Origin of the sequence: Pseudonocardia halophobica, assembly GCF_027922425.1 — a bacterium.
Classification (GTDB): domain Bacteria; phylum Actinomycetota; class Actinomycetes; order Mycobacteriales; family Pseudonocardiaceae; genus Pseudonocardia; species Pseudonocardia halophobica.
On sequence record NZ_BSFQ01000039.1, the window covers coordinates 1 to 56739 of the forward strand.

The 56739-nt window shown below is 74.1% G+C and carries 54 protein-coding genes and 1 riboswitch (1 of these 55 only partly in view); of the genes, 33 read left to right on the forward strand and 21 right to left on the reverse strand.

The genetic code is table 11. The annotated features are described in order from the left end of the window. Window positions 1-461: 461 nt before the first annotated feature. Window positions 462-941: a DinB family protein gene (locus PKE99_RS30360; protein WP_037051644.1), complete on the reverse strand. Its 480-nt coding sequence runs from the start codon at window positions 939-941 to the stop codon at window positions 462-464. Window positions 942-1226: 285 nt separating this feature from the next. Continuing rightward, window positions 1227-1382, reverse strand: coding sequence for a DUF6131 family protein (locus PKE99_RS30365; RefSeq protein WP_197040831.1), 156 nt, complete (start codon window positions 1380-1382; stop codon window positions 1227-1229). Window positions 1383-1589: 207 nt separating this feature from the next. On the opposite strand from PKE99_RS30365, the gene PKE99_RS30370 reads away from it, so the two are divergent. Continuing rightward, window positions 1590-1898, forward strand: a complete 309-nt coding sequence (locus PKE99_RS30370) for an LLM class flavin-dependent oxidoreductase (protein WP_037051643.1) — start codon at window positions 1590-1592, stop codon at window positions 1896-1898. Here the strand turns inward: PKE99_RS30370 and PKE99_RS30375 are convergent. The 5 genes from PKE99_RS30375 to PKE99_RS30395 all read right to left on the reverse strand — a co-directional run bounded on the left by PKE99_RS30375 (window position 1822) and on the right by PKE99_RS30395 (window position 9089). Next, on the reverse strand, window positions 1822-4008 hold the full coding sequence (locus tag PKE99_RS30375) for an FUSC family protein (protein ID WP_271214944.1): 2187 nt from the start codon (window positions 4006-4008) through the stop codon (window positions 1822-1824). The genes PKE99_RS30370 and PKE99_RS30375 overlap by 77 nt on opposite strands. Then, entirely contained in the window at window positions 4005-5480 is a 1476-nt protein-coding gene (gene zwf / locus PKE99_RS30380) for a glucose-6-phosphate dehydrogenase (RefSeq protein ID WP_081924618.1), read from the reverse strand. Before zwf ends, PKE99_RS30375 begins: the two co-directional genes overlap by 4 nt. After that, a complete protein-coding gene (gnd, locus tag PKE99_RS30385) occupies window positions 5477-6502 on the reverse strand; it encodes a phosphogluconate dehydrogenase (NAD(+)-dependent, decarboxylating) (RefSeq protein ID WP_037051641.1) in 1026 nt (341 codons plus the stop codon). Before gnd ends, zwf begins: the two co-directional genes overlap by 4 nt. A 19-nt stretch (window positions 6503-6521) precedes the next feature. Continuing rightward, a complete protein-coding gene (locus PKE99_RS30390; protein WP_037051640.1) occupies window positions 6522-8396 on the reverse strand; it encodes a glycoside hydrolase family 15 protein in 1875 nt (624 codons plus the stop codon). Window positions 8397-8459: 63 nt separating this feature from the next. Continuing rightward, window positions 8460-9089 carry a QsdR family transcriptional regulator gene (locus tag PKE99_RS30395; protein ID WP_051738090.1) on the reverse strand — a complete coding sequence of 210 codons (630 nt, stop codon included), beginning with the start codon at window positions 9087-9089 and terminating at the stop codon, window positions 8460-8462. Between the two features lie 128 nt (window positions 9090-9217). On the opposite strand from PKE99_RS30395, the gene PKE99_RS30400 reads away from it, so the two are divergent. Together PKE99_RS30400 and PKE99_RS30405 are read left to right on the forward strand one after the other, a co-directional pair. Then, window positions 9218-9367: a hypothetical protein gene (locus PKE99_RS30400; RefSeq protein ID WP_197040830.1), complete on the forward strand. Its 150-nt coding sequence runs from the start codon at window positions 9218-9220 to the stop codon at window positions 9365-9367. After that, the gene (locus PKE99_RS30405) at window positions 9322-10296 is read left to right on the forward strand and encodes an alpha/beta hydrolase (RefSeq protein WP_197040829.1); all 975 of its coding nucleotides are present in this window, start codon (window positions 9322-9324) and stop codon (window positions 10294-10296) included. Before PKE99_RS30400 ends, PKE99_RS30405 begins: the two co-directional genes overlap by 46 nt. Window positions 10297-10370: 74 nt before the next feature. Here the strand turns inward: PKE99_RS30405 and PKE99_RS30410 are convergent, their stop codons facing one another. After that, window positions 10371-11081, reverse strand: a complete 711-nt coding sequence (locus tag PKE99_RS30410) for a GntR family transcriptional regulator (RefSeq protein ID WP_037051639.1) — start codon at window positions 11079-11081, stop codon at window positions 10371-10373. 149 nt (window positions 11082-11230) lie between these two features. Here PKE99_RS30410 and manD point away from each other — a divergent pair, with 149 nt between their 5' ends. The 6 genes from manD to eda all read left to right on the forward strand — a co-directional run bounded on the left by manD (window position 11231) and on the right by eda (window position 17973). Further along, on the forward strand, window positions 11231-12439 hold the full coding sequence (gene manD, locus PKE99_RS30415) for a D-mannonate dehydratase ManD (RefSeq protein WP_037051637.1): 1209 nt from the start codon (window positions 11231-11233) through the stop codon (window positions 12437-12439). After that, window positions 12436-13890: a mannitol dehydrogenase family protein gene (locus PKE99_RS30420; RefSeq protein WP_037051633.1), complete on the forward strand. Its 1455-nt coding sequence runs from the start codon at window positions 12436-12438 to the stop codon at window positions 13888-13890. The genes manD and PKE99_RS30420 overlap by 4 nt, the downstream gene beginning before the upstream one ends. Window positions 13891-13954: 64 nt before the next feature. After that, complete coding sequence (locus tag PKE99_RS30425) at window positions 13955-15331, forward strand: MFS transporter (protein ID WP_037051630.1); 1377 nt, start codon at window positions 13955-13957, stop codon at window positions 15329-15331. Then, window positions 15328-16344: an L-idonate 5-dehydrogenase gene (locus PKE99_RS30430; RefSeq protein WP_037051627.1), complete on the forward strand. Its 1017-nt coding sequence runs from the start codon at window positions 15328-15330 to the stop codon at window positions 16342-16344. Before PKE99_RS30425 ends, PKE99_RS30430 begins: the two co-directional genes overlap by 4 nt. Next, window positions 16341-17312 (forward strand): sugar kinase, encoded by a 972-nt coding sequence (locus PKE99_RS30435; protein WP_037051624.1) that lies wholly within the window; start codon window positions 16341-16343, stop codon window positions 17310-17312. The genes PKE99_RS30430 and PKE99_RS30435 overlap by 4 nt, the downstream gene beginning before the upstream one ends. 31 nt (window positions 17313-17343) lie before the next feature. Next, the gene (eda, locus tag PKE99_RS30440; protein WP_037051622.1) at window positions 17344-17973 is read left to right on the forward strand and encodes a bifunctional 4-hydroxy-2-oxoglutarate aldolase/2-dehydro-3-deoxy-phosphogluconate aldolase; all 630 of its coding nucleotides are present in this window, start codon (window positions 17344-17346) and stop codon (window positions 17971-17973) included. 3 nt (window positions 17974-17976) lie between these two features. Here the strand turns inward: eda and xylA are convergent, their stop codons facing one another. The 5 genes from xylA to PKE99_RS30465 form a co-directional block, all read right to left on the reverse strand. Continuing rightward, on the reverse strand, window positions 17977-19167 hold the full coding sequence (gene xylA, locus PKE99_RS30445; RefSeq protein ID WP_037051621.1) for a xylose isomerase: 1191 nt from the start codon (window positions 19165-19167) through the stop codon (window positions 17977-17979). 193 nt (window positions 19168-19360) lie between these two features. Beyond that, a complete protein-coding gene (locus PKE99_RS30450; protein ID WP_037051617.1) occupies window positions 19361-20590 on the reverse strand; it encodes an ROK family transcriptional regulator in 1230 nt (409 codons plus the stop codon). Between the two features lie 49 nt (window positions 20591-20639). Further along, entirely contained in the window at window positions 20640-21530 is an 891-nt protein-coding gene (locus PKE99_RS30455) for an acyl-CoA thioesterase (RefSeq protein WP_037051614.1), read from the reverse strand. A gap of 104 nt (window positions 21531-21634) precedes the next feature. Beyond that, window positions 21635-22630, reverse strand: coding sequence for an isopenicillin N synthase family dioxygenase (locus PKE99_RS30460; protein WP_037051611.1), 996 nt, complete (start codon window positions 22628-22630; stop codon window positions 21635-21637). Between the two features lie 30 nt (window positions 22631-22660). Then, on the reverse strand, window positions 22661-23770 hold the full coding sequence (locus PKE99_RS30465; RefSeq protein WP_037051610.1) for an ABC transporter substrate-binding protein: 1110 nt from the start codon (window positions 23768-23770) through the stop codon (window positions 22661-22663). Between the two features lie 568 nt (window positions 23771-24338). Here PKE99_RS30465 and PKE99_RS30470 point away from each other — a divergent pair. Genes PKE99_RS30470 through PKE99_RS30525 form a run of 12 tightly spaced genes read left to right on the forward strand, consistent with a single transcriptional unit; the run spans window position 24339 to window position 36507 of the window. Next, window positions 24339-25115 (forward strand): FadR/GntR family transcriptional regulator, encoded by a 777-nt coding sequence (locus tag PKE99_RS30470; protein ID WP_197040827.1) that lies wholly within the window; start codon window positions 24339-24341, stop codon window positions 25113-25115. After that, the gene (locus tag PKE99_RS30475; RefSeq protein WP_197040826.1) at window positions 25112-26245 is read left to right on the forward strand and encodes an acetamidase/formamidase family protein; all 1134 of its coding nucleotides are present in this window, start codon (window positions 25112-25114) and stop codon (window positions 26243-26245) included. Before PKE99_RS30470 ends, PKE99_RS30475 begins: the two co-directional genes overlap by 4 nt. Beyond that, window positions 26242-27867, forward strand: a complete 1626-nt coding sequence (locus PKE99_RS30480; RefSeq protein ID WP_271214945.1) for an AtzH-like domain-containing protein — start codon at window positions 26242-26244, stop codon at window positions 27865-27867. Before PKE99_RS30475 ends, PKE99_RS30480 begins: the two co-directional genes overlap by 4 nt. Next, entirely contained in the window at window positions 27864-28628 is a 765-nt protein-coding gene (locus PKE99_RS30485) for a cysteine hydrolase family protein (protein WP_037051607.1), read from the forward strand. Before PKE99_RS30480 ends, PKE99_RS30485 begins: the two co-directional genes overlap by 4 nt. Then, entirely contained in the window at window positions 28625-29062 is a 438-nt protein-coding gene (locus PKE99_RS30490) for a cupin domain-containing protein (RefSeq protein WP_081924615.1), read from the forward strand. The genes PKE99_RS30485 and PKE99_RS30490 overlap by 4 nt, the downstream gene beginning before the upstream one ends. Next, window positions 29059-29823, forward strand: a complete 765-nt coding sequence (locus PKE99_RS30495) for a creatininase family protein (RefSeq protein ID WP_037051604.1) — start codon at window positions 29059-29061, stop codon at window positions 29821-29823. The genes PKE99_RS30490 and PKE99_RS30495 overlap by 4 nt, the downstream gene beginning before the upstream one ends. Further along, the gene (locus PKE99_RS30500) at window positions 29820-30830 is read left to right on the forward strand and encodes an ABC transporter substrate-binding protein (protein ID WP_051738086.1); all 1011 of its coding nucleotides are present in this window, start codon (window positions 29820-29822) and stop codon (window positions 30828-30830) included. The genes PKE99_RS30495 and PKE99_RS30500 overlap by 4 nt, the downstream gene beginning before the upstream one ends. An 11-nt stretch (window positions 30831-30841) precedes the next feature. Then, a complete protein-coding gene (locus tag PKE99_RS30505; RefSeq protein ID WP_051738085.1) occupies window positions 30842-31588 on the forward strand; it encodes an ABC transporter ATP-binding protein in 747 nt (248 codons plus the stop codon). Then, window positions 31585-32469 carry an ABC transporter permease gene (locus tag PKE99_RS30510; RefSeq protein WP_051738084.1) on the forward strand — a complete coding sequence of 295 codons (885 nt, stop codon included), beginning with the start codon at window positions 31585-31587 and terminating at the stop codon, window positions 32467-32469. Before PKE99_RS30505 ends, PKE99_RS30510 begins: the two co-directional genes overlap by 4 nt. A 32-nt stretch (window positions 32470-32501) precedes the next feature. Continuing rightward, window positions 32502-33707 carry an LLM class flavin-dependent oxidoreductase gene (locus tag PKE99_RS30515; protein ID WP_051738083.1) on the forward strand — a complete coding sequence of 402 codons (1206 nt, stop codon included), beginning with the start codon at window positions 32502-32504 and terminating at the stop codon, window positions 33705-33707. Beyond that, on the forward strand, window positions 33704-35200 hold the full coding sequence (locus tag PKE99_RS30520; RefSeq protein WP_051738082.1) for an amidase family protein: 1497 nt from the start codon (window positions 33704-33706) through the stop codon (window positions 35198-35200). The genes PKE99_RS30515 and PKE99_RS30520 overlap by 4 nt, the downstream gene beginning before the upstream one ends. Beyond that, on the forward strand, window positions 35200-36507 hold the full coding sequence (locus PKE99_RS30525; protein WP_037051602.1) for an FAD-binding oxidoreductase: 1308 nt from the start codon (window positions 35200-35202) through the stop codon (window positions 36505-36507). The genes PKE99_RS30520 and PKE99_RS30525 overlap by 1 nt, the downstream gene beginning before the upstream one ends. Before the next feature lie 74 nt (window positions 36508-36581). Here the strand turns inward: PKE99_RS30525 and PKE99_RS30530 are convergent, their stop codons facing one another. Then, window positions 36582-37940 (reverse strand): LLM class flavin-dependent oxidoreductase, encoded by a 1359-nt coding sequence (locus PKE99_RS30530; RefSeq protein WP_037051599.1) that lies wholly within the window; start codon window positions 37938-37940, stop codon window positions 36582-36584. Window positions 37941-38048: 108 nt separating this feature from the next. Between PKE99_RS30530 and PKE99_RS30535 the strand changes: the two genes are divergently transcribed. Then, entirely contained in the window at window positions 38049-39119 is a 1071-nt protein-coding gene (locus tag PKE99_RS30535) for a YncE family protein (RefSeq protein ID WP_037051597.1), read from the forward strand. 1 nt (window position 39120) lies between these two features. Continuing rightward, on the forward strand, window positions 39121-39975 hold the full coding sequence (locus tag PKE99_RS30540) for a sugar phosphate isomerase/epimerase family protein (protein ID WP_037051594.1): 855 nt from the start codon (window positions 39121-39123) through the stop codon (window positions 39973-39975). 5 nt (window positions 39976-39980) lie between these two features. Here the strand turns inward: PKE99_RS30540 and PKE99_RS30545 are convergent, their stop codons facing one another. Beyond that, window positions 39981-40697, reverse strand: coding sequence for an IclR family transcriptional regulator (locus tag PKE99_RS30545; protein WP_156068019.1), 717 nt, complete (start codon window positions 40695-40697; stop codon window positions 39981-39983). Window positions 40698-40839: 142 nt separating this feature from the next. Between PKE99_RS30545 and PKE99_RS30550 the strand changes: the two genes are divergently transcribed. Together PKE99_RS30550 and PKE99_RS30555 are read left to right on the forward strand one after the other, a co-directional pair. Further along, window positions 40840-42054 (forward strand): CaiB/BaiF CoA transferase family protein, encoded by a 1215-nt coding sequence (locus tag PKE99_RS30550; RefSeq protein WP_037051591.1) that lies wholly within the window; start codon window positions 40840-40842, stop codon window positions 42052-42054. Then, complete coding sequence (locus tag PKE99_RS30555) at window positions 42054-42635, forward strand: carboxymuconolactone decarboxylase family protein (protein WP_037051588.1); 582 nt, start codon at window positions 42054-42056, stop codon at window positions 42633-42635. Before PKE99_RS30550 ends, PKE99_RS30555 begins: the two co-directional genes overlap by 1 nt. A gap of 71 nt (window positions 42636-42706) precedes the next feature. Here PKE99_RS30555 and PKE99_RS30560 read toward each other — a convergent pair whose 3' ends face one another. The 3 genes from PKE99_RS30560 to PKE99_RS30570 are packed head-to-tail and all read right to left on the reverse strand — an operon-like array spanning window position 42707 to window position 45682. Beyond that, on the reverse strand, window positions 42707-43996 hold the full coding sequence (locus PKE99_RS30560; RefSeq protein ID WP_037051584.1) for a metal-dependent hydrolase family protein: 1290 nt from the start codon (window positions 43994-43996) through the stop codon (window positions 42707-42709). Window positions 43997-44019: 23 nt separating this feature from the next. Beyond that, window positions 44020-44781: an alpha/beta fold hydrolase gene (locus PKE99_RS30565; RefSeq protein ID WP_051738079.1), complete on the reverse strand. Its 762-nt coding sequence runs from the start codon at window positions 44779-44781 to the stop codon at window positions 44020-44022. A 13-nt stretch (window positions 44782-44794) separates the two neighbouring features. Further along, complete coding sequence (locus PKE99_RS30570) at window positions 44795-45682, reverse strand: fumarylacetoacetate hydrolase family protein (RefSeq protein ID WP_037051579.1); 888 nt, start codon at window positions 45680-45682, stop codon at window positions 44795-44797. Window positions 45683-45799: 117 nt separating this feature from the next. Between PKE99_RS30570 and PKE99_RS30575 the strand changes: the two genes are divergently transcribed. The 7 genes from PKE99_RS30575 to PKE99_RS30605 all read left to right on the forward strand — a co-directional run bounded on the left by PKE99_RS30575 (window position 45800) and on the right by PKE99_RS30605 (window position 54632). Beyond that, window positions 45800-46462, forward strand: coding sequence for a FadR/GntR family transcriptional regulator (locus PKE99_RS30575; protein ID WP_037051577.1), 663 nt, complete (start codon window positions 45800-45802; stop codon window positions 46460-46462). 170 nt (window positions 46463-46632) lie between these two features. Next, window positions 46633-46726: riboswitch (SAM riboswitch) on the forward strand. Window positions 46727-46847: 121 nt separating this feature from the next. Continuing rightward, on the forward strand, window positions 46848-48056 hold the full coding sequence (locus PKE99_RS30580; RefSeq protein ID WP_037051575.1) for an LLM class flavin-dependent oxidoreductase: 1209 nt from the start codon (window positions 46848-46850) through the stop codon (window positions 48054-48056). Further along, window positions 48053-49426, forward strand: coding sequence for an NtaA/DmoA family FMN-dependent monooxygenase (locus tag PKE99_RS30585; protein ID WP_037051573.1), 1374 nt, complete (start codon window positions 48053-48055; stop codon window positions 49424-49426). The genes PKE99_RS30580 and PKE99_RS30585 overlap by 4 nt, the downstream gene beginning before the upstream one ends. A 63-nt stretch (window positions 49427-49489) precedes the next feature. Next, window positions 49490-51112 carry an ABC transporter substrate-binding protein gene (locus PKE99_RS30590; RefSeq protein ID WP_037051571.1) on the forward strand — a complete coding sequence of 541 codons (1623 nt, stop codon included), beginning with the start codon at window positions 49490-49492 and terminating at the stop codon, window positions 51110-51112. Then, window positions 51113-52081, forward strand: coding sequence for an ABC transporter permease (locus tag PKE99_RS30595; protein ID WP_231498388.1), 969 nt, complete (start codon window positions 51113-51115; stop codon window positions 52079-52081). It abuts the gene before it with no gap. Further along, window positions 52078-53001, forward strand: coding sequence for an ABC transporter permease (locus PKE99_RS30600; protein ID WP_037051569.1), 924 nt, complete (start codon window positions 52078-52080; stop codon window positions 52999-53001). Before PKE99_RS30595 ends, PKE99_RS30600 begins: the two co-directional genes overlap by 4 nt. Then, entirely contained in the window at window positions 52983-54632 is a 1650-nt protein-coding gene (locus PKE99_RS30605) for a dipeptide ABC transporter ATP-binding protein (protein ID WP_037051568.1), read from the forward strand. Before PKE99_RS30600 ends, PKE99_RS30605 begins: the two co-directional genes overlap by 19 nt. A gap of 52 nt (window positions 54633-54684) precedes the next feature. On the opposite strand, the gene PKE99_RS30610 is transcribed toward PKE99_RS30605, so the two are convergent. Further along, window positions 54685-54867, reverse strand: a complete 183-nt coding sequence (locus tag PKE99_RS30610) for a hypothetical protein (RefSeq protein ID WP_037051565.1) — start codon at window positions 54865-54867, stop codon at window positions 54685-54687. A 464-nt stretch (window positions 54868-55331) separates the two neighbouring features. On the opposite strand from PKE99_RS30610, the gene PKE99_RS30615 reads away from it, so the two are divergent. Next, window positions 55332-55721: an STAS domain-containing protein gene (locus PKE99_RS30615; protein ID WP_156068015.1), complete on the forward strand. Its 390-nt coding sequence runs from the start codon at window positions 55332-55334 to the stop codon at window positions 55719-55721. Here PKE99_RS30615 and PKE99_RS30620 read toward each other — a convergent pair. After that, on the reverse strand, window positions 55718-56116 hold the full coding sequence (locus PKE99_RS30620; protein WP_037051559.1) for an ankyrin repeat domain-containing protein: 399 nt from the start codon (window positions 56114-56116) through the stop codon (window positions 55718-55720). The genes PKE99_RS30615 and PKE99_RS30620 overlap by 4 nt on opposite strands. A gap of 5 nt (window positions 56117-56121) precedes the next feature. Beyond that, window positions 56122-56739 carry the 3' portion of a luciferase domain-containing protein gene (locus PKE99_RS30625; protein ID WP_051738078.1) on the reverse strand. Its footprint extends 540 nt past the window's final position, so only the last 618 of its 1158 coding nucleotides appear in the window; its start codon lies off the right edge, out of view; the stop codon is at window positions 56122-56124.

The following is a 56739-nucleotide window of genomic DNA, read 5'->3' on the forward strand; positions in this document are numbered from 1 at the left end:
CGACTGCTCCCGCATCTGGTCCGGGTACTTCCTCGGCGCTGCCATAGCTCCGACCCTTCCGTGGGTTCAGAGCCTCCACCAGACCCGGGGCGGTTCACCCCTGACTGTCCGACCGTGAACTCGTCGGGTCACGCCGACAGATCGGCGTGAACTCGTCGGGTCACGCCGACAGATCGGGGCGCCGATCGCAAGACGTTCGCCGGCGCCTCGAGCCGTCCAGCCTCGAGACTGCGGAAAGCACGACCACGGCCATCCGATGCCAGCGGAGTCCGGGCGGACTTGTTCCGGAGCAACGTCTGCGGCGGCCCGTCCCCCGCCCACCTCACGAGTACGAGATCGGGAGCGGCGCTACGGGCTGCCGACCCTGACCGGGACGACGAGCACCTCGCCGACAACTCCACGATCGCGCTGTCCCGGGTTGTCGGAGAGGGCGATGAGATCGGCAGTGACCTGTTCGGAACTCAGTCGGCAAGTATCTGTTCGCGCAGGATGTCGGCGTGTCCGCAGTGGTGGGCCAGCTCGCGCAGGACCTGCAGGTACACCCAGCGCAGCGTGCGCGGTCCGGCCTGGTGACCGGTCACGACGGCGTCCAGCGGCAGGTCGGCGACCTTCGCCCGAGCGGTCGCGCAGGCCTCCCGGTGGGCCGCCGTGACCGAGGCGACGGTGTCGTGGTCGGCGAGCCGGAAGGACTCGTCCGGACTCTGCACCAGGCCGAGCTCCCGACGGGACGTGCCGCCGACGCACTCCTCGAACCACACCCGCTGCATCCACGTGACGTGCTTGAGCAGCCCGAGCAACGTCGTCGCCGACGGGACGAGCCGGCGGCGGGCCTGCTCCTCGGTGAGGCCGTCGAGGGTGGCCTCCACGGCGCTGCGGTACTCCTCGATGAACGCCTCGAGTTGGGTGCGTTCCTCGTCGAGCGGCACGTCGAACGAGCCCATCGAAGTCTCCCCTCGCGGTCGCAGACCGACGGCCACCGCAGCGAGTGCGAACAGCGGCCCACGGCGACGGCGACGATCCTAGGACGTGGTGTCAGGCTTCCCGCCGGTTCGACCTCGGCGATGCGGGCCGGGGCCTCGAAGAGAATGTCCCGGCAACCACCCTCCACAGGAGACCGCTCGCCGGAGGAGCGGGTGCGGACACACCGCGGCCGTGCCGACACACGAGCGTCGGCACGGCCGCGAGGAGACCTCGGAAGCCCGGGTCCGAGAGAAGGAGCCGGGCTCCTAGAAATAGTGCTTACGCCCACCGACGGCCCGGCCGGCGGCACCGAGGATCGCCAGCACCGCGCCGACGACCAGCAGGATGATCCCGAGGATCCACAGCAGGGAGATCTTCAGCAGGAATCCCAGCACCAGCAGGATCAGACCGAGAATGATCATTGTGTTCCGTTTCCTCCACAGTGTCGCGCCCCCACGCGGGGAGTCGGCAGAGGACGGAGCGCCCAACCACGGATCGCCGTTTCGATGCGGAACCGTGATCACCCGCCGGCGGGAGCGGCACGGGAGTCGGTCTCACCACGCGCCGACGGCTTGCCCCGGCGCCGCGGTCGTGCTGATGTCGGGCAAGGGAGGAAGCGAGGACCCCGCATGCCCCCGCTCACCCTGCACTGGTTCCTGCCCACCAACGGCGACGGCCGCCAGCTCGTCGGTGGTGGCCACGGCGTCGGCGCCGGCTCCGCCGGAGCGATGCGGCCGGCGTCGCTCCCGTACCTGACCCAGGTCGCCTTCCGGCCCGGCTCGATCTCGCCGACGCCGGCCGCCCAGCAGGCCGCGACCTACCAGCGGCACTCCGGGGGCCGGCTGCTGCTCAACGTCGTGATCAGTCCGGCGGCGGTCGTCGCGAGGCCGCGCGGGATCGGCCGGCGTCCGGCGTGGACCCGGGGGGATCGCTGGTGACGGGCGGTCCGGTGTCGCCGGCGAGGGCACGCCGGATGCGGGCGAGGTTGTCGCACAGCGCGTGCAGCCAGCCCCAGCCGTCGAGCAGCCGGGAGTCGCACTCGGCCGGGACCGGCGGGAACCGGCCGCGGCACTCCTCGGCGAGGGTCTCCGGCACCCGGTCGGCCGCGACGGCGTCGGCGGTCCGCCGGTAGGCCCCGGCGACGTCGGCGGCCCCCGCCCGCAGCGCGTCCGCGTCGGGATCGGCCGGGCCGGAGCGGACGGTGAGCAGTGCGGGATGGCGCTCGCGGAGGGCGCCGTCGTAGGCGTCGAGCCGGTGCACGACGAGCACGACGGCCAGCCAGTCCGGGCCCGCGGCGCCGTGCGGCATCGGCTCGGTCCGGTACTGGGCGTAGGCGTGCTCGAGCAGGACCGCGGTGCTGTGCAGGCGCTCGGGTTCGTCGGTCTCCGTGACCGGGGACCGGCTCAGCACCGCGGCGACGGCCTCGGCGTCGTCGGCCACCGCCCGCAGGGCGTCCGCGGCCACCTGCCGGACCTCCCCGCCGCCACCGCGCGGCCACACCGCCGCGCCGATCACCGCGCCGATCACCCCGCCCACCAGCACGTCGACGAGGCGGACCTCGGCCAGGTGCCAGGTCGGCGGCGCGAGCTGGGCGAACAGCGCCGCGACCAGCACCGTGAAACCCGCCTGCCCGGCGGCGAGGCCCAGCAGCGGGCCGGCGGCGAACGTCGCGATCATGACGACCGGGAGCAGCCAGACGTAGACGGCGCGGTGGTCGCCGACCAGGAGCAGCACCCCGGCGGCGAGCACCGCGCCGACGATCGTGCCGGCGAACGCCCGGACGAGCACCGACCGGTCCGCCGACGCCGAGGTGCGCATCAGGCTGAGCGTCGCCAGCAGGACCCAGAAGCCGTGCTGCAGGTCGAACACCCCGGCCACGACCCGCGCGACGGCAAGACCGAGCGCGAGGCGGACGGCGTTCTGCAGGTAGACCGAGCGCGGGGTGAGGTGCGCCCGCAGCCGCCGCCCCCACAGCTCCGCCCGGCCGGCGTGCAGGAACCAGAGCATCGGCGGCGTGTCCGCGGGCGCCGGCCGGGGTGCACCGGACCAGCCGGACACGGCCAGCCCGGCGAGCCGGGCGTCCTCGGCGAGGGCGACGGCGGCGAGCCCGGCCCGCAGCGTCGTCGCCGGTCCGGGGGTGCGGGCGGCGCCGTGCGCGGCGAGCACGGCGTCGAGTCCGGTGACGTCGACCGGCAGCGCCTGCCGTCCGGCCCGCAGGGTGCGGGCGACCCCGTGGAGGACGTGCCCGGACTCCGCGACGAGGTCCGCGGTCCGCGGGTGCGGCGGCTCGCCGGGCGCGGAGAGCAGGTCCGCCAGCGCGACCGACCGGTCCGCCGCCGCCCGGATCGCGGCGGCGGTCGCGAGCAGGCTGCGGTCCCGGCGCCCCGGCCCGAGCGGCCGTTGCTCCCGGGCGAGCCGGGTGATCCGCAGGTCCTCCGCCGACTCCAGCACCTCGCGCTGCCGGGCGAGCTCCGGGGCCGTGGCCGCCGGGAGGCGTAGCGAGTCCGCCAGCGCGCCGGCGAACCCCGCGACCTCGTCGGCGAGGACCGCCATCCGGTCCGGCACCGGCGTCGGCACGGACGCGGGCAGCAGCCAGCGGTCGCAGGCGACCAGCAGCACGGTCCCCAGCACCAGCCCGAGCAGCCGCTGGTCGAGCGTGTCCGGCTGGAAGGGCGGGAAGCACGGGAGCACGTAGAGCAGCTGCAGCCCGTTGGCCACGCCCACCACCCGCGGCCCGCCCGTTCCGGCGTAGGCGACCACGAACCCGACGACGAGCATCCCCGCCGCCGCGGCCCAGGTCGAGACGGCGAGCAGGGTGCCGAGGCTGACCAGCACCGCCGCGGCGGCGGCGGCGCCGAGGAACGTCCGGAGCCGCCGGTCGGGCGAGCCGGTGACCTCGGACAGCGCGCCGAGCGCGATCACGGTGAACAGCGCGTAGATCGCGACGGTGGAGTCGCCCAGCCCGTAGAGGCCGCCGTAGAAGCCGACGAGCGCGGGCACCGACACGCGGATCGACCGGCGCAGGGCGGGCCCGGCCGGCGGCCTCACCGGGCGAGGGCCCCCTCCTGTGCGGCCCCCTCCGCCGCGGTCCGCAGGGGCGGTGTCGCGGACGGTGTCGCGGCTGCCGTGGGCGGGAGCGGCACCCAGCCCTCGGGGCCGGGCAGCCGCTCGGCCGCCTCGGGTCCCCACGAGCCCCCGGCGTACGGCGCGGGCGGGGTCGCTGGGTCGAGGATCGGCTCGACGATGCGCCAGGCCTGCTCGATGGTGTCCATCCGGGCGAAGTGCGCCGGGTCGCCGGCCAGTGCGTCGCCGAAGATCCGCTCGTAGGGTGCGTGGACCGGGCCCAGCACCTCGCGGAAGTCGACGGAGAGGGGGATCTCGGTGGGGACGTCGCCGCGCCCCGGCTGCTTGGCGAGCAGCGTGATCGTGATCCCGGCCCGGGGCTGCAGGCGCAGCCGGATCCGGTCCGGCCGCATGCTGCCGAGCCCGCCGGAGAACAGCGCGCGCGGCGGCGGCCGCAGCACGGCGACGATGTCGAGCAGCGTGTCCGGCAGCGCCTTGCCGGCCCGCAGGTGCACCGGCACCCCGGCCCACCGCCAGTCGTCGACGTGGAAGGTGGCCGCGACGAACGTCTCGGTGGTCGAGTCCGGCGCGACGCCCGGCGTCTTGAGGTAGCCGTCGTACCGGCCGCGGACCACCGCGCCGGCGTCGAGCCTTCGCACGGCCCGCAGCAGCCGGAACTTGGCGTCCCGCTGGTCGTCCGCGGCGTCGGAGAGCGGGGCGTCCATGAGCAGGTAGGCCATGACCTGCAGCAGGTGGTTCTGGACGACGTCCCGCACCGTGCCCACCGCGTCGTAGAACGACCCGCGGTCGGCGACGTCGAAGTCCTCGGCCATGGTGATCTCGAACCGGTCGATCCACTGCCGGCTCCACAGCGGCTCCAGCAGCGTGTTGGCGAACCGCAGCACCAGCAGGTCCTCCACCGGCTCCTTGCCGAGGAAGTGGTCCACCCGGAAGATCCGGTCCTCCGGGTAGTGCTTCGCCAGCAGGGCCTGCAGCGCCCGCGCCGAGTCGAGGTCCCGCCCGAACGGCTTCTCGACGACGAGCCGGGACCGGGTGTGCAGGCCGACCCCGGCCAGCCCGTCCGCCACCGTGCCGAACAGCGAGGGCGGCACCGCGAGGTAGTGCACCGCGAACGCCGTCGGTCCGGCCTCCGCGGTGATCGCGTCGGCGAGGCGGGTGAACACGGCCGGGTCGGTGTAGTTCCCCGCCACCAGGCGCGTCGAGCCCTGCAGGCGCTGCAGCGCGGACTCGTCGACCTCGTCCACCGCGGCCCGGACGCAGTCGGCCATGTGCGCGCGCAGCCGGTCGTCGTCCCAGTCGGTCAGCGCGACGCCGATGACCGGCACGGTCAGCTCGCCCCGTCCGACCAGCCGGTACAGCGCCGGGATGATCATCTTCTTGGCGAGGTCGCCGGTGATGCCGAAGAGGACCAGGACGTCCCCCTGCCGAGCGGTCACGCCGGGCCACCCGTCTTCTCGACGTGCCCGCCGAACTCCAGCCGTTGGGCGGACTCGACCTTGTCGGCGAACAGCTCGCTGCCGCGGGAGGCGAAGCGGCTGTAGAGCGCCGCGGTGAGCAGCGGCGCGGACACGCCCTCCTCGATCGCGGCGATCGACGTCCACCGGCCCTCGCCGGAGTCCGACACCCGGCCGGCGAACTGGTCGAGGCCCGGGTCCGCCTGCAACGCCTCGGCGGTGAGGTCGAGCAGCCACGACCCGACCACGCTGCCGCGCCGCCACACCTCGGCGACCTCGGCGAGGTCGATGCCGTCGTAGGGGTAGTACTTCGGGTCGCGCAGCGGGGCGGTCTCCGCGTCGGCCTCGGGGGGCCGCACGCCCGCGCCCGCGTTGCGGATGACGTTGAGGCCCTCGGCGTAGGCGGCCATCAGGGCGTACTCGATGCCGTTGTGCACCATCTTGACGAAGTGCCCGGCGCCGGGCGGGCCGCAGTGCAGCCAGCCCTGCTCGGCCGGGCTCGGGTCGCCGCTGCGGCCCGGGGTTCGGGGGGCGGTGGCGACGCCCGGGGCGAGCGAGGAGAACACCGGCCGCAGCCGCGAGACCGCCCGGTCCGGGCCGCCGATCATCAGGCAGTAGCCGCGGTCGAGGCCCCACACCCCGCCGCTGGTGCCGCAGTCGACGTAGTCGATCCCGCCGGCCGCGGCCTGCTCGGCGCGGTCGATGTCGTCCCGGTAGGAGGAGTTGCCGCCGTCGACGATCGCGTCGCCGGCGTCGAGCGCGCCGAGCAGCGCGGTCACGGTGTCGCCGGTGATCGCGGCCGGCAGCATCAGCCACACCGACCGCGGCGCGTCCAGGCCGCCGACCAGCTCCTCGAGCGATCCGGCGCCCCGCGCCCCCTCGGCCACCAGGGCGGCGACGGCGTCGGGGGAGACGTCGTACACGTGGCACTCGTGCCCGGCGCGCAGCAGCCTGCGCACCATGTTGGCGCCCATCCGGCCGAGCCCGATCATCGCGATCTGCATCCCGTCGTCCTCCCGTGCGTCAGGTGAGCCGGTGCGGGCCGGAGGCGTGCGCGACCCGACCCGGCCCGTGGTCGAGCTGGTGGTCGAGGTCCACCGCCGCGCTGATCAGCGCGAGGTGGCTGAAGGCCTGCGGGAAGTTGCCGAGCTGCTCACCGGTCGCCCCGATCTCCTCCGAGTAGAGGCCGAGGTGGTTGGCGTAGGTCAGCATCTTCTCGAAGGCGGTGCGGGCGTCGCCGAGCCGGCCGGAGCGGGCCAGCGCGTCGACGTACCAGAAGCTGCAGAGCGAGAACGTGCCCTCGGTGCCGGTCAGGCCGTCGGGCGAGGCGGACGGGTCGTAGCGGAACACCAGCCCGTCGGACACCAGGGTCCGGTCGATCGCCTCCAGCGTGGAGTGCCACAGCGGGTCGCTCGGGACCACGAACCCGGCGCGCGGCATCATCAGCACGGCCGCGTCGAGCACGTCGCCGCCGAGGTACTGCACGAACGCCTGCCGCCCGGCGTCGAAGCCCTTGGTCATCACCTGGTCGTAGATCGCGTCGCGCCGGGTCGTCCACCCCGGCACGTCGCCGGGGAGCGCGCGCTCGCGGGCCATCCGCGTCGCCCGGTCGAAGGCGACCCAGGACATCAGGCGGCCGTAGACGAAGTCCTTCGCCCCGCCGCGGGTCTCCCAGATCCCCTCGTCGACCTGGTCCCAGTTCTCGCAGAGCCACGACAGCATGTCCCGCACGGCCTGCCAGCCGCGGTGGTCGAGCCGGACGGCGTGCCGGTCGGCCAGGTACAGCGAGTCCAGGGCCTCGCCGACGATGTCGAGCTGCATCTGGTCGGCGGCGCCGTTGCCGATCCGGACGGGCCGCGACCCCCGGTAGCCCTCCAGGTGGCCGAGGGACTCCTCGGTGAGGTCGGCAGAGCCGTCGACCCGGTACATGATCCGCAGCGGCCTGCCGTCGGGACCGTCGTGCTCGCCGACGCGGTCGGCCAACCAGCGCCCGAACGCCGCGGCCTCCTCGGTGTAGCCGAGGCTGAGCAGGGCGTGCACCGAGAACGAGGCGTCGCGGATCCAGGTGTAGCGGTAGTCCCAGTTCCGCTCGCCGCCGACCTGCTCGGGCAACCCGGCCGTGGGGGCGGCGACGAGCGCGCCGGTCGGGGCGTAGGTCATGAGCTTGAGCGACATGGCCGAGCGGTGGACCGTCTCGCGCCAGCGGCCGACGTAGGTCGAGCGCTCCAGCCAGGTGCGCCAGAACTCCACTGTCGCGTCGAACCGCTCGTCGGCCTCGCCGATCGGGATGCGGCGGGGCTGCAGGCCGGAGCCGGACTCCAGCACCGTGCCGACCGCCTGGCCCGCGGACAGGGTGATCGACGCCCGGACGTCCGGCCCGTCGCGCTCCCAGTCGAGGGCGCCGCCGCCGTCGACGACCGTGTGCAGGCACACGTCCATCTCCGGGCCGTGGAAGACGACGCCCTCGGCGGTGGTCTCGGTGGTGTGGCCGGCCCGGCCGTAGTCAAAGCGCGGCCGGCACTCCACGGTGAACCGCATCGTCCCGCGGACCACGCGCAGCACCCGGACGATCTCGTGCCGGTCGGTCGCGGCGCCGTCCCGCACGGGCATGAAGTCGTAGAGCGCACCCACGCCGTCGGCCGTCATGAACCGGGTCATCAGCACGGCGGTGTCGTGGAAGTACCACTGCCGTCGCGTGACCTCGCCGTCCGTGTCGGGCGCGATCCGGAAGAACCCGCCGCGCCGGCGGTCCAGCAGCGCGCCGAACACGCTCGGCGAGTCGAACCGCGGGCAGCAGTACCAGTCGACGCTGCCGTCCGTGGTCACCAGGGCCGCGGTCTGCAGGTCGCCGATCAGCCCGTGCTCGGCGATCGGGGGATAGTCGTCGGGATAGGCCACGCCGCTCCTCCCTCTTACGCCGGACGACCGGCGTGATCGCGCTCGTCCCGATCACGCCCGCCGTTACGTCCGTCCCGGCCGGGAGCGGCCCGGATCGGCGGGGCCGGGGAGCAGCGCCTGCAGCACGCGGGCGGCGCGGGTGCCGTCCGGCTCCTCCCCGGTGATCGTGCGCAGGTAGACGTAGGACTCGATCACGCGCACCAGGGTGTAGGCCAGGTCGTCGAGCGGGATCGGGCTGGCCAGCCGGCCCGCCGCGGTCTCCGCCGCGGCCAGCTCGCGGACGAGGCCGACCAGCCGGGGCTGGAAACCTCCCGACGACAGCGTGAGCAGCCGCAGGGCGCACTCGCCCTCCTCCTCGAGGAACCGGCGCATGCCACGGTGGGCGAGGGTGTCGGTGACGAACCGGCTCAGGACCGCGGCGAGGCGCGACCCCGAACCATCTGCGGCCGGCGGCTCCCGGCGAAGGGTCCGTTCCGTGAGGGACCAGACGACCTCGCACAGCAGCAGCTCGCGGGAGCCGACCCAGCGGTAGACCGTGGCCCGGTTGACGCCGAGCTCCGCGGCGAGCGCCTGCATGTCGATCCGCTCACCGGCCTGGAACCGGCGCCGGGCCAGCAGGAACGCGTCGAGCGCGCCGGGACGGGCGGCGGACCCGGCGAGGCTCCGCTGCAGCGGCGTCGATGTTCCGGCCACGGCCCCTCCGTTGACCCCGATGTGACGCGCACCATACTCTGCGACACCTGGCTGCGCTGTCGCATCAGTGCGACAGCGCATCAGCGTGTCTCGTACCGCGACCGACGATCTCGACGAGGAGAGCGCCCATGACGACGGACGTGTCGACGCCGCACATCCCGCCCGGCCGGCTGGGGGACCCCGGCCTGACGATCGGCACCGACCCCCGCGCCGATCCGCGGATGGCGCGGTCATGGGGAAGCTCGGGCTCCTCGACCACGCCGACGGCGCCCCGCTGACGCCCGACGTGGGGCGGGAGACGCTGCTGCAGTTCGTCGACGCCGTCGAGGAGGGGTTCGAGGGGCTCTTCGCCACGCTCGCCGAGGACCTGCCGCCGATCCACGGCGTGACGTCGGAGCTGCGCACGATCACCGGCGACGGCGGCCACGAGATCGGCCTGCACGTGCACCGGCCGGAGGGGGTCGAGGGCCCGCTCCCGGTGATCTACCAGGTGCACGGCGGCGGCATGGTCATGCTGGCCGCGAAGGGCGCGCTCTACACGCGCTGGCGGGACGAGCTCGCGGCGGCCGGGGCCGTCGTCGTCGGGGTGGAGTACCGCAACGGCGGTGGCGCGCTCGGCCCGCACCCGTTCCCGGCCGGGCTGGAGGACTGCGCGACCGGGCTGCGCTGGGTGGCCGACCACCTCGGCGAGCTGGGCGGCACGCACATCGTGGTCACCGGGGACTCCGGGGGCGGCAACCTCGCGCTCGCCCTGCCGATCAAGGCGAAGCGGGAGGGCTGGGCGGAGGCGATCGCGGGCGTCTACGCGCAGTGCCCGTACATCCTCGGCGACTGGACCGAGGCGTCGCTGCCGTCGCTCGTCGAGAACGACCGCTACTGGCTCAACCGCAGCCTGTTCCCGCTGCTCGCCGAGGTGTACGACCCGGGGGCCGGCAACGCCGCGGAGGCGACCTGCTGGCCGTACCACGCCACGGCCGAGGACCTCCGCGGCCTGCCGCCGCACGTGATCTCGTGCAACGAGCTGGACCCGCTGCGGGACGAGGGCGTCGCCTACCACCGCGCGCTGCTCGCCGCCGGCGTCCCGTCGATCGGCAAGGTCAACCTCGGGCTCTGCCACGTGGGCGAGCTGATGTTCCGGTCGGCGATGCCCGACGTCTACGCCGAAGCGGTGCGGGACGTGCTCGGGTTCGCGAGGTCGCTGGGCTGACCGTCGTCGCCTCGGGCCAGCGTGGCGAGCGCCGGCGCCGCCAGGCCCGAGGCGACCATCATCACCCGGGGTCGTCACTCCCAGACGACCACGTTGCGGCGCACCGGGACCGCGCCCGACGCCGACGCGAACAGCTCGGGGGAGCGCTCGCGGATCGCCTCGACGTCGTCGAACACCGCCCGCAGGTGCGTGCGCATGGCGGCGCGTGCACCGGCGACGTCGCCGGACAGCACGGCCTCGAAGATCTCGACGTGCTGGTCGGCGAAGCCCTCCGGCGGCGTCTCCTGCAGCCCCAGCCGGCGCGCCCGGTCCAGATGGCCCTTCGCGGAGACCACCGTGGCCCAGGCGCTGCCGTGCCCCGCCAGCTGCAGCAGGCCGTGGTGGAACTCCTCGTCGAGGGCGAAGAAGTCCTCGACCGTGAGCCCGGGCCGGTGCTGCTGGTCGAGGTTGCGGCGCAGCTCGCCGACGAGCTCCGGGTCGAGCTCGGCGGGCAGGTCCTCCAGCGACGCGAGCTCCACCGCCTCGCGCAGGAACTGGGCGTCGGCGACCTTGTCCGGGTCGACGCGCGAGACGAACGACCCCACCTGCGGGAAGACCTGGACCAGGCCCTCCTCCACCAGCAGGATCAGGCTCTCCCGGACCGGCGTGCGGCTCACCCCGAGCGAGGCCGCCAGCTCGTTCTCCGACAGCGCGGCGCCGGGCGGCAGCTCGAGGGTGAGGACCTTGCGGCGCAACGTCTCGTAGACGGCGCGACGGCTGGTCCGCCGGCTGTTCGTCCGGGTCACGCGCCCACGATATCGGGTGTGGCGGGTCACTGATCGCTCGTCCGGCCCGGTCTTGCACACCTTCGCGACGGATGCTTGTATACAAGTACTGCGCGACCAGTCCTGCCGGTGGTGCGCGCGGACCGGATCGTCCGAAGGAGTGGGACCTGGTGAGCAAGATCGAGCGGGCCGAGGTGTTCGTCGCCTCCCCGGGCCGGACGTTCGTGACGCTGCGGATCACGACGTCCGACGGGGTCGTCGGCCTCGGCGACGCGACGCTGAACGGCCGCGAGCTCGCCGTCGCGAGCTACCTGCGCGACCACCTGGTCCCGCTGCTCATCGGCAAGGACCCGGCCCGCATCGAGGACATGTGGCAGTACCTCTACAAGGGGGCCTACTGGCGCCGCGGCCCGGTCACCATGACCGCGATCTCGGCCGTCGACACCGCGCTGTGGGACATCAAGGGCAAGGTCGCGGGCCTGCCCGTCTACCAGCTGCTGGGCGGCCGCTCCCGGGACGGCGTCCTGGTCTACTCGCACGCGAGCGGCCGGGACACCGCCGAGCTGCTCGACGACGTCGAGCGCTTCCTGTCCCTGGGCTACAAGGCCGTGCGCGCCCAGGCCGCGGTGCCGGAGGTCGGCGGCACCTACGGCGTGCGCAAGGGCAAGCTGTACGAGCCCGCGGCCACCGCGCTGCCCGACGAGCAGCCGTGGGACACCGAGGCGTACCTGAACTTCGCGCCCACCTACCTCGAGGCGGTCCGCGAGCGCTTCGGCTTCGGCTTCCACCTGCTGCACGACGTCCATCACCGGCTCACGCCCCTCGAGGCGGCCCGGTTCGGCAAGGCCGTCGAGCCCTGCCGGCTGTACTGGATGGAGGACCCGACGCCGGCCGAGAACCAGGAGGCGTTCCGGCTGATCCGGCAGCACACGACCACCCCGATAGCCACCGGCGAGGTGCTGAACTCGATCTGGGACGTCCAGACGCTGATCACCGAGCAGCTGATCGACTACGTCCGGACCACCGTCGTGCACGCGGGCGGCCTCACCCACCTGCGCCGGATCTTCGACCTCGCCGCGCTGTACGGGGTCCGCACCGGCTCGCACGGCGCCACCGACCTCTCGCCGGTGAGCATGGCCGCCGCGGTGCATCTCGACGTCGCCGTGCCGAACTTCGGCATCCAGGAGTACATGGGGCACGCCGACGAGACCCTCGAGGTCTTCCGCGGCGGCCCCACTCTCGCCGCCGGCATGCTGCACCCGACGGAGGTGCCCGGCCTCGGCGTCGAGTACGACGAGAAGGCCGCCGAGCGCTACCCGTACGAGGCCCGCTACCTGCCGGTCGCCCGCCGGCTCGACGGCTCGGTGCACGACTGGTGAGCACGCTGCTGCGCGCCGGCCTGGGCCGCGACACCCTCGCCCGGATCCCCGCCGACGCCCGCCCGCTCGTCGAGCCCGGCGCGCTGCGGCCGCGGGTCCTGCACCTCGGCCTGGGTGCCTTCCACCGCGCCCACCAGGCCGTCTACACCGAGCGCGCCGCAGCCGCCGCCGGCGAGCCGTGGGGGATCGCGGTCGTCGCGCCCCGGTCCGCGGACACCGCGGCGGCGCTGCGGGCGCAGGACTGCCTGTACTCGGTGACCGAGCGCGGCGCCGCCGGCAGCCGGACCTTCGTCGTCGGCTCGGTGGTCGAGGCCCTCGCCCTGGGCCCCGACGCCGCGCGCGTCGACGCGCTGCTCGCCGACCCGGACGTCTCCGTCGTCACGCTGACGATCACGGAGAAGGGCCACCACCGGCGCCCGGACGGCACGCTCGACACCGCCGACCCGGCGATCGCGGCGGACCTCGCCGCGGGCCCGGACGGGGCGCGGACGGTCGTCGGCCGGCTCGCCGCCGGCCTGGCCGCCCGCATGCGCGCCGGCGCCGCGCCGATCAGCGTGGTGTCCTGCGACAACATGTCCGCTAACGGCACCGCGCTGGCGGCGGTGGTCCGGGGCTTCGTCGAGGCGTCGAGCCTGCCGGACCGCGACCGCGTCCTCGACCTCATGGCCACGGCCGTCACCTTCCCGTCGACGATCGTGGACCGGATCGTGCCGGCCACCACGGACGCGGACCGCGAGGCCGCCGCCGCGGCGCTCGGCGTCGTCGACGCGCTGCCGGTGGTCGGCGAGCCCTACCGGCAGTGGGTGCTCGAGGACCGGTTCGCCGGCCCGCGCCCGCCGTGGGAGCGCGACGGCGCGCTCGTCGTGCCGGACGTCGTGCCCTACCAGCTCACCAAGCTGCGCCTGCTCAACGGGGCCCACTCCGCGCTGGCCTACCTCGGCCTCGCGGCCGGGGCCACGACGATCGCCGACGCGATGGCGACGACCTGGGGCGAGACCCTCGTCCGGACCCTGGCCGCCGAGGTCGCGCCGACCCTGCCCGCCGACGGCCCGGACCCGGCCGCGTACGCCGCGGACCTGGTCGAGCGCTTCCGTAACCCGGGGATCCGGCACCTGCTGCGGCAGATCGGCTCGGACGGTTCGCTCAAGGTCCCGGAGCGCTGGCTCCCGGTCCTGCGCGAGACGCGCACCCCGGTACTGGAGCTGGCGCTGGCGGGCTGGGTGCACGCGACCCGGCCCGGTGCGCAGGGCCAGCTCCACGGCACCACCGACCCGGCCGCCGAGGCCCTCGCCGCCTGCTGGCGCGGCCCGGGAGGTCGCACCGACGCCGTGGCGACCGTCCGGGGACTGCTCGACGCGATCGGCGCCCCCGACCTGGCGGCGACGGACGGCCTGGTCACCGCCGTCGCCGCCCACCTTCCCGCCCTCTCCGCGGGGCGTGTCGAGCTCTGAGCAGAGCCCGGCCGGCCCCGCGAGCGACACCCCACCCAGCGGTCACTGAGCAACGGAGTTCACGATGACGGACAGCACGACCGACAGCACCAGGACGGAGCCCCCGGGCGTGGTCACCCGCACGACGCGCGACCTCACCAAGGCCGCCGTGTCCGGGTGGCTGGGCACCGCGATGGAGTTCATGGACTTCCAGCTCTACTCGCTGGCGGCCGCCATCGTCTTCAACACGGTCTTCTTCCCGGACGTCAGCCCGGCGATCGGCCTGATCGCGGCGATGGCGACCTACGGCGTCGGGTACGTCGCCCGGCTCGCCGGCGCCGTCTACTTCGGACGGATGGGCGACCGGCTGGGCCGCAAGAAGGTCCTGTTCATCACCATCCTGCTGATGGGCGTGTCCACCACGCTGATCGGCGCCCTGCCGACCTACGCGACCATCGGCATCCTCGCCCCGATCCTGCTGGTCGCGCTGCGGCTGCTGCAGGGCTTCGGCGCCGGCGCGGAGATCGCGGGCGCCACGGTGATGCTGGCCGAGTACGCCCCGGCGAAGCGCCGCGGCCTGATCTCGTCGCTGGTCTCGCTGGGCACCAACTCCGGCACGCTCGCCGCGTCCGGCATCTGGGCGATCCTGCTCGCGGTGCTCTCCGAGGAGCAGCTGGTCGAGTGGGGCTGGCGGATCCCCTTCCTGCTCAGCTTCGCCCTGATGATCTTCGCGGTGTGGCTGCGCCGGAACCTCAAGGAGAGCCCGGTCTTCGAGGAGCGGGCGGACGTCGTCGACGGCGTCGCCCTCTCGAAGGAGGAGGCCGCGTCCGAGGGTGTGCTGGAGGCAGGTCTCAAGCAGCGCAAGGGCAAGGCGTTCTTCCTCGCGCTCGGCCTGCGGTTCGGCCAGGCCGGCAACTCCGGGCTGGTGCAGACCTTCCTGGTCGGCTACCTCGCCACCACGCTGCTCGTCGACCGCTCGATCCCGACGGACGCGATCGTCTACGGCTCGCTGCTCGGCTTCGCCACCGTGCCGCTCATCGGCCTGCTGGGCGACAAGGTCGGCCGGCGCCCCGTCTACATCGGCCTGACGATCGCGACGATGCTGGTCGCCTTCCCGGCGATGCTGCTGATCACCAGCGGGAGCGCCGTCGCGATCACGCTGGGCATGGTCATCGCCCTGAACATCGGCGTGCTCGGGCTGTTCTCGATGGAGAGCGTCACGATGGCGGAGCTGTTCGGCGCCCGCACCCGGTTCACCCAGCTCGCGCTGGCCAAGGAGATCGGCGGCATCCTCGCCACCGCGATCGGCCCGGTCCTCGCGGCCTCGCTGACCGCGCTCACCGGCAGCTGGTGGCCGATCGCCGCGATGCTGGTCGTCTACTCGGCGATCACGCTCGTCTCGACCCTGCTCTCCCCGGAGACCCGCGGGCGCGACCTGGTGAAGCTGGAGGACGCGGCGTGAAGGCGGTCGTGGTCCACGGGGCGGGCGACCTGCGGGTCGACGAGCGTCCCGAGCCCGTCGCCGGGCCCGGCGAGGTCCTGGTCGCCATGGAGTGGGGCGGGATCTGCGGCTCCGACGTGGCGTACTGGAAGAACGGCGCGTCCGGCACCGCGTCGCTGACGCACCCGCTGGTGCTCGGGCACGAGGTGGCCGGCCGGGTCGCCGCGCTGGGGCCGGGGGTGACCGGCCCCGAGGTCGGCACCCCGGTCACCGTCCACCCGGCCGAGCTGGTCGGCGACGGGCACCTGCCGGACCGGATTGCCGGGCGCACCAACCTGTACCCGCACGTCCGGTACTTCGGGTCGGCGGCCTTCGACCCGCACACCGACGGCGGCTTCAGCGGCCTCCGGGCGGTCCGCGCCGAGCAGCTGCGGGCCCTGCCCACGGGCGTCGACACCCTGTCGGGTGCCCTCGCCGAGCCGCTCGCGGTGGCGATGCACGCCGTGTTCCGGGCCGGCGACCTGCGCGGTCGCACCGTGCTGGTCAACGGCGCCGGTCCGATCGGCTCGCTGGTCGTGGCCGCGGCGAAGCACGCCGGGGCGGCGACCGTGGTCGCCTCGGACATCGCGGAGGTGTCCCTCGACGTGGCCCGCGCGATGGGCGCGGACGAGACCGTCGACGTCTCCGTGGGGTCCCTGCCCGACGACGTCGAGATCGTCTTCGAGGCTTCCGGCGCACCCGCCGCACTGGGCTCCGTGCTCCGCGCGACCGCCCGCGGCGGCACGCTCGTGCAGGTCGGGAACCTGCCGGGGGCGGCGGTCTCCGCCGCGCTCGGCGACCTGGTCACCCGGGAGATCACCTGGATCGGCTCGTACCGGTTCGTCGAGGAGATCTCCGACGCGCTCGCCGCCATGGCCGCGGGCCTGGACGTCACCCCCGTGATCAGCCACCGGTTCCCGATCGACGCCGCCGCCGACGCCCTCGCGGTCGCCGCCGCGCCCGGGAGCAGCAAGGTCATGCTGGAGCTGTCGTGAGCCCGCGCGTGGTGACCCTCGGCGAGACGATGGCCCTGCTGACCCCGCAGGGCCGGCTGGTCGCCGGCTCCGCCCTGACCGTCGGCATCGGCGGGGCGGAGTCGAACGTCGCGATCGGGCTGGCCCGGCTCGGCGTCGACGCCACCTGGGTCTCCCGGATCGGCGACGACGACCTGGGCCGCGCCGTGGTCCGCGAGATCCGCGCCGAGGGGGTGCGGGTCCTCGCCGACACCGACCCGGACGCCCCGACCGGGATGATGCTCAAGGAGCTGCGGGGCGGGCGGCCGCACCGGGTGCGGTACTACCGCGCCGGGAGCGCCGCCGCGCGGCTGGCACCCGCACACGTCGACGCGGTCGCGGACGAGATCGCCGCGGCCCGGGTGCTGCACCTGACCGGCATCACCCCGGCCCTCGGACCCGGTCCCCGCGCCGCCGTCGCCCGCGCCGTCGAGATCGCCCGGGAGGCGGGGGTGCTCGTTTCGCTCGACGTCAACCACCGCCGCACGCTCTGGCCCGACGCCGAGGCCCGCGCGGCCCTGGGCGACCTGATCCCCACCTGCGACCTGGTGTTCGCCGGGCCGGAGGAGGCGGCGCTGGTCCTGGGCCTGGAGCCGGTACCGGTCGACGCCGAGGGAGGCGCCGATCTCGCCGCCCGGCTCGCCAAGCTCGGGCCCGCCACCGCGGTGGTGAAGCTCGGCCCGCTCGGTGCCGTCGCGCACGACGGCGGCACCGCAGTCCACGCCCCGACCCGACCGGTCGAGGTGGTCGACGCCGTCGGCGCCGGCGACGCGTTCGTCGCCGGCTACCTGGCCGAGCTCGTCGCGGACCGGCCCGTCGAGGCCGCCCTCGCGCTCGGCAACGCCGCGGGCGGCGCGGTCTGCCTGGTCCCGGGGGACTGGGAGGGGCTGCCCACCCGCGCCGACCTCGCGGCCCTGCAGGCCGACCCGCCCGCGGACGTCCTCCGCTGATCCCCGTCCGTCGACCTTCCCAGGAGTGCACGTGTCCCTGCTCGCCCGCTGCCCGGTCCTCCCGGTCGTCGTGCTCGACGACCCGGCGCAGGCGCTGCCGCTCGGCGAGGCCCTGCTCGCCGGGGGCGTCGACGTCGTCGAGATCACCCTGCGGACCGCGGCCGGCCTCGCCGGCATCCGCGCCCTGAGCGCGCTGCCGGAGCTGCACGTCGGGGCCGGATCGGTCGTGGTTCCGCGGCACGTCGACGAGGTCGTGGCGGCCGGGGCCCGGTTCGTCGTGAGCCCCGGGCTGTCCGTGTCCGTGCTCGACCGGGCCGTCGAGCTCGAGGTGCCGGCCCTGCCCGGGGTGTCCGGCGCGTCGGACCTCATGGTCGCCACCGAGCGCGGGCTCACCGAGGTGAAGTTCTTCCCGGCGAACCTGCTCGGCGGCGTGGCCGGGATCCGCGCGCTGGCCGCGCCGTTCCCCGGGATGACCTTCCTGCCCTCCGGCGGGGTGAAGCCGGAGAACATGGCGGACTACCTCGCGCTGCCGTGCGTCCCGGCCATCAGCGGCAGCTGGATGGTCGACCCGGAGCTGCTCGCCGCCGGCCGATGGGACGAGGTCAGCGCCCGCGCCGCCGACGCGCTGCGGCGGGCGCGCGGCGCGGTGCCGGTCGGCTGACCCCTACCGGGCGCCCATGAGGTGCTCGACGGCGAGCTGGTGCAGCCGGACGAACCCGTACCCGCGCCGGCCGGCCGCCTCGGCGTCGAAGTCCTCGAACGACGAGCGGTCGGCCAGGAGCTCGGCGTAGCCCTCGCCGGGCGCGAGGGTCGGCGTCGAGAGCTCGGGGACGCCCGCGGTGGCGAGGGCCTCCTGCACCTCGGGGTCGGCACGGAAGGCCGCGGCCCGCTCCTTGAGCAACAGGTACGCCCGCATGTTGGCGGCGGCCGAGTCCCAGACCCCGGTGTAGCTCTCGGTGCGCGAGGGCTTGTAGTCGAAGTGCCGCGGGCCGTCGTAGGCCGGGCCGCCGCCGGGGCCGCCGTGTTCGAGCAGGTCGACCAGCGCGAAGGCGTTGAGCAGGTCGCCGTGGCCGAACACGAGGTCCTGGTCGTACTTGATCCCGCGCTGGCCGTTGAGGTCGAGGTGGAAGAGCTTGCCCGCCCACAGCGCCTGCGCGATGCCGTGGACGTAGTTCAGCCCGGCCATCTGCTCGTGGCCGACCTCGGGGTTCACGCCGACCAGCTCGGGGTGCGCGAGCTTCTCGATGAAGGCCAGCGCGTGCCCGACGGTCGGCAGCAGGATGTCGCCGCGGGGCTCGTTGGGCTTGGGCTCGAGCGCGAACCGGATGTCGTGGCCGCGGTCGAGGACGAACCCGCAGAGCAGGTCCATCGCCTCGCGGTAGCGGTCGAGCGCCGCCGCGACGTCCTTCGCCGAGTCGTACTCCGAGCCCTCGCGGCCGCCCCACAGCACGAACGTCCGGGCGCCCAGCTCGGCGGCGAGCTCGACGTTGCGCAGCACCTTGCGCAGCGCGAACCGGCGCACCGACCGGTCGTTGCTCGTGAACCCGCCGTCCTTGAACACGGGGTGGGTGAACAGGTTCGTCGTGATCATCGGGACGGTCATGCCGGTGGCGTCGAGCGCCTCGCGCAGCCGCGTGACCTGCTTGTCCCGCGTGCCGGCGTCGGGGCCGAAGCCGAACAGGTCGTCGTCGTGGAAGGTCAGGCCCCATGCGCCGAGCGCGGCCAGCCGCTCCACGGCCTCGACGACGTCGAGCGCGGGGCGGGTGGCCTCGCCGAAGGGGTCACGGCCCTGCCAACCGACCGTCCAGAGGCCGAAGGAGAAGCGGTCGGCCTGCGACGGCGTCGGTGCGGTCATCGGGCGCTCCTTGATTAGTCCAGATCACGAACTAAAGGAGGACGCTAGACCTGCGGCGGGGGCGGGGCAAGGGGCACCGCGTCATCACGTGAAGATCACGACGAGTGGGACGGGAGAGTGATCGGCACGACCGCATCGTCACCCTCGCTCCGATCATCCCGCCCGCACCGACGAGCGCGGCGGGATGCGCAGATCAAGCGGGCATGATCCGGACCGGGTCGGCGAGGACCGCGTCGACGACGCCTAGGGCGGCACCGAGGACGGCTGCGTCGGGCCCGAGGGCGGAGGTCGTGACCGGGGGAGCGGTGCCGCGCAGCGCCCCGACCTGCGCGGCGAGGGCGGCGTCGAGCCGCGGGACCAGGACCGGGCCGAGGGCGGCGAGCGTCCCGCCGAGCACGATCAGGCCGGGGGCGAGCAGGTGCACCGCGGCGGTCAGGGCCAGGGCCAGGCCGGCAGCCCCCTCGTCGACGGCCGTCCGTGCGGCGTCGCCGGCGGGATCGCCCGCGGGGAGGTCCAGGGCGTCGAGCAGCGGCGTGAGACCGCCGTCGGGGTCGAGGCCGGCGGCGCGGAGCAGGGCGGGCAGCCCCGCGACCGTCTCCAGGCAGCCCCGGCCCCCGCAGGCGCAGGGTGCGCCGCCGGGCGCCACCACCACGTGCCCCAGCTCGCCGGCGAAGCCGTCGGCGCCCGAGTACAACCCGGACCCGACGACCAACCCGGCGCCGATGCCCACCTCGCCCGTGACCACGAGGAACGACGGGTGCCCGCTCCCGGCGCCGAGCCGGAGCTCGCCCAGCGCGGCCAGGTTGGCCTCGTTGTCCACCGCCACCGGCAGGCCCGTCCGCGGCGGGAGGTCGGCGAGGTACGGGTCGAGCGGCACGTCCCGCCAGCCCAGGTTCGGCGCGGCGACGACGCAGCGGCCGCGGCCGGCGGCGGAGTGGTCGAGCAGGCCGGGGATCGCGAGCCCGGCGCCGACGAGCGTGAGCTCCTGCGCAGTCGCCCGCCGCTCGGCCTCGGCGGCCAGCGCCGCGAGTTCGTCGAACACCGCGGCGGGCGAGCGCCGGTTGGTGCCCACCTGCTCCAGCCGTACCCGTGTGCGGCCGCGGAGGTCGACGACCGCCACGGCGAGCCGGCGCGCCCCGATCTCGCACCCGAGCCCGGCCACGTGCCCGCCGTCGAGCGCCAGCCCGATGCCCGGACGGCCCCGCTCGCCCTCGCCCGTGCGGCCCTCGGCCACCAGCAGCCGCGCCGCGACCAGCTCGCCGACCAGCGACGACACCGTGGACTTGGTCAGCCCGGTCGCCACCGCCAGCCCGGCGCGGCTGACCGTGCCCCGCCGCGCCACCTCGCCCAGCACCACACCCAGGTTGTGGTCCCGCATGCTGCGGTGCCGCATCGCGGGGGCGACGGCCGGACGGTCGGTCATGGGCGCATCCTGCCCTGTCGTGCCGCGGCGCGGGGTCGCCCTGTCGGGGTCAGCCGGCGCGACGCCGGACGATCGCCTCCTGCGCCACGGTGGCGACGAGCCGGCCCGACCGCGCGAAGAAGCGCCCATGGCACAGCGCCCGGCCGTCCGCCGCCCAGCTGCTGTCCTGCTCGTAGCAGAGCCAGTCGTCGGCGCGGACCGCGCCGTGGAACCACACGGCGTGGTCGAGGCTGGCCGCGGTGACGTCCGGGGCTCCGAACATGGTCGCGTGCGGGGCCAGCGCGGTGGAGAGCAGCATCATGTCCGACGCGTAGGCGACCACGCAGTGGTGGAACAGCGGGTCGGCGGGGAGGGGCTCGCGGGTGCGCACCCAGAAGCGGTGGTGGGGCGGTGCCGCCTCGCCCCGGTGGGCGGCGCTGCGCGGCAGCTCGCCCTCGAACCGGAGGTCGACCGGGTGCAGCCGGTCGAGCCGCGTCCACCAGCTGCGCACGGTCTCGTCGGCCCCGGCGACCTGCTCCAAGGGCGTCGGGAGGTCTGCCGGATCGGTCACGCCGGTGGTCAGCCGGGGCACCTGGTGCGCCCAGCCGTCCTGAGGTACCTCGAACGAGGCGGTGAGCAGGAAGATCTCCTTGCCGTGCTGCTCGGCGACGACCTGCCGGAGGCTGACGGTGGCGCCGTCGCGCACGGGCGTGACGTGGAAGCGGGTGGCCGCGGCGGCGTCGGCGGGTCGGAGGAAGTGGCCGTGTATCGAGTGGACGGGGCGGTCGGGGCCCACACTCGATCCGGCGGCCCGCAGCGCCCGGCCGACGACGACGCCGCCGAACCCCCGCTCGACCAGCCCCTCCTGGCCGGCAGCTTCGTAGCGGTCCGGCCCGGTGGGGTGGACGTCCAGCAGGGTCCCGACGGCCGTCGCTCCGGGCGCGATCTCGAGCTCGGTCACGAACGGAGTCTGCGTTCCCGCGGCCCTCAGGCGGATCTTCCCGTGGCCCAGCTCACAGCCTCATCTCGCAGTGCGCACCTTCACGGCGCCCATCTCCGCCCACGTCACAGCATGTTCAGCTCGTACGTCTCCCGCTGGCGCTCCCGCGTGTGCTGCGCGGGCGTCGTCGGCGGATAGTGGTCCGGCTGCCCGGGGCGGCGGCAGGTCGGGATGGTGGTGACCTCGGCGTCCGGCCGGCCGGAGAAGAAGAACGGCATCGAGTAGCGCTCGGTTCCGGACGTGTTGACGACCCGGTGCAGCGTGGAGCGGTAGAGGTCGGCGGTCCAGCGCGCCATGAGGTCGCCGAGGTTGACGACGAACGTGCCCGGGATCGGGGCGGCGTGGATCCAGCCCTCGTCCTCGTCGAGGACCTGCAGGCCGCCGTTCTCGTCCTGGGCCAGCAGGGTGATGCCGCCCCAGTCGGTGTGCGCGCCGGCGCCCTTCTCCCCGGGCCGCGGGTTCGGCGGCTGCGGCGGGTAGTGCAGGATCCGCAGCGTCGGGGTCGGCTCGGCGCAGAAGTCGCGGAACCAGTCCTCGGGCAGGTCGAGCGAGAGCGCGAGGCCGTCCATCAGCAGCGTCGCGACCCCGGTCATCCGCCGGTGGTACTCGGTGAGGACCTCGCGGAACTCCGGGCGCGCGGGCCACAGGTTGGGTCCGAAGCCCACACCGGCGTCGCCCTCGGGCACGGTGCCGTCGGAGCGCGACTCGCGGCCCAGGTAGTAGCCCTCCTTGAGGTCCGGCGGCGCGCCGGCCTCGAGGGTCTGGCCGCCGACGTCCTCGTAGCCGCGGCCGTAGTTGTCCTTCGTCATCGCGACCCGCTGCTTCTCCGCCGCGGGCAGCGCGAAGAAGGTGCGGGCCTCGGCGAACGCGGCCTCGAGCAGCGCAGGCTCGATGCCGTGCCCGGAGACGTAGAAGAAGCCCTTGTCGACGCAGGCCGCGCGCAGCGCGCGGCCGACGGCGGCGCGCGCCGCGGGGTCGTCCGTGCGCAGGCCGGAGATGTCGACGACGGGCAGGGCGCTGGTCTCGACCGTGCGGGCGCCGAGCTCGGCGGACCGGGTCATGGTTCCTCCGTGGGGCGGGGCGGGGGGCGGTCAGCTGGTCGGGGCCGTGATCGCCGGTGCGGCGCCCTGGAAGGAGCCGGCCGGGGCGTCGGGCAGCGCGTCAAGCTGGGGCATGACCTCGGTCGACAGGAACGAGTTGTCGTACAGCGGGCCGCTCGGGTTCCAGTCGGCGGGCAGCGCGCCCATCTGCTTCATCTGGTCGATCGTGGTGTTCCAGCGCTCGTCGCCCATGGCGCCCATCTGCTTGCCGCCCTGGCCGCCGATCACGAACGGGCGCTGGCCGGCCCAGGTGAACCAGTTGGTGTCGGCGGCGAGCTGGTTGTTGTCCGTGAGCATCTGGTCGTTGGCCTTGGTGGCCGCGTCGACGTCCGTGAGGTAGGCCGTCCAGCCCTTCGACAGCGCGCCCAGCGCCCGCTTCAGCGTGTCGCCGTGGTTCTTCGCGTAGTCCTCGGTCACCGCGAGGATCTGGCCGTAGGGGTTGAAGCCGGCCGAGGCGTAGCTGAAGTAGTTGACGTCGATGTTCTGCTTGCGGGCCTCGTAGACCGTGTTGGTCGGGTAGCCCTGGACCACGCCGTCGGGCGAGGCGAAGAACGCGGCGTAGGTGCCGTTGAAGTTCTGGGTCGGGAACTGGATGTTCTGGCTGCGCTGCACCCACTGCCAGCCGAGGCTGATCGGGGCGACGGTCCAGGACTTGCCGGCGAGGTCGCTCCACTTCGTCCAGCCGGTGGACTGCTTGACCAGCACGCCGGTCGGCGGGGTGTCGAACTCGTTGTAGACCGCGGTGATCGGCAGGCCCTGCGCCTTGGCCTGCAGGTAGGACTCGGCGGTGGTCACCGCGATGTCGGCGCGGCCGGAGGCCAGCAGCTGGATGCCGGAGACGTTGGGTCCGCCGGGGAGGATCTTCACGTCGGAGAAGCCGGCGTCGGCGAGGTAGCCCTGGGTCTGCGCGGCGGTCCAGCCGCCGTTCTGCGCGTTGCTGAACCAGGACAGCTGCACGGTGAGGCTGTCGTCGCCGGCGGGCCCGGAGCTCGACGCGGCCGCACCGCCGGAGGCGCCGCCGCACGCGGCGAGGACGAGGGCGGTCGCCAGCGCCACGAGGGCGAGCGGCAGGCGCGCCCAGCGGGTGGGGGACAGGGACATGGGGGCTCCAACATCTCGCGGCGGGAACGCCCGGCCGACGCGCGGACAACCATTCTCGGCGTCGTCGGGAAAAGGGGACGGGCCATTTCTGCGCATTCACGGAAACGGCGGTGCTCGGGCCCGGGGAGCGGGTCCGGTCGGAGGGGAGGGGACGGCGACGTCCGGACGAGCGGGCGGCCGGGCCAGCTCCGGGATCGCGACCCCAGCCGCCCGGGCCAGCGGCGGCGCAGCGGGTGCGCTCGACGTCGGCCCAGCTCAGCGAGCTGATCGCGGTCCCGGAGGAGGTCCGGGCCGGATGGTCCGACCAAGCGGACCGCCCAGACCATCGGGCGTCGGGGCCCCCGCCGTCAACGGTTGAGCGTCGAACTTCACCTGCCCGAAACACGGTGACCGAGGCATTGCGGCCGGGCCCGTTTCCCCCGTCCGTTTCGCCGGTATTTCGCGTGTGAATAAACGGTTTCGTGATCGCCGGGCCGCTGTTGTCGAACCATTCCGCCGCCTACGGTCGGATTGGTCAGGCCAACCACCCCCGGGGTGGTTCGGCGCCGGAAGTCAGGAAGGACCGGGTGTGGACAGCACCACCGGAGCACCGGGCGATCGCCGCCCGGTGCCGTCCTCCGCCCTCGAGCTGCCGCGGCTCGCGCCGGGCGCGTTCCGCGGCAGCGTGAGCACCGAGATCTCGGCGCACCTGGAGAAGCTGATCGCGGTCGGCGAGCTCAGGCCGGGGGACCGGCTGCCGTCGGAGCGCGAGCTGGCGGCGAGCCTGGGCGTGTCCCGGGCGTCGCTGCGCGAGGCCATGCACGAGCTGGAGGCGAAGCACCTCGTCGAGCGCCGGCCGGGCCGCGGCACCACCGTGCTGCCCGCGCCCGAGCACGTCCAGACGCTGTACTCGCAGCTCTCCGACGCGGAGCACCAGCTGCGGGACGTTGCCGAGCTGCGCGGCGCGATCGAGCCCCGGCTGGCCGAGCTGGCCGCCGAGCGGGCCACCGCCGCCAACCTCGTCGAGCTCGAGAACCTGCTGCGCAACCCGGTCGCGGAGGTGGCGCCCGAGGAGTCGCTGCGGCTCGACCTCGAGTTCCACATGCTCATCGCGGCCGCGGCGCAGAACCCGCTGATGTCGGCGATCAACACGCTCGCCTGCTCGTGGACCTCGTCGACCCGGGTGCTCTCGCACTCCACCCGCTACGCCCGCGAGGTCTCCTACCTCGGGCACCGGGCGATCCTCGCCGCGGTCGCGGCCGGCAACCCCGCCGAGGCGCGGGACGCGATGGCCCGCCACCTCGCCGACGTCGCCGCCCTGACCCGGGACCGGTTCGAGGACCGCGCGACGGGGGAGACCCCGTGACCGCGTCCGAGCTGGCACCCATCGCCGCCGCTCCGGTGTTGCAGCCGCTCACCGCCACGTCCGACGGCGCCTACCTCCCCGCCACCCCGGCGACCACCACCTGGGGCCGGCTGCCCTGCGCCGACGACGCCCCCGCACTCTCGGTGGAGCCCGGCGCCGCCGTCGTGGTCGACACCGTCAGCCACGAGGGGATCCTCGAGGACCAGGGCCGGGACCCGATCGCCTTCTTCGGTGCCCACGGCGTCGCGCCCCGCGACGTCCTGCTCGACGCGATCGCCGTCGCCGCCGACGGGCACCACGACCGCACCGGCGGCCCGCACGTGGTGACCGGCCCGATCGAGGTCCGCGGCGCGCAGCCCGGCGACCTGCTCGCCGTGCGGGTCGACGCGCTCGTCCCCCGGGTGCCCTACGGCGTGGTCTCCAGCCGGCACGGGAAGGGCCTGCTCCCCGGCAGCTTCCCCGTCGACGGCCCGCTGACCAGCATCTTCTGCCGGGTCAACGACCTGGAGCTCGGCCTCGACGCCGCGCGCGGCACGCTCCCGCTGCAGCCCGGCGACCCCGACCGCCCGGTCCGCTTCCCACTGGCGCCCTTCCTCGGCGTCATGGGCGTGGCGACGCCCGGCCCGCGCCGGCACTCCACCCCGCCCGGCCTGCACGGCGGCAACATCGACATCCGGCTGCTGGTCGCCGGCACCACGCTCTACCTGCCCGTCCAGGTGCCCGGCGCCGGCCTCTACGTCGGCGATCCGCACTTCGCCCAGGGCAACGGCGAAATCGCGCTGACGGCGCTGGAGGCGCCGCTGCGCGCCACCCTCACCGTCGACGTCGTGCCCGCCGCGGAGGCCGCGGCCCGCTACGGCGCCGTGACCGGGCCGTTCGTCCGCACCGCGGAGTTCCTCGTGCCCACCGGGCTCGACGAGGACCTCGACGTCGCCGTGCAGAAGTGCGGCCGCAACGCGGTCGAGCTCCTCGGCGCGGTCTACGGGATGGCCCCCGAGCTGGCCTACGCCTACCTGTCCGCCGCGACGGACTTCGAGATCTCCCAGGTGGTCGACATCGTGAAGGGCTCCCACGCCCGGATCCGGCTGGCCGACTTCGCGGCCGTGGACCGGATCGAGGTGCCGCGATGATCGCCGAGGCCGTGAGGGTCGTCTCGCCGGCGCCGGTCCCCGAGGGCCTGCTCGGTGCCTTCGACGCCTACGAGACCGCGCTGCTGGCCAACGACGTCGCCACCCTCGACGCGCTCTTCGCCCCCGGCCCGGACACCGTCCGCGGCGACGGGACCACGCTGCTCGTCGGGCACGACGCCATCGCCGGGTTCCGCTCCGGCCGCGTGGTGATCCCCACGCGTCGGGTGGCCGGGCTGCAGGTCAGACCGATCGGTGACGACGCCGCGTTGGTCATGGCGTCCACCGAGGAGCCGTCGAACGGGGCGACGGGCCTGCAGACCCAACTGTGGCAGCGCCTCGACGGCACGTGGAAGGTCACGGCCGCCCACGTGACCCTCCCGAAGAAGGACCGGCCGGTCGCGGCGGCGCACCCCCTCCCCGCCGCGGCCGCGCCTCCCCTCGACCCCTCGGTGTGGCGGGTCGTCGGGGCGCCGCTGGTCGCGCCGACCGTCTCCGGCCCGCTCGACGGCGTCACGCTCGCCGTGAAGGACCTGTTCGCGGTGGCGGGGGAGCGGCTGGGCGCGGGCAACCCGACCTGGCTCGCCGAGCAAGCGCCGCGGACCACGACCGCCCCCGCGGTGTCCGCGCTGCTCGGCGCAGGTGCGGAGATCACCGGGATCGCCCGCACGGACGAGTTCGCCTACAGCCTCGCCGGGCAGAACGCCCACTACGGCACCACCCCGAACCCGGCCGTGCCCGGCGGGATCGGCGGCGGCTCGACGAGCGGGCCCGCCTCCGCGGTCGCCCTCGGCCAGGTCGAGGTCGGGCTCGGGACCGACACCGCCGGGTCGATCCGGGTCCCGGCCTCCTACCAGGGGCTGGTCGGGATCCGGACCACGCACGGCGCGATCTCGACGGACGGGGTGCTGCCGCTCGCGCCGTCGTTCGACACGGTCGGGTGGGTGGCCCGCGCGGTCGGCCCGGCTCTGCGGGTGGCGGAGGTGCTGCTCCCCGGCGCCTCCGCCGTCCCGGCCGGCAGCCCGCCGGTGCGGGCCGTCGTGCTGCCGACGGCCGAGGGTCACGCGAGCCCCGACGTCGCCGCCGCCTGCGCCGACCGCCGCGCCGCGCTGGTCGGGGAGGGGCTGCTGCCGGGCGCCGAGGTCGTCGACCTCGCCCCGGAGACCCTCGAGGAGTGGTTCGCCGCGTTCCGCACGGTGCAGGCCTACGAGGCCTGGGCCGCGCACGGCGAGTGGATCACCGCCCACCCCGGCGCGCTGGGGGCGGACGTCGGCGGGCGGTTCGCCGCGGCCGCCGCGGTCACGGTCGCCGAGGCGGACGCCGCCCGCGCGACGGTCGCCGAGGCCCGCGCCCGGCTCCGCGAGGTGCTGGACGGCGCGGTGCTGGTGCTGCCCAGCAGCGCCGGCGGCGCCCCGGCCTGGGGCGCGAGCGCCGCGGCCGTCGAGTCCGAGCGGGCCGGGACCCTGCGCATGACCTGCCTCGCCGGGCTCGCCGGCGCCCCGGCCGTCTCGGTCCCGCTGCTGCGCACCGCCGACGGCCGCCCCGCGGGGTTGTGCCTGGTCGGCGCACCGGGCACGGATCTCGACCTGCTCCGCCTCGCCGCGACCCTGGAGGGAGCCGCGTGAACCCCAACCGCTGGACCTTCGCCGAGGGGCGGGTCGACCTGCGCCGCCCGCACCGCGAGCCCCGGCCGATCGAGCTCAAGGCGCTGCCCGCGCCGGTCACCGCGGACCTCGCGCGCAGCGCCCTGGTCGTCGTCGACATGCAGAACGACTTCTGCACCGAGGGCGGCTGGCTGCACTCGATCGGCGTGGACGTCTCCCCGCTGGCCCCGGCGATCGAGGCCCTCCGATCCCTGGTCCCGGCGGCCCGCGCCGCCGGCGTGCCGATCGTCTGGCTGAACTGGGGCAACCGCGAGGACCAGGCCAACGTCCCGCCGGGCGTCGCGCACGTCTACGACCCGGAGGGCCGCGGTGCGGGCATCGGCGCGGTGATGCCGAACGGCTCCAAGGTGCTGACCAAGGGCTCCTGGGGCGCGGCCCTGGTCGACGGGCTCACCGCCGAAGCCGGCGACCTGCACGTCGACAAGTACCGGATGAGCGGCTTCTGGGACACGCCGCTCGACTCGATCCTGCGCAACCTGCGCGTGGACACCCTGTTCCTCGCGGGCGTCAACTCCGACCAGTGCGTCTCCTCGACACTGGTCGACGGCGCCTGCCTGGGCTACGACGTGGTGCTGGTCGACGGCGCCTCCGCCACCACGTCGCCCGCGTTCTGCCACGAGGCGACGCTCTACAACACCCGCCAGTGCTACGGGTTCTCCTGCGACTCCGCGGACCTGCTCGCAGCCCTCTCCGCAGCACCGACCAGTAAGGACGGATCGTGACCACCCCTCCGCCGATCCTGCGGCACCTCGACGACGTGGCGCCCCAGCTCATCTCGCCCTCCGACACCGTGAAGCTGGCGCTGCTCGCCGGCCCGGCGGACGGCTCGTCGACCAGCGTGTTCTTCGAGGTCTGGGAGCCGGGCGGCAGCCAGCCGGACAACTCGCACCCGGAGTCCACGGAGATCTTCGTGATCCTGTCGGGCACCGGCCGCGCGCACAGCGACAAGCACGTCGTGGACCTGAGGGCGGGCGACGCCCTCGTCCTGCCGCCGAACTCGGTGCACCGGATCGTCAACACGAGCGGGACCGAGCGGCTCTACGCCGTGACGGTCATGGCGGACGACGACGGCGCCCTGCCCGGCGGCTTCGCCGAGCTCGTGGCCAAGGGGACCGTCACCGAGTGGGACGCCACGGACCGGGCGGTGCTCTCGTGAAGCTCGCGCAGCTGTCCACCTCGGACATCAAGGACCTCGACAAGACGAAGGCCGTCGTCGTCCAGCCCCTCGGCGCGATCGAGCAGCACGGCCCGCACCTGCCCGTCATGACGGACGCGTTCGTCGGCGAGCAGATCGCCGCGCTGGCCGCCGACCAGACGGACGCCGAGGTCTGGGTCCTCCCGACGCTGCACTACGGCAAGTCCACCGAGCACCTCGGCTGGGCCGGCACCATGAGCCTGTCGAGCGAGACCCTGCTCGCGGTGCTCAAGGACGTCGGTCGCTCGGTCGCCGCCTCCGGCTTCACCCGGCTCGCGTTCGTCAACGGGCACGGCGGCAACCCCGCCTCGCTCGACGTCGCCGCCCGCGACATCCGCACCGAGTCCGGCCTGCTGGTCTTCCCCGTGACCACCGGCAGGCTCGGTGTGCCCCAGGGCCTCGACCTGCCCGACGCCGAGTTCTCCATCCACGGTGGACACGTCGAGACCTCGGTGATGCTCCACCTGGCGCCGGAGACCGTCCACACCGACCGGTTCGTCCTCGGCGGCGACCACCTCCCCGCACTGTTCCCCGGCGAGCTGAGCCTGGAGGGCGCGCTGCCCACCGCGTGGATCAGCGACGACCTCACCACCAACGGCGTGATCGGCGACCCCCGGGCCGCCACCGCCGAGATCGGCAAGGAGATCGTGACCCACTGGACCGGCCGGCTGGCGTCGGCCTACGCACAGATGTCCGCCTTCGAGTTCCGGACTGCGCGGTGAAGCGCCTGCTGACCGCCGCGCTCGGCGGGCTCCTCGCGCTCGGCCTGGCGGCGTGCGGCACGTCGGCGGCGCCGGCGAGCGCGGGCGCCGAGCCGGTGAGCGTCGTGCTGGGCTGGTACCCGACCGCCGAGTCCGGCGGCTTCTACGCCGCCGAGGAGCAGGGCCTCTTCGCGCAGCAGGGCCTGGACGTCGACATCCAGCCCGGCGGCCCGCAGGTGTCGCAGACGCAGGTCGTGGCCTCGGGCCGCGCCGACTTCGGGCTGAGCGACGCCACCACGGTCGCCAACGCGAAGGCGACCGGGATCCCGATCGTCGCCGTGGCCGCGCTGTTCCAGGAGAACCCGGTCGGCGTGATGGTCCACGCGGACAGCGGAGCCCAGGACTGGAAGGACCTTGCGGGCCGCACCTGGTACGTCCAGACCGGACAGCTCGGCCAGGAGTGGGTCAAGCGCTCCCAGGGCATCGACTTCACCACCGCCGCGTACAACGGCTCGATCGCCACCTTCGTGCACGACGACGCCGCCGTCCAGCAGGGCTGGCCGACCAACGAGGCGTACACGGCGCAGAAGGAGGGTGTGCAGACGCGCTTCCTGAGCTACGCCAGCGCGGGCTACAACCCCTACAACGACGTCATCTTCACGACCGAGGACTTCCTCCGCGACAACCCGGAGAAGGTCAGGTCCTTCCTCGACGCGACGATGCGCGGCTGGTCCGCGTACATGTCGGACACCGCTCTGGCGGAGAAGGTCAACGCCACCCTCCAGCAGGAGAACCCGCAGCTCGACGCCGCCGCGAACTGGTTCGCGTGGGACGCCCAGCGGCAGTTCCTCACCGCCGGGGACGGCGCCACCGCGCTCGGCGCGATGACCCCGGCGCGCTGGTCCACGCTCGTCGACCAGATGACGCAGCTCGGCGCGCTCGAGCCGGGCCTCGACCCGGCGAGCCTGTTCGACACCTCGGCCCTGCCCACCGTCCCCGCCCCGACGACGCTGCCGCCGGCCCCCTGAGGAGACCCCCCATGACGACTGCCGTGCAGGCGGACCTGGTCAGGTTCGCCGGCGTCACCAAGACCTACTCGAACGGCTTCACCGCCCTCGCCCCGATCGACCTGACGATCGGCCCGGGGAAGGTGGTGAGCATCGTCGGGCCCTCGGGCTGCGGCAAGACCACCCTGCTCCGGATGGCCGGCGGGCTGTCCTCACCGACGACCGGTGAGCTGAGCATCGGCTCCACCCAGAACTCCTACGTCTTCCAGGACCCGACGCTGATGGCCTGGCGGAACGTGCTGGCCAACACCGAGCTCGTCTCCAGGATCCGCAAGGTGCCGCGGGCCGAGACCCGCCGCCGGGCGGTCGAGGCGCTGCGCCTGGTCGGCCTGGAGAACGTGCAGAAGTCCCTGCCGCGGGAGCTGTCCGGCGGCATGAGGATGCGCGTCTCGCTGGCCCGGGCGCTGGCCTCCGAGCCGGACCTGATGCTGATGGACGAGCCCTTCGCGGCCCTCGACGAGTTCACCCGTGACCGCATGGCGGACGAGCTGATCCGGCTGTGGCGCGAGCGCCGCTTCGGCGTCCTGTTCATCACCCACTCCATCCGCGAGGCCGTGAAGATCGCCCACGAGGTCGTCGTCATGGCCTCGGGACCCGGCCGGATCGTGGAGATCGTGGAGTCCCCGAGCCCGCCCGGCACGGACCCGGACGCGGCGCGCGACACCGATGCGCTCGACGAGACCGTGAAGTACATCGGCGCGCGATTGGCGGCGGCATGAGCATCGCAGAGAAGACTCCGGCGACGCCCCCGGCGCAGACCCCGGCCACCCCGCAGGCGGCCGCCCGGCCGACGGTGCCGCGCAAGGCCCCGTCCGGCCGAACCCTGCTGTCGTTCGTGCTGCCGCCGCTGGTGGTCCTCGTGATCGCCGTGGCGCTGTGGCAGGCGCTGATCAGCCTGTTCGGGGTCCCGAAGTTCCTGGTCCCCGCCCCGCTCGACGTCCTCGCCGAGATCGGGCCCGCGATCGGCACCCTGGTCGAGCCGACCCTGGTGACCATGGGCGAGGCGTACGGCGGGTTCCTGCTCGCCGCCGTCGTCGGGTTCGCGGTGGCGTTCGTGATGGCCCGCTGGAACGTCGCCGAGCGCGGCCTCTACCCCTACATGGTCCTGCTGCAGACCATCCCGATCATCGCCGTCGCGCCGATCCTGGTCGTCTGGCTCGGCCCCGGCCCCACGACGAACACCGTGGTCGCCGCCATGATCGCCGTCTTCCCGGTCACCGCGAACACGCTGACCGGCCTCAAGTCCACCGACCGGAACCTCGTGCAGCTGTTCGCCATGGCCGGAGCCTCGAAGCGCTACGAGATGAGCGTCCTGCGCATCCCGTACGCGCTGCCCTACGTGCTGACCGGGCTGCGGATCGCCGCGGGCTCGTCCGTCATCGGCGCGATCGTCGGCGAGTTCGTCGCCGGCATCGGCGGCGGCCAGGGCGGCCTCGGCTACGTCATCACGTCCACCGCGCAGCAACTGCTCATGCCGCGCCTGTTCCTCGCCGTCATCGCCGCGAGCTGCGTCTCGCTGCTGCTGTTCGGGCTCGTCCGGCTGGTGGAGGTGCTCGCGCTGCGGCGCTGGCACGAGTCCGCCATGTCTTCGGACGACTGAGCCGGCGACGACCGAGACCTGGAGTTCCTGAGATGCGCATCGACACCAACATCCTGGGCGCCGTCCGGATGCCCGACGCCGGCGCCGCCGGCCCCGCCGCCACCTCCCGCCGATACGGGCGCCAGGACTACGCGGACGCGTTCGGCGACTTCGTCGACCTGGCGAAGGTCGCGGACGAGGTCGGCTTCGACACCTTCTGGTACACCGAGCACCACTTCCAGCACGAGGGCTACGAGGTCGTCCCGAACCAGGTCCTGCTGGGCCTGTACTCGGCGGCCGTCACGCGGCGGCTGAACTTCGGCCAGATGTTCAACATCGTCCCGCAGTGGAACCCGCTGCGGCTGGCCGAGGACTTCGCCGCGGCGGACATCCTCACCGGCGGCCGGATGCGCTTCGGCGTGGGCCGGGGCACCGTGCCGCGGGAGATGCAGACCCTCGGCGCGAAGATCGAGTCGGGGGACAACGGGCTCGACGCGGATGCCGAGCAGGCCAACCGCGAGCACTTCGCCGAAGCCATGGCCGCGATCCGGGCCGCGTTCACCCAGGAGCGGTTCTCCCACCAGGGCACGCACTTCCAGTTCCCGCCGGCCGGGATCCCGGACCGCGGCGGGTTCGTGCAGGACCTCGCGCTGGTCCCGAACGTGACCCGCGAGGTCGAGATCTACCAGGCCTGCACCTCACCGCGGACCGTCGACTACGTGGCCGAGCACGGGCACATCGGCGTCTACACCCGACAGTCGGCGGCGCGCCTGGAGAAGGCCTGGGCGCTGCACGCGGAGCTCACTGCGAAGCACGGCCGGCCGACGGAGGTGGGGGAGGAGCAGATGCTCGTCCTGCACGTCAACGTCGCGCCGACGCACGAGGAGGCCGTCGCGCTGGCCCGGCCCGGGCACGACGAGCTGACCAAGCTGCTCTCGCCCTACGGCCGGTTCGCCACCTACGACCCGCCCGCCGGCATGGACTCCACCCCGTTCGACTACGCGCCGACCCTCGAGGAGTCGATGCGCCAGCGGATCTATGTCGTCGGTGACTTCGACGAGGTCGCGGAGCAGATCGCGGAGTACCGCGACCGGCTCGGCCTGCGCCGGCTCTCGGTCGCGATGGACGCCCTGGGCCTCACCCCGGAGCAGCAGCAGGACCAGCTGCGGATGTTCGCCGCCGAGGTGGCGCCGCGGCTCGGGATCGCCATGTCGGCCGACGGGCAGCAGGCGCTCGAGGCAGAAAGCGCAGTGGCGTGACGGCACCGACGGTCGGCTCCGCAGGCTCCGCCTCCGGCACTCTCCCCTCGCTCGCCGCCCTCGACGGCACCCGGATGCTGGCGGACCTCGACTCCGGGGCCGTCACCGCGCGGGCGCTGCTGGAGGAGCACCTCGCCCTGCTCGACGGGGCGGGCGGCGAGCTGAACGCAGTCGTGGACCGGGACGACGAGGGCGCCCGCGCCGCCGCGGACGCGGTCGACGCGGCCCGCGCCGCGGGCGAGCCGGTCGGCCCGCTCGCCGGCCTGCCCGTCACGATCAAGGACGCGTTCGACGCCGCCGGCATGCGCACCTCGCACGGCCGGCTGTCCGACGCGCGGCAGGCCACGGTGGACTCCCCGCTGGTTCGGCGGCTGCGCGAGGCCGGCGCCGTCGTCGTCGGCAAGACGAACGTGCCGGTCTACCTCGCCGACCACCAGTCGGTGAACGAGGACCTCGGCCGCACGCTCAACCCGTTCGACCGTGAGCGGTCGCCGGGCGGGTCGTCCGGCGGGTCCGGGGCCGCGGTCGCCGCCGGGATCGCGGTGGCGGACTTCGGCAGCGACCTCGCGGGGTCGCTGCGGGTCCCCGCCGCGTGGTGCGGCCTGTTCGGGCACCGGCCGTCGAACGGGATCGTGTCCAAGCTCGGGCACATGCCGTGGCCGGAGGGCGGGCTGCTGGAGCCGATGGTCTCGGCCGTCGGCCCGATGACCCGCTCGGCCGCGGACTCGGCCCGGTTCCTCGACGCGATCGCCGGGGCCGAGGGGCTCGACGCCCACGCCTGGCGGCTGGAGCTGCCGCCCGCCCGGGTCACCTCGCTCGCGGGCGCCCGGGTGGCGGTCTGGCTCGACGACCCTGCCTGCCCCGTCGACTCCGAGACCCGCGACGCGATCCGCGCCTTCGCCGACGCCCTGGACCGGGCCGGGGCGCAGGTCGAGGAACTGACCGCCCCACCGGTGCGCGGCGAGGAGGCGATCGAGCTGTTCGTGCGCCTGCAGGCCGGCGAGGTCGTGCACGGCCTGGACCCGGAGGCGTTCGCGCGCAGCGTCCACCTCGCCGGAGCCGGGGCGACCGGCCGAGCGGGAGACATGGCCCGCGGGCACGTCCAGTCCCTGCGCGACGCGCTGAACGACTTCGAGGCGCAGCGTGCGATCGCCGCGCGCTGGGCGGAGATCCACGAGCGGCACCACGTGGTGCTGTGCCCGGCCGCACCGTGTGCCGCGCCGCGGCACTCCGACGTCCCGAACGACCGCCGCACCCTGGAGCTCGACGGGCGGCCGTACCCGGCCGGCGACGCCGTCGGCGCGTGGAGCCGGATCTCCGGCCTCGGTGGCGGTCCCGCCACCGTGGTGCCGCTGGGTGCCGGGGCGGCTTCCGGCCTGCCGATCGGCGCGCAGCTGCTCGGTCGCTACCTCGACGACCGCACCCCGCTCGCCGTGGCCGCGCTCGCCGAGGAGGCGGGGCTCGTCGGGTTCACCGCTCCGGAAGGGTTCTGATGGCGGCAGGGACCGTTCTCCCCGAGACACTCGCGGCGGACCTGCGCGCCCTCCTCGGCGACTCCGCCGGGGTCGGCGCCGACGAGGCCGCCTGCAAGGCCGCGACCAAGGACTTCTCCTGGGTCTCGCCGATCATCCACGGCAGCATCCCGCGGACCCTGCCCGACGCCGTGGTCACGGTCCGGACGGTCGAGGCCGTCCGGGCCCTGGCCCGGTTCGCGCACGAGCGCGGGATCCCGCTCACCGCACGCGGCAAGGGCACCTCGAACTACGGGCAGATCATCCCGCTCGCGCAGGGAATCATGGTGGACTTCCACGAGCTCGCCGGGGACATCGTCCTCGACGACGACGGCGTGGTCAGCGCGCTGCCCGGCACCAGCTGGCACGACCTGTTCGCGTTCCTCGAGGGCACCGGCCGCGAGCCGGCGATGTTCCCGACCACGCTGAACAGCACCGTCGCCGGGTACGTGGGCGGCGGGGCCGGGGGACCGGGCTCGATCGAGCACGGCTTCAACCACGAGGGGTTCGTGCAGGCCCTGACGCTCGTGCGGGTCACCGCCGACGCCGAGCCCGTCGAGGTGCGGTTCCCGGACACCACCCCGCATGTGCACGCCTTCGGCACCACCGGGCTGATCGTGCGGGTGGGGCTAAGGACCGTGCCGGCGCGGGAGCGGACCGCCGTGTTCGCCTCCGTGCCGGACCTCGACGCGGGTGCCGCGATGGCCCTCGAGATCCTGCGGCTGGACCCGCCGCCGCAGATCCTCGCGGTGACCGAGCCGGAGCTCGCGGCGCTCTTCCCCGAGGACCCGGGCTTCGTGCCGGGCCGGACGAACCTGCGGGCGGTCGTCGGCGTCGAGCAGGCCGAGGCGGTGCGGGAGATCGTGGAGCGGGGCGGCGGCAGCGTCTCGGGTGTGCGGCCCGAGGCGGTGCGTTTCCTCGCGACCTTCATCAACAACCACACCACCGTGCGGGCCAAGGCCAGGCGCCCCGAGCTGTACCACGTCCTGGTGCGCGGCAACGCGATCCTGGGCAAACGGGTGCTCATCGGCGAGGCCTTCGCGGACGCGACCGTGCAGCTCGAGGGCATCCGCGGCCCCGAGGGCCCGTGCCTGATGGCCCGGATCCTCGCCCCGCACCGCGACGACGCCCTGGTGCACGCGGGCATGGAGCGGCTGCGTGCCGAGGGCCTCGCCGTCGACAGCCCGCACAGCTGGGTGGTGCACGAGGACATGCCGCCGCGCTGGGCCGCCGCGGACCGCTTCGACCCCGCAGGCCTGCTCAACCCCGGCAAGCTCCCGCGGGACTGACCCGGCGCGGGAGCCATGGCCCGGCTCCCGCGCCGCCGTCAGCGCCGCCGTCAGCACCGCCGTCAGCACCGCCGTCAGCGCCGAAATGTGCCGGCGAGGTGCGTCGGCGGGATGCGGTCGGCGCCGAAGAGCTTCTCGCGGAAGGTGCCGGGGGCGTACTCCGTCTTGTAGCGGCCGCGCTCCTGCAGGATCGGGATCACCAGGTCGATGACGTTCTCGAGGGTCTCGTGGGCCACGATCCGGGCCACGTTGAACCCGTCGAGGTCCGTCTCGTCCATCCAGCGGATCAGCTCGTCCGCGATCTGCTCCGGGCTGCCGACGAGCGCCATGTTGGTGCCGCACAAGGCCTTCTCCTCGAGCACCTGGCGCAGCGTCCACCTGTTGCCCCGGGTGAACATCTCGAGGGCGGAGCGGTTGGCGTCGTTCTCCTCGTACTCGATGGGCTGGTCCACCGGGTAGTTCGAGAGGTCGATGCCCATGATCCCGGACATCGTGGCGATGAGGCCCTCGAAGCTCGTGTACCGCAGGTAGTCGTTGTACCGGGCGCGCGCCAGCTCCTCGGTCTCGTCCACGAAGATCGACACCCCGGCGAAGAACTTCGCCGACTCCCGGGAGCGGCCGACGGCCTCCAGCTCCTTGGCCATCGTCGCGATCTTGTCCCGGACGATCTCCGTGGTGGTGCCGTTGAGGTAGATGCCCTCGGCATGGGTGCCCGCGAACCGCCGGCCGCGCTCGGAGCCGCCGGCCTGGAACAGCACGGGGGTGCGCTGCGGGGAGGGCTCCACGGCGTGCACGGCGCGGAACCGGTGGAACTCGCCCTCGAAGACGATCTCCTCGACCTTCGACGGGTCCGCGTAGACGCGGGTCGCCTTGTCCTTGACCAGCGACCCGTCCGCCCAGCTCTGCTCCCACAGCCGGTAGACGGCCTCGCAGAACTCGTCCGCCATGTCGTAGCGCCTGTCGTGCGCGATCAGCCCGTCCAGGCCCATCGCCCGGGCGCCGCTGGCCAGGTAGCTGGTCACGATGTTCCAGCCGAGCCTGCCCTCGAGCAGGTGGTCCAGCGTCGAGATCCGGCGGGCGAACTGGTACGGCTGCTCGTAGGTGCAGCTGCCGGTCATGGTGAAGCAGAGGTTCTCGGTCACCGCGGCCATCGCGGGGAGCAGGACGGCCGGGTCGACGCTGGGGGACTGGCAGCCGTTCCGCAGCGCGCCGTCCTTGGTGCCCTCGTAGACGTCCGGCATGCCGTAGACGTCGGCGATGAAGAGGTTGTCGAACAGGCCGCGCTCGAGCAGCTGCGCGTACTCCGCCCAGTAGCGGATGGACGTGTAGTCCACGGCCTTGTCCCGCGGGTGCGCCCAGAGCCCGAAGGACTGGAAGCTCGGGTTGCCCTGCTCGAGGGCGTTGAAGCGGATCTCCTTCGGTGCGCCTGCCACACCCACTCCTCGTCTCGGCATCCTTGCTCGTACAGTGAGCGTAGCAATCATGCAATGGTAGTGGGAAGCGCTGGACGGCGTCGGCTCCGCCGAGCATGATGCGGCCCCATGACCGGTGACGTGCTGATGGTGGCCAGCCAGTTCGGGCAGAAGCTGGACTTCTTCGACGCGACCACGCTGGAGAAGCTCGACACCGTGCCGGACCTGATCGCGCAGCCGCACGAGATGGCGTGGGACGGCGGGCGCCGGCTCGCCTACCTCGCGCACACCTACCGCGCGGGGGCGTACGGCGAGGGCAAGCCGAAGGCGCACGAGATCAGTGTCGTGGACGCCGACGCCCGCACGGTCGTCGACGTGATCGACGTCAGCCCGTACGAGGCGCCGCACGACGTGGAGTACGACCCGGCGGCCGACCTGATCTACACCGGCGTCGAGGCGGGCGACGGCCGCAACGGGATCGTGGTGATCGACGCGGCCACCCGGCAGGTCGTCGGGAACATCCCGCTCGAGGCGCCCAACGCGCACTGGATGTGCCTGACCCCGGACGGCGCCAAGGCGTATGTGGCCCACAAGGAGGCGCCGGTGCTGTCCGTCGTCGACCTGCGGGTGCGCCGGCAGGTCGGCACGATCCCGGCCCCCGCGGGCGCGGAGGAGATCGACTGCTCGCCGGACGGGCGGTTCGTGTTCGCCGCGACACCGATGATGAGCCTGGTCATCAACGTGGCGCAGGGGCAGCTGAACAAGGCGGTCCCGCCGCCCGGCACACCGGTGCCCGGACTGGTGAAGATCGACACCGGTACGGACGAGGTCGTCGGCCGACTGGAGTTCGAGGAGTACCTGTCCGCGCTGCGGGTCGCGCCCGACGGCCGGGTCCTGGTCACCGAGTTCCGCTTCCCGGAGCCGGGCGCCACGCCGGCCGGGCCGGTCCGCGGGCGGGTGCACGTCGTCGACCCGGACAAGCTGGAGGTGCTGGCCTCGGTCGAGGTCGACGAGCTCCCCTTCACCACCCGCTCCTCGGCCGACGGTCGCACCGCGTTCACGGCGAACCTCAAGACGGGCTCGGTGAGCGTGATCGACCTCGACACCTACGAGGTCACGGCCACCCTGGACAACAACATCGGCCCGGCCTTCGGCGGGTCGCACGGCATGTGCCTGGTCCCGGCCCGGCAGGAGGGCTGACGTGGGCCTCCTCGACCGGACCGACCTCGTCGCCAGCTACTACACGCTCACCGGGGCGCACCTGACCCTGCCGCCCCGGCACCCGCTCGCCGCCCGGGCGGAGGCGGCGGCGGCCGCGGGCTTCACCGGTCTCGCGCTCGCCCCGGCCGAGGCCGCGGCGGGGGTCACCGCCGTCCGGGCGGCTGCGGGCGGCCTCGCGGTGCCCGAGCTGGAGCCGCTCAAGGGGTGGGACTCCGGAGGCCGCGGCGACGAGGAGGCCGTGTTCGCGCTGGCCGACGCGTTCGGGTCGCGCCAGGTGACCACGATCCAGCTGGTCGACGATCTGCCGGCGGACCTGCTGGCCGAGCGGTTCGCGGGGCTGTGCGAGCGTGCCGCGGCGCACGGGTTGGGCGTCGGGTTCGAGCCGCGGGCGAACTCCCCGGTCTCCACGCCGGCACGGGCCGCGGCGCTCGTGCGGGCCTCCGGTGCCGCGAACGCCGGGATCGTGCTCGACGCCTACCACCTCCACCGCGCCGGCGTGACCCTCGCGGACCTCGCGCCGGTGGCCGACCTGGTGGTGTCGCTGCAGCTCAACGACATGCTCGCGGAACCGCGGCCGGACCCGGCGGAGGACGCGCTGGAGTTCCGCCTGGTCCCGGGCGAGGGCGCGATCGACCTGCCGGGGTGGCTGGCCGGGCTCGCCGGCCTGGGGATCGACGTGCCGATCGCCGTCGAGGCCCTGTCCCGGGAACACAACGCCCGGCCGCTCGCGGAGGCCGCCGCCCGGGCCGCCGAGGGCGCCCGGCGCGCGCTGGCCGCGGCGCGGGAGCTCGCGGCCCACCAGCCGGATCGGCCCACCGGTCATTCGGCCCGGTAGCGGGATCAGCCCGGCTCGCGCACCCACGGCGCGATCCGGCGCGCAGCGTCCTCGAGGTCCGGCAGGCACTTCTCCACGATCTCCGGCGACATCCGGGTGGTCGGCCCGGACAGCGTGACGGCGGCGACGACCGCACCACCGGATCGCACGGGGACGGCGACGCCGGTCACACCCGAGATCAACCCGTCCGCCTGGACGGCCCAGCCCCGCTCGGCGGTCTCGCGCAGCCGGGCCAGCAGGTCCACCCGGGAACCGGCGGCGTCGCGGGCGCGGTCGATCAGCGCGGTCTGCTCCGCCGCGGCGAGCTCGGCCATCAGGACGTCCCCGGTGGCGGTGCCCACCAACGGCATCGCGTCGCCCACCGGTACGACCCGGCGCAGCTCGTGGCGGCTGTCGACGGAGGCGATGCACACGCGGGTGTCGTCCCGGCGGACGTTCAACGATGCGGTCTCGCCGGTGCGGTCCCGCAGCTCGGCGAGCACGCGGTGGACGGTGGCCATCGGGTCGCCGCCCGCTCGCGCGTCCCGGACCAGCCGGAACACCCGCGAGCCCAGGACGTAGGAGCCGTCGTCGAGGCGGTCGAGCATCTGCTCCTCGGCCAGCTCGCGCATGATCCGCGAGACCGTGGACAGCGACAGCCCGATCTCGGTGCTGACCCGGGCGGCGGTGGCCGGCCCGCGGGCGGTGGCCACGCCCTCGAGGATCGCGACCACACGTTGCATCGACCGCACCGGGACTCCCTCCTGACGGCGCGAGCCTACTGGCCCGGCGCGGGCTTGACGCGCTCCGGCGGCGTTCCTACGGTTGTGTCATCCAGCAAGAGTAGCTCTCACTGAGTGAGCGTGAGGGCGGACGGGAGACCAGGTGGCGCCTCGCGCACTGGACGGCGTGATCGTCGTCGACCTGACGCAGATCGTGAGCGGGGCTGTCACCAGCATGATGCTGGCCGACTTCGGCGCGGACGTGATCAAGATCGAGCCCGTGGGCGGGGAGACCTACCGCAAGGCGGGCTACGAGCTGCACGGTCCCGGCGGCTCGACCAACCTGAACATCCTGCGGTTCTCCCGCGGCAAGAAGAGCATCGAGCTGGACCTCAAGTCCGAGCGCGGCGCGCAGATCCTCGCCGACCTCGTGGTGCAGGCGGACGTGCTGGTGGAGAACTTCCGCCCGGGCGTGCTGGCCCGCCTCGGGTTCGACTGGGAGCGACTGCACGAGCTGAACCCGCGGCTGGTCTACACGTCGATCAGCGGGTTCGGGCACGACGACGTGCTGCCCAGCCCGTACCGCGACCTGCCGGCCTACGCGATCATCGCCGAGGCGATGGCCGGCCTGACCCACCTGGCGGGGGAGAAGGACCGCCCGCCGGCCTGGATGGGCTTCGCGATGTCGGACATCTTCTCCGGCACCTGCGCCTTCGCCGGCACCCTCGTGGCGCTGCGCGACCGCGACCGCACCGGCGAGGGCACCCGGGTCGACATCGGCATGTTCGACGCGTCGCTGCTGATGAACGACCTGCCGATGGCCTACAAGGAGCACGTCGGCGAGGCGATGGGGCGCGGGCAGTACGCGCTGCAGTCGCCGTGGGGCCCGTTCGAGACGAGCGACGGCTACGTGATCATCGCCGTGCTCAACGGGCGCGAGTGGGCGGCGCTCTGCGAGTGCATCGGGCGGCCCGACCTCGCCGAGCACCCCGAGCTCACCACCGGCCACCAGCGGTCGAAGGCGCACGAGCGGCTCGTCCGGCCGGCGGTGGAGGAGTGGACCCGGGCCCGCACCAGGGCCGAGGCGGTGGCGGCCCTGCAGGGGCACCGGGTCCCCTCCGCACCGGTCAACACCACGGACGACCTGCTCGAGGACCCGCAGGTCGCCGCGCGGCAGATGCGCCAGGAGACCGCGAACCGCGAGCTCGGCACCATTCGCACGGTCGGCAACCCGATCAAGGTGGCGAGCTCGCTCGTCGGGCAGGAGCCCGCGGCGCTGCCCGGCCTGGGCGAGCACACGGACGAGGTGCTGCGCAGCCGCCTCGGACTCGACGACGCGGCCATCGCGGCGCTGCGTGAGGCGAAGGTGGTGGGCTGATGCCGTTCTCCCACACCGCCGACCCGCGGGTCGCCCCGGTCGGGGACCCGGAGCCCGAGGTCGCGGAGATGCTGGCCAAGACCCTCGGCGACGACCGGGGCGTGCCGTTGGCGATCTTCCGGACGATGGCCCGGCACCCGCGGATGATGAAGCGGTTCAACGTGCTCGGCGGGTTCTTCCTGACCCGCGGCGACCTGCCGGCACGCGAGCGCGAGCTCGTGGTCCTGCGCGTGGCCTGGCGCAGCGGCTGCGAGTACGAGTGGGCGCAGCACGTCCTGATCGGACGCCGCGCGGGCCTGACCGACGAGGAGATCGCCCGGGTCGCGCATCCCGGTGCGAAGTGGTCGGCGGCCGACGAGGTCTTGCTGCGTGCCGCCGACGAGGTGCTGGACCGCACCGATCTCTCCGACGCGACCTGGGCGGAGCTCGCCGGGCGCTTCACCGAGACCCAGCTCGTGGAGCTGGTCGTGCTGGTGGGCTTCTACCGGATGGCCGCCGGATTCCTCAACGCGACGGGTGTGCAGAAGGAGGCGGACCTGCCGGGCTGGCCCGCCGGCGTCGCCCCGGAGGGGGACCGATGAGCCTGCGGGCCGCCCCGTAGGCCCGGACCGGCGCCCGGGTCGACCCCTCCCCGGGCGCCGGTACCGGCTGCTCAGAGGCCGGCGGGGGCGCGGTTGCGGTCGACGTTGCCGGGCAGCGGCGGCGTGGGCGCGGCCTCCACGCTCGCCTCCTTGTGGAACTTCCCGTCCTTCATGATGTAGTGCAGCTTCGACTGGTCCTGCAGGACGGTGATGTCGGCGAGCGGGTCGCCGTCGACCAGCAGGAGGTCGGCGAGGTAGCCGGGCTGCACCTTGCCCAGCTCGTCGGGCCGCAGCATGATCTCGCCGCCCCGGGCGGTGGCGGAGATGATCGCCTCCATCGGGGTGAAGCCCAGCAGCTCCACGAAGTGCTGCAGGTCGCGGGCGTAGGTGCCGTGCGGGGTCCAGGCGAAGCCGTAGTCGCCGCCCGGCAGCACCTTGATGCCGCGCCGGTGCATCTCGCGCAGCCCCGCGATCGCCATCTCCAGTTCCTTCTTGTACCCGACGGCCTCGGCGGCCTCCTGCGGGAACCCGAAGGCCTCGGCCTCGTAGAGGGTGGCGACGAGCCAGTTGATCCCGGGCGCCACGAACACCCAGTCCTTGTTGGCCTCGAGCATGTCCATGCCCTCGGCGTCGGTGAAGCTGGCGTGGTAGATGACGTCGACGTGGTGGCGCACGCACATCTTCACGCTCTCGGCGCTGCGGGCGTGGGCGCAGACCCGCTTGCCGCGCCGGTGCGCCTCGGCCACGGCGGCGGCCACCTCCTCGTCGGAGAAGTAGGTGTCCTCGGCGCGCTGGGTGCCGGTGATCTCCTCGCCGGTCATGGACAGCTTGATCTGGTCGACCCCGATGTCGATCAGCTCGCGAACGGCCTTGCGCATGCCCTCCGGCCCGTCGGCGAACTTGGTGATCGACTTGATCAGCGCGCCGCCGGTCACGGCGATCTCCGGCCCGTTGGCCAGGTAGCGCGGGCCGGGGATGCGGCCGGCGTTGATCGCGTCCCGGCACACCACGTCCAGCCGGTCCTTCGCCGACGCCGCGCCGAGACACATGGTGTAGCCGGAGTCGATGTAGGTCCGGGCGGACTCGATCGCGAAGAGCAGGTGCTCCTCGACCGGCATGGTGCCCAGGCCGTCGAGGTCGGCGGAGTTGTTCCAGGTGAAGTGGGTGTGGGCGTCGCAGAGCCCGGACATCAGGGTCCGGCCGCGGCCCTCCACCACGCGGGCGCCCTCGGCGCGGGCCGGGTCGACGGTGCCGACCGCGGCGATGCGGTCGCCCTCGACCAGGACGTCCCCGCGGTAGGGGTCGGCGCCGGTGGAGTCGAGGATCGAGACGTCACGGAACAGAACGGATCCAGCGGGCATCGTTGCCACTCCTCGGTCGGGGTCTACAGGAACTTGAGCAGGTGGTCGGTGACGGGGCCGGCGGCCTCGAGCGCGGTCCAGTGGCCGACGCCGGGCAGCACCTCGACGACGGCGGAGCCGTGGGCGTCGGCGAGCTCACGGCTCGCGTCGGGCGGGCCGACCTTGTCGTCGTCGCCCGTGATCAGCAGCAGGGGGAGCGCCGGGTCCACCGGGCCCGGGTCCGTCGCGGCGGCCAACGCCTCGCAGTTGCGCGCGTAGCCCTCGGGGTCCTGGCGCATGACCAGCTCCCGGACGAACGCGGCGACCTCGGGCTTGTCCCGGCGGGTGGTCTCGGACAGGGCGTTGGCCACCACGCCGGGGGCGACGGCGGCGGTGCCCTTGTCGCGCAGCACCGCGGCCCGGTCGCGCTGGGCCTGCCGCCCGGCCTCGGCGGGCTCGCGGACCGCCCCGAGCAGGGCGAGCGCGGTGACCTTCGACGGGTGCCGGGCGGCGAGCGCCCGCACGACGAGGGTGCCCATCGAGTGCCCGACGACCGCGGCCGACTCGATCCCGAGGGCGTCGAGCACCTCGGCCAGGTCGTCGGCGTGCGACTCCACGGTGATCCCGTCGGCGACGGGGGAGCGGCCGGCGCCGGCGGAGTCGACCCGCACCACGCGGTGCGACGCGGCCAGCGCGTCGGCCTGGACCTGGTAGAAGTTCGACGTCCCGCCCAGCCCGTGGACCAGCAGGACCGCCGGGCCCTCGCCCTCGACCTCGACGGCGAGGTCCTTCCCGTTGACGTGCACGGAGATTCCTTCCTCAGACGATCCGGTTGCGCTGGCGGCCGAGCCCGGTCACGGACACCTCGACGACGTCCCCGGGAGCCAGGAAGCGGGGCGGGTCGAAGCCGATCCCCACGCCCGCGGGTGTGCCGGTGGCGATCACGTCGCCGGGCAGCAGGGTCATCCCGGCCGACAGGGTCGCGACAAGCTCGGGGATGTCGAAGATCAGGTCCTTGACCGGCGCGGACTGCCGCGGCTCGCCGTTGACCCGGCTCTCCACCAGCAGCGCGGCGACGTCCGGGATCTCGTCGGCCGACACGGCGTACGGCCCCAACGGGCAGTGCGTGTCGAGCGACTTCCCGATCACCCACTGGCTGTGCCTGCGCTGCAGGTCCCGGGCAGTCACGTCGTCGACCACGGTGTAGCCCCAGACGTGGTCCCAGGCCGCCTCGCGGGTGATCCCGCGCCCGCCGCGGCCGATGATCACGCCCAGCTCGGCCTCGTAGTCCAGCTCCGCGGTGACGCCGCGGTGCGCCTCGACGTCGGCGTGCGGGCCGGTCACCGCGGTCGTCGCCTTGGTGAAGACGACCGGGTGCTCGGGCAGCGCCTCCGACCGGTCCGGCCGGTCGTAGCCGCTGCGGCCGAACTCGGCCACGTGGGCGCGGTAGTTCTTGCCGACGCAGAAGACGTCCCGGGGTGGGGCGAGCGGGGCGCGCAGCTCCACCTCGCCGAGCGGCACGCCGGGCAGCGCGCCCGCGTGCTCCGCCAGGACCGGGCCGAGCTCGGCCCATCGCTCGATCACCTGCCGCACGCCCGCGCCCGCGGGCAGCAGCGGGGTGACGTCCCGGACGAGCTCGGCCCCGTCCGCCCCGTCGACCACACCGACGCGGTTCTCCGACCCCGCCGCGAAGGTCACCAGCCTCATGTGCAACCAATCTGAACCAATTGAACCAATTCGACCAGCGGTGACCGTACGCGGACCGCAGAACCGGTGTCGAGAGGGCGGCTCCATTGGTCTCGATTGGTTTGCTACGGTGTCCGCGTGACGACCGTCGAGCAGTCCCTGCGCACCCTGCTCGCCGAGGGCGCCGAGGCGGGCACCTGGGGGCCGGGGTCGAAGCTGCCCACCGAGCGGGACCTCGTCGAACGGCTCGAGGCCCCGCGCAGCGCGGTCCGCCGCGCACTGGACGCCCTGGAACGCGACGGGGTGGTGGTCCGGCACGTCGGACGGGGAACCTTCCTCACCGAGACCGCCGTGCGGCGGGTCGACGGGGCGCCCGCCGACACCAGTCCCGCGGAGATCATGCAGGTGCGGCTGCTGCTGGAGCCGCAGGTCGCGGCGCTCGCCGCGCGGGTCGCCACGCAGGTCGACCTAGAGCGGATCGGGGAGTGCCTCGCCGGGGGCGGGGCGGCCGCGGGGTTCGAGGCCTTCGAGTCCTGGGACGGGCGGCTGCACCGCGAGATCGCCCGTGCCGCGCACAACGGGCTGCTCATGAACATGTTCGGCGTCCTCGACACCGCCCGCTCACTGCCGGTCTGGGGCACCCTCAAGCGGCGGACGTCCACCCCGGAGCTGCGGCGGTGCTACCACGAGGAGCACACCGCGATCGTCGACGCGCTGCGCGACCGGGACTCCCGGGCCGCCGCCGACGCCATGCGCACCCACCTCGAGCACGTCTCGGACACCCTGCTCGGGCGGCACTGAGCGCCTTTCGTCCGGACCTTCGCGGGCCGCATCGGCGCCGCGTTCTCCCTGGTGGAACGTCAGTTGTGTCCTGTCCGGACAATCGAACGCGGCCTCGGTCACACTCGTCACCCGGAGGATTGACGGGGGCGCCCTCCTGATCCGTACAGTGAGGACGGCCCCACGGGGCCACACCATCCAGAGCGGCCGAGAGACCTGGCTCGACGACGCCGCAGCAACCCCCCGTCCCACGGGTGCGGGTGCTAAAGCCGGGAGCGATGGAGGAGCGATGTTCGTCGGGGTGCAGCGGCGCCACGTGGATCTCCTGCGCACGGCCAGCGCGGGCTGTCGGGCCTGACGAGGTCCCGATCCCCCGTCCCTTCTCCCGCAGGAGAGGTCTGCCCGCATGGCCCCCATCCATCTGGCCGTCGCGCTCGACGGCGCCGGCTGGCACCCCGCCGCCTGGCGCGAGCCCGGCGCCCGCCCCGATCTGCTCTTCACCGCCCGCTACTGGGCGGCCCTGGCCCGCGCCGCCGAGCGCGGCCTGCTCGACCTGGTCACGATCGAGGACGGCCTGGGCCTGCAGTCCGGCGACCACCTCGCGGCTGGGATCGACGGGGCCGACCGCCGCACCGACCAGGTCCGCGGGCGGCTCGACGCCGAGCTGGTCGCCGCGTTCGTCGCGCCGCTGACCCGGCACGTCGGGCTCGTCCCGACCGTCACGACCACGCACACCGAGCCCTTCCACATCGCCTCGGCGATCTCCACGCTGGACCACGACAGCCACGGCCGGGCCGGATGGCGGGTGCAGACCTCGGCCCGCGCCGACGAGGCGGCCCACTTCGGCCGCCGCATGCTGCCGGAGATCCGCCGCGAGACGCTCGACACGCCGGAGACGGTCGCCGCGGTGGCGGACCTGTTCGAGGAGGCGGCCGACGCCGTCGAGGTCGTCCGGCGGCTGTGGGACAGCTGGGAGGACGACGCCGAGATCCGCGACGCCGCCACGAACCGCTTCCTCGACCGCGACAAGATCCACACGATCGACTTCGAGGGGCGTTTCTTCTCGGTCCGCGGGCCGGGGATCGTGCCGCGGTCCCCGCAGGGCCAACCGCTGGTCGTCGCGCTCGCCCACGCCCGGGCCGCGTACGAGCTGGCCGCCCGGGCCGCGGACGTGGTGTTCACCACCCCGCAGGGCGCGGCCGACATCCCGGCGATCCTCGGCGAGATCCGCGCCGCCCAGCACGCGGTCGGCCGCACGCTCCCGCCGCTGCGGGTGCTCGCGGACCTCGTCGTGGTCCTCGACACCGACGCCGACGCGGCCCACGCCCGGCTCCGCCGGCTGGAGGAGCACGGCCCGCTGCGCTCCGACGCCGCGGTGCTGGCGGGTACCCCGACCGCGCTCGCCGACCTCCTGGAGTCCTGGCGGGACGAGGGGGTCGACGGCTCCCGGCTGCGGCCGGCCGTGCTGCCCACCGACCTCGACGCGATCGTCGACCGGCTGGTCCCGCAGCTGCAGGAGCGCGGCCTGTTCCGCACCGCCTACGGGCCGGGGACGCTGCGCGAACGCTTCGGCCTGGAACGCCCGGCGAGCCGGTACGCGGGGGTGGCCGCGTGACCAGGAAGCAGGTGATCCTCGGGGCCTACTTCCCGGGCGTCAACCACGACACCGTGTGGAGCGACCCGGCGTCGGGCAGCCACATCGACTTCGCGTCCTTCGAGCACTGGGCCCGCACGGCCGAGCGCGGCACGTTCGACCTGCTGTTCCTCGCCGAGGGGCTGCGGCTGCGCACCCGCGGCGGGCAGGTCTTCGACCAGGACGTCGTCGGGCGGCCGGACACGTTCACGGTCCTGGCCTCGCTGGCCGCCGTGACCGAGCACATCGGACTCGCCGGCACGATCAACTCGACGTTCAACGAGCCCTACGAGCTGGCCCGCAAGTTCGCGACGCTGGACATCCTGTCCGGCGGGCGGGCCGCGTGGAACGTCGTGACCAGCTCCGACGCGGACACCGGCGAGAACTTCCGGCGCGGCGGCTACCTGGGGCACTCCCAGCGGTACGAGCGCGCGGGGGAGACTCTCGACGCCGTCCGGGCGCTGTGGGACTCCTGGGGCTCCGACGCCGTGGTGGCGGACCCGGCGAGCGGACGGTTCCTGCGCGACGGGCACGTGGGCGACTTCGCCTTCCGCGGCGCCCAGTTCGACATCGCCGGGCGCTTCAGCACCCCGCGCAGCCCGCAGGGCCATCCCGTGGTGCTGCAGGCGGGGGAGTCGCCGGCCGGCCGGGACTTCGCGGCCTCGCGGTCCGACGCGATCTTCTCCCGCTACCAGAAGTTCGACGAGGCCAGGGCCTTCTACGCCGACGTCAAGGCGCGGGTGGCGAAGGTCGGCCGCGACCCCGACCAGGTCAAGATCCTGCCGTCGGCGTCGGTGATCCTGGGTGACACCGAGGCCGAGGCCCGCGACCGCCACCGGGACGTCCGCAGTCGGCAGGTCGACCCGTTCACCGCGATCGTGCTGGCCGAGATGGTGTGGAACCGCGACCTCTCCCAGGTCGACCCGGACGGGCCGGTCCCGGAGCTGGACCCCACGCCCGACGCGCCGAAGTGGATCCGCGGGCGCGCCCCGCTGACCCAGGACGCCCACGGCACGGCCGAGGCCTGGCGCGCGCTCGGCCGCGAGCACGGCTGGTCGCTGCGCGAGGTCGTCACGCACGTGTTCGACCGGGCCGAGTTCGTCGGCACGCCGGCGCAGGTCGCGGCCGAGATCGACCGGTACGTGCAGAACGACGCCGTCGACGGCTTCATCCTCGGCTCGTACGTCAGCCCCGCGGGCCTCGACGAGGTCGTCGAGAAGGTGGTCCCGCAGCTGCGCGACCGCGGCGTCCTGCGCGACCGCTACACCGGCTCCACGCTGCGGGAGCACCTCGGCCTGCGCCCGCCCGCGGGCCTCGGCGAGCCGCCGGCCGCCGCCCGCACCGCCTCCTGACCCCCGTCCCCTCCCGGACCGGCACGCCCGCCGGTCCGGGCGCCCTCCCCGAAGGACGACCCGATGACCGCCAGATCCCGCCGGGCCCTGCTGCTGCCGGCCCTGCTCTCCGCCGCCGCCGTGGCGCTCGCCGCCTGCGGCGGCTCCGGGGGCGCCACGTCCGGCGCCGACGCCGGACCGCCCCGGCCCGGCGGCACCCTGCGCTTCGCCGTGTCCAGCGACCAGGGCTGCGTGGACCCGCAGCAGGTCGGCAGCAACGACACGATCTACTCGCTGCGCCAGATCGTCGACTCGCTCACCGACCAGGACCCGCAGACCGGGGAGCTCGAGCCCTGGCTGGCGACCTCCTGGCAGACCTCGCCCGACGCGAAGAGCTACACCTTCACCCTGCGCGACGGCGTGACCTTCTCCGACGGCACCCCGCTCGACGCGAACGCGGTCAAGGCGAACCTCGACCGGGTCCCGCAGATCGGCGCCCGTGGCACGCTCCCCAAGGGCTACCTCGCCGGCTACCAGGGCACCACCGTCACGAGCCCGACGCAGTTCACCGTGAACTTCAGCCGGCCCAACGTGCAGTTCCTGCAGGGCACCTCGACGCACAGCCTGGGGATCCTGTCCCCGGCGACCGTCGTGAAGTCCGACGACGAGCGCTGCGCCTCGGTGATCGGCTCCGGCCCGTTCACCGTGCAGAACTACGTGAAGAACGCGTCGCTGACGCTCGCCAAGCGGCCCGGCTACAACTGGGGCTCGGCGCTCTTCGCGCACCAGGGCGAGGCCTACCTCGACACCGTCGAGTTCCGGATCGTGCCGGAGTCCGGCGTGCGGACCGGCAGCCTGCAGTCCGGCGAGGTCGACGCGATCGGCAGCATCGGCCAGCAGGACGAGGCACCGCTCTCCGACGCCGGCGCGCAGTTGCTGGCCCGCTCCAACCCGGGCATCACCTTCGGCATCGGCTTCAACTTCACCAAGCCGATCGTGTCGGACCCGGCCGTGCGGCAGGCCCTGTCGCTGGCGATCAACCGGCAGGAGGTCGTCGGGGCGGTCTACACCTCGCAGACCACGCCGGCGACGAGCGTGCTCGCCTCCACCACCCCGTCGTACGCGGACGAGTCGGCCGGCCTCGGGTTCGACCTGGAGAAGGCCAAGGCGACGCTCGACGCGGCCGGCTGGGCCCCGGGCCCCGACGGGATCCGGGTCAAGGACGGGCAGCGGCTGAGCTTCCCGCTGTCCTTCGCCAACAACGCGGGGACCAACAAGCCGAGCCTCGAGCTGATCCAGCAGCAGGCCAAGGCCGCCGGGATCGACCTGCAGGTCCAGGAGTTCCCGATCGCCCAGTTCCCCACGATCCAGTCCTCGGGCGACTTCGTCGCGATCTGGGGCAACCTGACCCGCGCCGACCCGGACATCCTGCGCAGCTCCTTCTCCACCGCCGGCGCGAACTACTACCGGGTGCCGCCGAGCCCGCTGGAGGCGCTGCTGCAGCAGGAGGCCGCCGAGCCGGACCCGGCGAAGCGCACGCAGATCGTCGCGCAGGCCCAGCAGGAGCTCCTCGCGCAGGGCTTCTACGTGCCGGTCGCCGAGCTCACGACGGTGCTCGCGGTCGCGCAGGACGTGCACGGCGTGACCTTCGACGCCTCCTCCCGCATCCAGCTCCACGACGCCTGGAAGAACGACGGAGCGCAGTAGATGAGCGCACCCGGCACCCTGCCCCGCTACCTGCTCCGGCGCCTCGGGACCGCGGTCGCGGTCCTGTGGGCGGCGTACACGGTCAGCTTCGTCGTGCTCTACCTGCTGCCCGGTGACCCCGTCACCACGATGGCCAGCGGCGGGCTCGACGGCGAACCGCTGACTCCGGAGCAGATCGAGGCGCTGAAGGCGCAGTACGGCTTCGACAAGCCGCTGATCGTGCAGTACGGCACGCGGCTGTGGGCGGCGCTGCACGGCGACCTCGGCGCCTCCATCCAGAACGGGCAGGACGTCCGGGGCGCCATCCTCGAGGCGCTGCCGCCGACCGTGCAGATCGCGATCGGCGGGCTGCTGGTCGCGGTCGTGCTCGGCGGCGGCCTCGCGATCGCCGCCACCTACACCTCGCAGCGCTGGCTGCGGCAGCTGCTGATGGCACTGCCGTCGCTCGCGGTGTCGCTGCCGGTGTTCTGGGTGGGCCTGATGCTGGTGCAGGTCTTCGCGTTCGGCCTGCACTGGCTCCCGTCGGTCGGGGCGTCGGGTTTCCCGGCGCTGGTGCTGCCGTCGCTCACCCTCGGGCTGCCGATGGGGGCGCTGCTCGCGCAGGTGCTGGCCAAGAGCCTGACCACGGTGCTCGACGAGCCGTACGTCCAGACCGCGCGGGCCAAGGGCGTCGGGCGGGCGGCGATCCACGTGCGGCACGCGCTGCAGAACGCGGCCATCCCGGCCCTGACGGTGCTCGGCTACGTCGCCGGGAACCTGCTGGCCGGCACCGTGGTCGTCGAGACGGTGTTCACCCGGCCCGGTCTCGGCCGGCTCACCGTGCAGGCCGTCGGCGTGCAGGACATCCCGCTGGTGCAGGGCGTCGTGCTGTTCGCGTCCCTGGTGTTCGTCGGCGTGAACCTGCTGGTCGACCTGATCTACCCGGTCCTCGACCCGAGGATCGCCAAGGGGGTGCCCGCGACATCGTGACCGAGCTGCTGATCCGGGAGGGCCCTCCCGACTCGTCCGGCACCGCGCCCGGGTCGTCCGTCGCGCTGCCCATTCCGCCGACCCGGCGGGAACGCCTGCACCGCGTGCTGCGCTTCCTCGGGCGCCGGCCCGGCCTCGTCGTCGCCTCCCTCGTGGTGCTCCTCGTGCTGGTGGCGGCGTTCGCGCCGGGTGCCCTGGCGCCGGGGGACCCGAACGTCGGCGTCGTGGCCGACAAGCTGCGCCCGCCGAGCGCCGCGCACCTCTTCGGCACGGACTACCTGGGCCGGGACGTCTACACCCGGGTGGTGCACGGGGCATCGCTGTCCCTGCAGGCCACCGTGATCGCGGTGGCGGTGGCGCTCGTCGTCGGCGGGCTGCTGGGGCTGCTCGCCGGGTTCGTCGGCCGCTGGGTCGACGAGGCGCTGATGCGGGTGGTCGACGTGCTGCTGTCGATCCCCGCGATCCTGCTGTCCCTGGCGCTGATCACCGCCCTGGGCTACGGCACGATCAAGGTGGCGATCGCCGTCGGTGTGGCGAGCGTGGCGAGCTTCGCGCGGGTCATGCGGGCGGAGACGATGCGGATCCGCCGGTCGACCTACGTCGAGGCGGCCCGGGCCGTCGGCACCCGCCGGTACGTGACGCTGTGGCGGCACGTGCTGCCCAACGCCGCCGGCCCCGTCCTCGTGCTCGCGGTGCTCGAGTTCGGGCTCGCGATCCTGGCCGTGTCCTCGCTGTCCTTCCTCGGCTACGGCGCCCCGCCGCCGGCCCCCGAATGGGGCTCGCTGATCGCCGAGGGCCGCAACTACCTGGCGACCTCGTGGTGGCTCTGCGCCATGCCGGGCCTGACGATCGCCGCGACCGTGCTGTCGGTGAACCGGATCTCCCGGGCGCTCGACGGGGAATGGAGCCGGGCCCGGTGAACAGCATTCTGGAGGTCTCCGGCCTCGACGTCGGGTACCGGATCGCGGGCGGGCACATCCACGCGGTGCGCGGCGCCTCGCTGACCGTGAGGGAGGGCGAGGTCGTCGCGGTCGTCGGGGAGTCCGGGTCCGGCAAGTCCACGCTGGCCCAGGCCGTGATCGGGCTGCTGCCGGGCAACGGCGCGATCGAGGGCGGGAGCATCCGGCTGGGCGGTTCGGCGGACACCACCGAGCTGACGGCGTTGTCCGAGAAGGCCTTCCGCGCGGTCCGCGGCCGTCGGATCGGGCTGGTCCCGCAGGACCCGACGGTCTCGCTCAACCCCGTGCAGCGCGTCGGCGTGCAGGTCGGCGAGGTGCTGCGGGTCCACGGGCTCGCCGACAAGCGCAGCGCCCGGCTGAAGGCCGTGGAGCTGCTGGCCAGGGCCGGGCTGCCCGACCCCGAGGTGCGGGCGGGGCAGTACCCGCACGAGCTCTCCGGCGGCATGCGGCAGCGCGTGCTGATCGCGATCGCGATCGCCGCCCGGCCCGGACTGATCATCGCCGACGAGCCGACCAGCGCCCTCGACGCCACCGTGCAGCGCCGGATCCTCGACCACCTCGACGCGCTGCGGGCCGAGACCGGGACGGCGATGCTGCTGATCACGCACGACCTCGGGGTGGCGGCGGACCGGGCGGACCGGGTCGTCGTCATGTCCGGCGGGCGGATCGTGGAGGAGGGTCCGGTCGACCGGATCCTCGCCGACCCGGCCGACCCGTACACGCGCACGCTCGTCGCCGCCGCGCCCGGCCTGTCCGCCCCGCCCGCGCCGCGGATCCCGCCGCAGCCGAGCGGCCGCCCGATCGTGCAGGTCAGCGGCCTGACGAAGGACTTCCCGCTGCCCCGCCTGCAGGGGAGGCGCGGCGTGCTGCGCGCGGTCGACGAGGTCTCCTTCGACATCGCCCGCGGCGAGACGCTCGCGCTGGTGGGGGAGTCCGGCTCCGGGAAGTCGACCACGGCCCGGCTCGTGCTGCGGCTGGCCGACCCGACCGCCGGCGAGATCCGGTTCGACGGCGCCGACATCACCCGCGTGAAGGGCCGCAACTGGCGGGAGCTGCGCCGACGTGCCCAGCTCGTCTACCAGAACCCGTACGCCTCGCTCGACCCGCGCTTCTCGGTCGAGGAGGTCGTCACCGAGCCGCTGCGGGCGTTCGGCGTGGGCAGTCCGGCGGAGCGGCGCGCCCGGGCGGCCGAGCTGGTCGGGCGCGTCGCCTTGCCGGCGTCGGTGCTGGCCCGCAGACCGGTGGAGCTCTCCGGCGGCCAACGGCAGCGGATCGCCGTCGCGCGGGCCCTCGCCCTGTCCCCGGACCTCGTGGTGTGCGACGAGCCGGTGTCCGCCCTGGACGTCTCGGTCCAGGCGCAGGTCCTCGCACTGCTCGAGGAGCTGCAGACCGACCAGGGCCTCGCCTACCTGTTCATCTCGCACGACCTCGCCGTGGTCCGCCGGATCGCCCACCGGGTCGGCGTGATGCGCGAGGGCCGGCTCCTGGAGCTGCGGCCCACCGAGGAGCTCTTCACCGACCCCCGCGAGGACTACACCCGCGAGCTGCTCGGGGCGATCGCCGGCCGCCGGCACGCCACCGAGGCCGCCTGACCCGCCGCTCCCGCTGCCGGCGCCCGGCGGAGCGGTCGGCACCCGCTGTCGGTCACCACGCGGCTCGCGTGAACGCCGGGCGGGTGCGGCGCAGCCGCAGCACGCGCCAGGAGCGGTTGCCGATGCGCGGCCGGTGCGGCTGCCACCAGGAGGGCCGGTCGGCCGACGCGACGGCGGCGACGGCGTGCCGGGACCGGCCTCCGCTGCGGGCGAGTGCGAGGACTTCCTCGTCCATCGGGATGACTCCGAATCCGATGTTGGAGTGATTGCGGTCACTCCGAGCGTATCCACGCACTACGCGGAGTGGTCCATGCCGCGGTCCGGAATCGTCGGTGAATGGCGAGACGCCGACGGTGAACGGGATGGGGACATCTCGCGAACGAACGAGGCCGGGAGAGGCGGGACATGATCGGCGAACGCGTGCACCAGCGGCCCACAGCCGAGCGCTGGATGCACGGACACCACGATCATGGTCGACGGTCGACCACGCTGATCAGCGGTTGTGTGCACGGACGGCGCTCCTCGGTGCCGTCGACGCACAGAATCCGCGCTCACCCGCACCGACGGTGACGTGACCGGCGAGCTGACGGCTCCCCGCCGGCCGGGATCCACGTTCGGAGCGCGGAGGCGATCTCCACGCGGTACGGTCCACGCACGGGTGAAGAAGGCCGCCCGGCCCTCGACGAGAGGAGGCGGCCGATGACGCTCGCCCATCCCGCTCCCATGGCCATCGACGTCCCGGAGCCGGGCGCGTACACCATCCGGCTCCGCGGGCACCTCGACCGCCTGACCGGCGCCCGGCTGCTCCGGCTGGTCGACGCGCGGCTCCAGCTCGCCCGGCACGGGCACGCCGCCACGCGGCACGTCCTGATCGACGTCGCGGACGTCGACTCGATCGGCCCGGGCGCGCTCGCGGCGCTCACCCACGCCCAGCACGCCGCCGACCGCAGCGGCGTCACGCTCGACCTCGTCGGGGCGGGGGCGCTCGCCGGGCGGCTGGGCACGGTGGACCGGCAGGCGCTCGCGCGGTTCCGCTCGTTCCCCACGGTCGCCGCGGCGCTCGCGGGCCTGGAGGCCGAGGGCTGCTAGGCCGTGCGGTGGGCGCGGAGGAGCTCCTGCATCTCGGGGAGCCCGAAGAACTCCGCGGTGGCGAGCGCCGACCGGCCGCCCAGGTCGGGGTCGCCGCCGGCCGCGAGCAGGGCCCGCACCGACTCGGCCGACTGCCGGAAGGTCGCGGCGGACAGCGCCGTCTGCCCGCGGTCGTTCGCGCGGTCCGGGTCGGCGCCGCGGTCGAGCAGCGCCCGCACCGTGTCCGGGTGGTCGTGGTAGGCGGCGAGGATCAGCAGGGTGTCGCCCTTGTCGTTGGTCAGGTCCGCCGGCAGGCCCGCGTCGACGTAGGCGGCCAGCTGGGCCGCGTCCCCGTTCCGGGCCAGGTCGAACATGCGGTGGGCGAAGGCGATGGTCTCCCCGTCCGGCTCCGGCATGCCGGTCAGCCTAGGTGCGGCGCGGGGCCGCCGCCGGTCGCGGCGCGGTGCGCCGCGGTGACCAGGGCGGCCGCCACCGCAACCTCGTCGTCGTCGCGCGCCGCCGGGACGAGGACCAGCCCGGCCGCGAGCCGGACGCCCGCGAGCGGGTGGGCGAGGGCCCAGCCCTTCCCGAGGGCGTCGTAGAGCAGCGCCTCGGGGAGGGCGAGGTGCAGGCTGCCGTCCGGGTGCAGGTGCGCGAGCTCGTTCTCCGCCGGGTGGACCAGGGCCGCGGAATCGGCGGGACCGTCCAGGAACAACGCCCGCGTGCCCGCCGGGCCGATCACGGCCGGCGCCGCCCGGCCGAGTCCGCGGATCCGCTCCCACAGCGCCGCCTGCCGCGTGCCGGGCGGCCCGACCGGCAGCTGGGGCAGGCCGGGCGTGGTGTCGGGCGGCTCCCCGGCCCGCTCCGGCAGCCGGCCCAGCCCGGGCCAGGTGGGCTCCTCGCCGTCGGGCAGGGGGTTCTCGCCGTGGGCGCGGAGGAAGTCGAGGCGATCGCCCAGCCAGCTGCCGGCCGCCGCGACGACCGACCCCGCCAGCGTCCCGCCGTCGGGCGTGCGCGCGACCCGGACCGGCGCGCCCGA

Bases quoted from the DNA above. Each gene is read 5' to 3' on its own strand.
- PKE99_RS30360 (WP_037051644.1), bottom strand. From the start codon at position 941: ATGGGCTCGTTCGACGTGCCGCTCGACGAGGAACGCACCCAACTCGAG.
- PKE99_RS30365 (WP_197040831.1), bottom strand. From the start codon at position 1,382: ATGATCATTCTCGGTCTGATCCTGCTGGTGCTGGGATTCCTGCTGAAG.
- PKE99_RS30370 (WP_037051643.1), top strand. From the start codon at position 1,590: ATGCCCCCGCTCACCCTGCACTGGTTCCTGCCCACCAACGGCGACGGC.
- gnd (WP_037051641.1), bottom strand. From the start codon at position 6,502: ATGCAGATCGCGATGATCGGGCTCGGCCGGATGGGCGCCAACATGGTG.
- PKE99_RS30400 (WP_197040830.1), top strand. From the start codon at position 9,218: ATGACGACGGACGTGTCGACGCCGCACATCCCGCCCGGCCGGCTGGGG.
- PKE99_RS30405 (WP_197040829.1), top strand. From the start codon at position 9,322: ATGGGGAAGCTCGGGCTCCTCGACCACGCCGACGGCGCCCCGCTGACG.
- PKE99_RS30425 (WP_037051630.1), top strand. From the start codon at position 13,955: ATGACGGACAGCACGACCGACAGCACCAGGACGGAGCCCCCGGGCGTG.
- xylA (WP_037051621.1), bottom strand. From the start codon at position 19,167: ATGACCGCACCGACGCCGTCGCAGGCCGACCGCTTCTCCTTCGGCCTC.
- PKE99_RS30450 (WP_037051617.1), bottom strand. From the start codon at position 20,590: ATGACCGACCGTCCGGCCGTCGCCCCCGCGATGCGGCACCGCAGCATG.
- PKE99_RS30460 (WP_037051611.1), bottom strand. From the start codon at position 22,630: ATGACCCGGTCCGCCGAGCTCGGCGCCCGCACGGTCGAGACCAGCGCC.
- PKE99_RS30465 (WP_037051610.1), bottom strand. From the start codon at position 23,770: ATGTCCCTGTCCCCCACCCGCTGGGCGCGCCTGCCGCTCGCCCTCGTG.
- PKE99_RS30480 (WP_271214945.1), top strand. From the start codon at position 26,242: ATGATCGCCGAGGCCGTGAGGGTCGTCTCGCCGGCGCCGGTCCCCGAG.
- PKE99_RS30505 (WP_051738085.1), top strand. From the start codon at position 30,842: ATGACGACTGCCGTGCAGGCGGACCTGGTCAGGTTCGCCGGCGTCACC.
- PKE99_RS30510 (WP_051738084.1), top strand. From the start codon at position 31,585: ATGAGCATCGCAGAGAAGACTCCGGCGACGCCCCCGGCGCAGACCCCG.
- PKE99_RS30515 (WP_051738083.1), top strand. From the start codon at position 32,502: ATGCGCATCGACACCAACATCCTGGGCGCCGTCCGGATGCCCGACGCC.
- PKE99_RS30525 (WP_037051602.1), top strand. From the start codon at position 35,200: ATGGCGGCAGGGACCGTTCTCCCCGAGACACTCGCGGCGGACCTGCGC.
- PKE99_RS30535 (WP_037051597.1), top strand. From the start codon at position 38,049: ATGACCGGTGACGTGCTGATGGTGGCCAGCCAGTTCGGGCAGAAGCTG.
- PKE99_RS30545 (WP_156068019.1), bottom strand. From the start codon at position 40,697: ATGCAACGTGTGGTCGCGATCCTCGAGGGCGTGGCCACCGCCCGCGGG.
- PKE99_RS30555 (WP_037051588.1), top strand. From the start codon at position 42,054: ATGCCGTTCTCCCACACCGCCGACCCGCGGGTCGCCCCGGTCGGGGAC.
- PKE99_RS30560 (WP_037051584.1), bottom strand. From the start codon at position 43,996: ATGCCCGCTGGATCCGTTCTGTTCCGTGACGTCTCGATCCTCGACTCC.
- PKE99_RS30570 (WP_037051579.1), bottom strand. From the start codon at position 45,682: ATGAGGCTGGTGACCTTCGCGGCGGGGTCGGAGAACCGCGTCGGTGTG.
- PKE99_RS30580 (WP_037051575.1), top strand. From the start codon at position 46,848: ATGGCCCCCATCCATCTGGCCGTCGCGCTCGACGGCGCCGGCTGGCAC.
- PKE99_RS30590 (WP_037051571.1), top strand. From the start codon at position 49,490: ATGACCGCCAGATCCCGCCGGGCCCTGCTGCTGCCGGCCCTGCTCTCC.
- PKE99_RS30595 (WP_231498388.1), top strand. From the start codon at position 51,113: ATGAGCGCACCCGGCACCCTGCCCCGCTACCTGCTCCGGCGCCTCGGG.
- PKE99_RS30605 (WP_037051568.1), top strand. From the start codon at position 52,983: ATGGAGCCGGGCCCGGTGAACAGCATTCTGGAGGTCTCCGGCCTCGAC.
- PKE99_RS30610 (WP_037051565.1), bottom strand. From the start codon at position 54,867: ATGGACGAGGAAGTCCTCGCACTCGCCCGCAGCGGAGGCCGGTCCCGG.
- PKE99_RS30615 (WP_156068015.1), top strand. From the start codon at position 55,332: ATGACGCTCGCCCATCCCGCTCCCATGGCCATCGACGTCCCGGAGCCG.
- PKE99_RS30620 (WP_037051559.1), bottom strand. From the start codon at position 56,116: ATGCCGGAGCCGGACGGGGAGACCATCGCCTTCGCCCACCGCATGTTC.